We start from the raw sequence: 55,773 nt of genomic DNA, 5'->3' as shown, positions 1-55,773 counted from the left end.
GGTCGGGTCCCGCGGCGACCCGCAGGCCGCGCTCGCGCTCGACCATGCCCTTGACGTCCTGCTCCAGCGAGGCGCGGCGGGCGCGGTAGTTGGCGACCGAGGTGAGGAAGTCGCGCCAGCCGCTGCGCCGGGAGCTGATGTAGTTGCCGATGGCGAGCACCGGGCTGAAGAACGCGAACATCAGGTAGAAGTACGAGTGCAGGAAGACGACCATGCCGATGCCCATGAACATCGGCGCGATCACCACCAGCAGCGGAATGGTGCGCCGGGGCGGCGGTACGGGCGGCGAGGGCAGCGTGAACCGCTCCGGCACCAGCGGCGGAACGATCCGCGGCGGCCGGTTGAAGTCCAGGTGGGCGCCGTCCTCGGAGGCCGTCACCGCGGCGTCCGCCTCGGTGGGCTCGGCGACCCGCAGCAGGAACTCGCCCATCCGCAGCTCGCCGCCGAGCGGCCACTCCACCCAGCCTTCGGGGACCGGCAGGTGGGTGTCGGCGTACGGGTCGGGCAGCTCCGGCGGGGGCGCGGGCGGCAGCGGGGCGGCGTCGGCGCGGGGCCGGGCGGGCGGCGGTTCGGGCACCGACAGCCGGACGTCGGTGCGGTGGCCGGGGGCGGGCCTGCCGCCGCCGTTCGCCGCCGCGCCGTCGCCGTCCGCGGACCTGCGGGCGGCCTGGCCCGCGTCGAGCAGCACCGTGCCGTCCGGGCGGACGGTGATCCGGATGCCCGCGCCGGGCACGTCGCGGCCCTGGAGGCGCACCGAACCGCCCGGCGCGGGGCCGATGGTGTGCGTACCGAGGTCCAGCGGCCAGACCCGCCCGGCGCCGCGCCCGCCGATCAGCTGGAGTTCCACGCGCGGGGCGCGCGGCAGCCGCTCGCCGTCGGCGGAGCGGGACGGGGGCGGCAGTTCGGCGCGGTCGGGGCCGTAGCCGCCGTCCGGCTCGGGTGGCACGGGGCCGCCGAGGCCGAGCGTCGCGCCGTCGCGTACCCCGGTGGCGGACACCGGCAGGTCCGCGTCGAGTTCGCGGTCGCCGAGGAAGAGCGCGGGCGCGTCGTCGGTGGCCTGCACACCGGCGAGGCGTGCGGCCAGGGCGCCGACGGTGGTCGAGCCCGGGGTGTGCAGGACCAGGTCGCGCCGCTCGGGGGCGGGCTCGGGGGAGCCGGGCCGGGCCGGAGCGGCCGGGGCGATGGTGACGAAGAGTCTCACGGGGTACGAGGGGTCCGTTCCTGAGGATCGCCGGGGGCGGTGGGGTCGGAGTCGGCGTCGGAGGCGGCGGAGGCCGCGGACACACCGGCCAGGCCGGGCGGCGCGGCGGCGGCCCGGGGCTCGGCCAGGTCCGGTTCGGCGAAGTCGGCGCCGGTGTCGGCGTCGGCGTCGGCCGGGGAGCCGGAATCCGTCGCGGAGTGCGCCGCGGACCCGTGGGGTGCGGACGCGTCCGGCCGCTGTGCGGGTGCGGGCTGCGCGGGTGCCGTCGGCCCGGGCGCCGTCGCCGGAGCGGGCGCGCCCGGCTCGGGCTCGGCGAAGTCGGCGTCGAAGGCGACGGATTCACGCGGCGCTTCGTACGCGCGGGCGCCGTCGCCGCCAGGGTTCCCGTACGCGGGCTCCGGGGCAGCGGGCCAGGGGGCCGGTGCCGGCTGCGGCTGCGGCTGCGGCTGCGGCTGCGGCTGCGGCTGCGGCTGCGGCTGCGGCTGGAGCAGGGTGGCCGGCTGGTTCTGCTCGGGCTCCGACTTGCGCAAGTCCGGCATCGCCGGAGCTGGTTCCCATACAGGATCGGGCTCCCGCATATCCGGCATCGCCGGAGCCGGTTCCCATACGGGATCGGCCGGAGTGCCGTAACCGGGGCCCGGGCCCGTACCCGGCCCCGTACCCATGCCCGTACCGGCTCCCGGCAGGACGCAGTGCGGCGCGGGCTGCCTGCGCTTCACCGCGCGCGCCACGGCCCCGCCCAGCGCGGGCGACTCCACGTCCACCCGCGGACCGGGGCCGAGCAGCCGCCCGTCCGGTTCGGCGTGCAGGACCCAGCAGGCGCCCGGCAGCCGGCCGCCGACGAGCGCGCGGGCGCGTCCCCGTGCGCACAGGTCCGCCAGCCGTGCCGCCTGGTCGGCCGTGGGCGCCCAGCAGACGACCACCGGCACCGCCGTCGGGTCCGAAATCTCCGGGACCTCCTGCCCCGGTGCCGCCCAGCGGTCCGCGGCCAGTTCCGCGAGGATGTCGTCCAGCGAGCGGCCCGGGAAGCGCGGGTGCACGCCCGGCGCCACCAGGACCGGCGGCCCGTCAGGCATCCGGTCGACCTGCGCGGCCAGCGCTTGGAGCACGCTGCGGGCCACCCCCGGGTCGCCCTCGACGCCCAGCGCAGCGGGCCCGCGCAGCCAGTCGACGAGCACCACGCCGGGCGCCTTACGGTCCACGCCGAGGACGAGCGGCAGACGTACGGCCCGGCCGTGCGCCGGCGACTGTCCCCGCACCGCGGCAGCGGGTGCGGACCAGGTCCACTCCCCCGGTTCGCCCGCCGCGTCCGCCCAGGGCAGGACGGGACCGGCGGCACCGGCCGGGTCGCGGCCCGCGACGACGACGCGTACCCGGTCCAGGCCCGGCGTCAGCTGGACGGTCGGCGCGTAGCAGCCGTCACCCGCGTCCGCGTCCGCGCGGTCGAGCGCCGCGCGGGTCAGGTCCTGCGCGGCCGGGTCGGCGAAGTACGCGGCCAGCGTCCGGGCACAGCGCCGGTGCCGCAGGTAGGCGCGGAGCGGCGCGGTGAACGCGCGCGCGGTCATCCGCACCTCCCAGGCGATGCGGCGGCAGGCCCGGCGGAAGCCGCCCTGTTTGCGCACGGCCCGGCCGATGAGCCAGATGAGCAGGATCAGGACGGCCAGGAAGCCGATCAGGATCAGCCAGGAGTTGCGGTCCGGCATACCGAGGGCCAACCGCACCGGGGACTCGGCCGGCACCGGGGCCTGGGCCGGTTCAAGGGACTGCGCCGGTGCCGCGACGGCCGCCGTCCCCGGCGGCGCGGCGTGCGCCGGGCCGCTCATCCGCGGTCCCGGGCGTCGGGCGCGGCGGCCCGCCGCAGGTGGTGCATGGCGTGGTGCAGCCGGGACTTCACCGTGCCGGGCGGTATGCCCAGGGCGTGCGCCGTATCAGGTCCGGAACAGCCGAGCAGGTATGTGTACACCAGAACCTCTCGATGGGGGCGGGACAGTTGGGCGAGCAACTCGACGACGTGCGTCCGCTCCACGACGCGCGCGACCTCGTCCGCGGGGCCGGCCGTCTCCGGCGGCAGCCCGGTGGGCACCGCGGGCCGGGAGCTGTCGCGCCGGCTCCAGTCGATCACGACGTTGCGGGCGACCCTGAACAGCCATGGCAGACCGGGCTCCCACCCAGCCTCGCGCCGGGTGTCCCGTACGCGCGAGATGTCGCTTTCGAGCCAGGCGCGCAGCAGCGTCTCCTGGACGACGTCCTCCGCGCGCTGCGGATCGGCGGGCAGCAGGCCGGAGACGTACCGCAGCAACGGCTGACGGTACGTCAGGACGAGGGCGTTGATCCGCTCCTCGGTGCGCGGCAGGGCGGGCGGCGGGGAGACCGGCGCGGGGCGTTCCGGCGCGGCGGCAGGGCCCCGGCCCGGTATCGCCGGTTCGGTCATCGCTGTGCTGCCTCAGGGATTTTCGGGTCGCCGGTCCGCGGGCCGACCGGGGCGGGTGGTTGCTGTTACCACGCACCACACCCTAATCAGCCGCCGCCGACCGCGGCAAAACACCCCGGGCGCGAACCGGCACCCGCTGCCACCTCCTACGGAACCCCAGATGGTGCAAGATTGAACATCTGGTGCCAATTCCGGCGACGGCGTCCGCGCCATCGGCTCCGGCCCGCTAGATCCAGCCCTCCAGGGACTTCATGAAGCCGTCGAAATCGTCCCGGTGGATGGTGTGCCCGGCGCCCTCGACCGTACGGACCTCGAAGCCGCGCGCCGCGACCCGCGCCTTGTCCGCCTCCGTGAACAAGAAGCCCTCCCCGGCCACCTGCACCAGGGAGGGGACCACCGCCCGCTCCGGTATGCGCTCCTTGAGGCCGCTGCCGGAGAGGGCGAGGGCGGTGTCGGTGTCCCAGGCCTCGATCGTCGCCAGCTCGATCTGGACGTCGGCCTCCTCCCAGCGCGGGTTGAAGCCCCGGATCATCTGGTGGCCGGCGCGCTTGAACTCGATGAACAGCGCGGGGTCCATCGGGCGCTCGGTGTTGCCCAGGGTCCAGGCCGGGTCCGAGTAGACCGCGCGCCGCGGGCGCAGCCGTTCCGCCGCGAGCGACAGCGCCATCGCGCCGAGCGAGTGCCCCAGCGCGACGTCCACGTCCGCGGGCAGGGTGTCGACCAGGTCGTCGGCGAAGATCTCGTCGCTGTACGGGCCGCGCGGGCTCGCGCCGTGACCCCGCAGGTCGACGGCGATGACGCGGTAGCCGAGGCCGGCCAGTGCGGGGCCCACCCGGCGCCAGGTCCGGTGGTCCGACATGATGCCGTGGACCAGCACGGCGATCCGGTCACCGGTTCCCCACTCGTGGGTGTGCAGCTGCATGGCGAAGCCTCTCTGTGTCCGTTCCACGCCGCGGTCGGGCAGCGCCCCGGGCCCTATTGTCACCACATGAGCAAACCGCCCTTCGTACCGGACGACTTCACCGTGCCCCGCGAACTGGTCACCGACCGTTTCCGGCTGGAACCGCTCGCCCCCGGGCACAACCTCGCCGACCACACCGCCTGGACCTCCAGCATCACCCACATCCGGGCGACCCCCGGCTTCGCCGGCCGCGGCTGGCCGCCGGCCGCGGGCATGACCCCCGAGGAGAACCTCGGCGACCTGCGGCAGCACGCGCGGGACTTCGAGCGCCGCACGGGCTTCACCTACTCCGTCATCGGGATACCGGACGACGAAGTGGTCGGATGCGTCTACATCTACCCGGAACGGGACGGACATTCCGAAACCGGTAAGGACAGCGACGTATCCGGGCCGGAACACGCCGAGGGCACCCGCGGCGCCCCGGTCGCGGAGGTCCGCTCCTGGGTGCGGGCCGACCGCGCCGAGCTGGACGGCCCGCTCTACGCGGCGGTGCGCGACTGGCTGGCCGGGGACTGGCCGTTCGAAACGGTCCGGTACGCGGCCCGGGACCTGTGACCGGACGCCGGTGACGGGACGCCGGTGGCCCGACGCCGGTACGGCCGGGCTCACAGCCAGTCGGTCTCCGGCGTGGCCGCCGCCAGGGCACGCGCCGCGCCCGTACGGACCGGTGTGCCGTGCGGTACGCACAACGTGTCCACGCCGGGCAGCGCGGCCAGCCGCCGGAAGGAGGCGACGGCCTCGGCCCGGTCGACGTTGAAGGGGCCGAGGACGACCCGGCCGTCCGTGCCCGCCCCTATGAGGTCGCCGGTGAACAGCACTCCGGCGGCGGGCAGGTGGAGGGCGGTGCTGCCCGGCGTGTGGCCAGGGACGTGGAGCACATGGGCGGGTCCGGGCCAGGCGTCGAGGACGTCGCCGTCGTGGAGTTCGACGTCCACGCGCACCTGCTTCAGCGGCGGCGTACCCGCCTCCGCCATGCCCGTCAGGACCTGTTCGAGCAGGGGCTTCTCGGTGGGGGTGAGCACCGGCGGCGGCTCGGGCGCGGTGCCGCGGATGTGCGGGGCGTCCGCCGCGCCCGCCAGGACGCGGGCGCCGGTGGCGGCCACCAGGTCGGCGGCCGAGCCCATGTGGTCGATGTGGGAGTGGGTCAGCACGATCTGCCGCAGCGCGTCCGGCCGGCCGCCGAGCCGGGTCACCGCGTCGAGGATCACCGGGGCCGAGCCCGGGACCCCGGTGTCGACGGCCGCGTAACCGCCGTCGGACAGCCGTACGAGGTAGACGTGGCCCACCGGGAACGGCAGGTGCCAGACGTCGGGGGCGATCGGGTCGGGAGCGGTTCGGGCGGGGCCGGCGGAGGCGGAGTCGGTCATGTCCCGGACGCTAGCGGGCGGCCCCGGTGAAGCCACCCGCTTTGCGCCCGGGGCGAATTGAGCGGACGGCGAACGGCCCTCCCCCTGTTACCGCCCCTCCCCCTCCCCCGCCTCCTGGAAGGCCGGCAGCGCGAAGACCCGCTCCTTGGCGGCCTCGTCCATGATCTCGACCAGCGCCAGCACCGCGTCCCACAGGTCCCGCTTCCCGACCTCCAGCACCATCGCGTCCAGCTCCGCGTCCGGCAGCGCCCCCGCGGTGTCCGCCACGGCCTTGCGGGACTCCGGCGGCAACGCCCCCACCAGCGGCAGGAACTCCGCCCACAGCCCGGTCGCGACCACCGCCCGCACGACCGCGCCGAGCACCTGCGCGTCGCGCAGGGACGGCAGGGCGGCGACCGATCGCCGGTCCTCCTCGGACAGCAGGGCCACCAGCGGCAGCAGCGACTCCCACAGCCCCTGTTCGTGCGCGGTGCGGACGAGCCCGTCCAGCCGTACGGGGTCCTGGCGGGCGGCGAGGGCGGCGATCCGGGCGCGCCGCTCGGGCCCCACCAGCCCGGCCACGGCCAGCGCCTCGGGCCACAGGCCGTCGCCGGCCGCGGCCACCACCGAGGAGAGACGTTCCTCCCCCATCAGTTCCAGGATCGCGTCGAGGCGTTCGGGCAGGTCGATGAAGAATCCGACGCGCAGCACCACCCCGTCGTCGACGAGCTGGAGTATCCGCTCCAGGGCCCGGTCGCTCAGGTGCCCGACGAAACGTCCCATCGTCAGGTGGTCGCCGCGCTCCGCGAGGGCGACGGCGATGCGGACCACGAGATCCTCGTCCAGCCGGTCGACGACCCCGGCGATCCGGCGGGGGTCCAGGTGGCCGCAGGACTCGGCGGTGAAGGCGACCGGCAGCTTCTCGATGATGTCGGCGGCGCGGCCGGCCTCCAGCCGCCCGGCCACGGAGGCGGCCAGCCGCGGCCCGAGCGCCTTCTGCGAGATCGCGGCGGCGACCCCGGCCGGTACGAGTTTGGTGGCGGCGGCGATGCGGTCGAGCATGTCCGGCACGTCGTCGAAGAGCGCGTCGACGGTGCGGGCGCGGAGCTGCCGTACGTCTTCGGCGGGCAGCCCGTGTAGGAAGTCCAGCTGTTCCGGCGGGACGTCGAGCAGCTGGGCCAGCTTCTGTGCCTCGGCGCGGTTGCTGAGGGTGTCCATGGGAGCCACCGTTCGGTCGGCTAAATCGGCGGGATCAGCGGAAGAGGAGGCGGCGGACGGGGCCGCGGGCGAGGGCGGGCACCAGTTTCAGGGCTTCTTCGGCCGCGTCGTCGAGTCCGGCGGCGCGGCGCTCCTTGCAGTCGCGCAAGGCCCGCGTCAGCACACCGAGTTCCTGCGGCGCGGCGGCCGCGAGGCCGGGCGGCACCGGCGCGCCGAGCGCTTCGGCGAGTTCGCGGAGCGCCTCGGCGTCCCCGCCCGCGCCGGTCCGTGCGTCTGTTCCCGAACCTGTACCCACCAGTCCTCCCGGGGTGCGGCTACGACGGCTGCCCAGCAGCGTCGTTCCCGGCTGACTTTTAGTCAATAGCGCGGACACGGCGGACCCCCGCTTCCCCGGAACGTCGCCCTTCTTGGGGGCCGGGCACGGCCTAGGCTCAGCCGCATGAGCCCTTCCATCGCCACCAACACCCGTGTGGACCTCGACGGCCTGCTGGAGTTCGTCCGGCCCCGGCACCGCGCGATCCTGCTCACCCGGCGCTCCGACGGCACACCGCAGGCATCGCCGCTGACCTGCGGCGTCGACGACTCGGGGCGGCTGGTGATGGCGACGTACCCGGAGCGCGCCAAGGTGCGCAACGCCCGCCGCGCGCCCTCGGTGAGCGTGCTCGTGCTCTCCGACGAGTGGAACGACCCCTGGGTGCAGGTCGACGGCGAGGCGGAGGTCCTGGACGCGCCGGACTCGGTCGAGCCGCTGGTCGAGTACTACCGCAACGTCGCGGGCGAGCACCCGGACTGGCACGAGTACCGTGCCGCCATGCTCACACAGGGCAAGTCGCTGATCCGGGTGACGCCGCTGCGATGGGGACCGGTCGCCAAGGGCGGCTTCCCGGCCCACCTCGTCAAGGAGGAGGGCCAGGGGGCCGGGAGCGGCGCGTCCCGGGCGGACACGGCCGGGGACTGATCCCGCACCGCGGCCGCCACCAGCCGACCCGCGGGCACCCCTCGCGCCCCCTCAGCGGGTCTTGTACGCCCCTCCGTTGACGCTCAGCACCTGGCCCGTGATGTGCCGCGCCCCCTCGGACGCCAGGAACGCCACCGCCGACGCGATGTCCTCCGGCCGCCCCGCGCGGCCCGTCGCGGTCTCGTCCACCAGCTGGGCGCGCCGCTCGTCGGCGAGCCGGTCCCGGAAGAACTCGGTGTCCGCGATGTAGCCGGGCGAGACGACGTTGGCGGTGATGCCGCGCGGGCCGAGCGCGTCCGCCAGGTCGAGGTTCCAGGTGGCGAGTCCGGCCTTGGCCGCACCGTACGCACCGGCGGAGCCCGCGCCCCGGTCCGCGGCGATCGAGCCGATGTGCACGACGGCGCCGCCCGGGGCGAGCCGGTCCCCGACAGCCTTGGTGGTGAGGGCGGCGGTGAGCAGGTTGGCGTCCAGGTTGGCCCGGAAGGCGCGTGCGTACGAGGCCAGGTCGTCCCCCGGCGCGTCGTCCAGGTCGGTGTTGCCGCCGGCGTTGTTGACCAGGACGTCGATCCGCTCGGGCAGCTCGTCCAGGAGGCGGGTCAGCGCGGCGGGGTCGGTGTGGTCGCAGACGACGGCGCGGGCGCCGGTCTCCTCGGCGGCCTTCTCCAGCGGGGCGGCGCGGCGGCCGGTGACGACGACCGCGTCGCCCTGTGCGGCGAAGTGGCGGGCGACGGCCAGGCCGATGCCGGTGGCGCCGCCGGTGACCAGGATGGTGCGTGACATAAGGTTGCTCCCACGTCATTCATTCAGGTCTAAATTTAGGCCTTAACGTACCACCCGCAGGAGGGCCCATGGCAAGCGCGGACGCCCCGTACCCCGTCCAGGAGATCGCCGACGCCTGGGTACGCGAACGCCCCGGCACCCCCGTCTCGTCCATCGGGATCGTCACGCCCGTCTGGCAGCTGGCCAAACTGCTCGGCGACGACCGGCGCCGGGTGCTGGCCCGCGCCGGGGTGGACACCGCCACCCTCGACCTGCTCAGCGTGCTGCGCCGCGCCGGGGACCCGTACACCCTGAGCACCCGCGAGCTGGCGGCCCGCTCCATGGTGACGGCCGGCGCGGTCTCCCAGCGGGTCGCGCGCGCCGAACGCGAGGGGCTGGTGACGCGCCGCGCCGGCGAGGGCCGGCCGCGTACGGTCTGGGTGGAGCTGACCCCGGCCGGGCACACCCTCGTCGAGGAGACCGTCGACCAGGTGCTGCACCGGGAGGCGGAGCTGGTCGGCGGCCTGACGGCAGACCAGCAGGAGCAGCTCGCGGGCCTGCTGAAGCTGCTGCTCCAGGACGTGCAGACGCGGCTGGGCGACGACCGGATCACGCAGGTGGGTGACCTCGCGGACGGCGCCGGGAAAGCCGGCGGAACCGGGGAGCCCGGGGAGGCCGCGGCCCCCGGAAACGCCGGGAAATAGGTCGCGGCGCCTGCCCTCCGGTCGGGGAGGTGGACAGGCGCCGCGGGTGTTCCGCACGTCGTTGTGCGGGACATCTGTGAGCCGGGGCCGCTACACGGTCAGTGCGCGGTCCGTCGGCTTGATGGGGGCGGGCAGCGCGCTGGAGCCCGCGAGGTAGCGGTCCACACCGCGCGCGGCGGAGCGGCCCTCGGCGATGGCCCAGACGATCAGCGACTGGCCGCGGCCGGCGTCACCCGCAACGTACACGCCGGGGACGTTGGTGGCGTAGTCGGCGTCGCGGGCGATGTTGCCGCGCTCGTCCAGTTCCAGTCCGAACTGTGAGACCAGACCGTTGTCCTGGTCGGTGCCGGTGAAGCCCATGGCCAGGGTGACCAGCTGCGCGGGGATCTTGCGCTCGGTGCCCGGCTTCGGCTCCGGCCGGCCGTCCTTGAACTCCACCTCGACCAGGTGCAGCCACTGGACGTTGCCGTCCTCGTCGCCCTCGAAGTGGGTGGTGGAGACCGAGTACAGCCGCTCGCCGCCCTCCTCGTGCGCGGAGGTGACCTTGTAGAGCATCGGGAACGTCGGCCACGGCTGGTTCGGGTTCCGCTCGTCGCCGGGCTTGCCCATGATCTCCAGCTGGGTGACCGAGGCCGCGCCCTGGCGGTGCGCCGTGCCGACGCAGTCCGCGCCGGTGTCGCCGCCGCCGATGACGACGACGTGCTTGCCCTCGGCGGTGATCGGGGCGACGGTCAGGTCGCCCTCCTGCACCTTGTTGGAGAGCGGCAGGTACTCCATCGCGAAGTGGACGCCGTTCAGCTCGCGCCCGGGGACCTTCAGATCGCGGGAGGTGGTGGCCCCGGCGGCGATCACGACGGCGTCGTAGCGCTTGCGCAGCTTGGCGGCGTCGATGTCCCGGCCGATCTCCACCTCCGTACGGAACTTGGTGCCTTCCGCCCGCATCTGCTCGATACGGCGGTTGATGTGGCGCTTTTCCATCTTGAACTCGGGGATGCCGTAGCGGAGGAGTCCGCCGATACGGTCCGCGCGCTCGTAGACGGCGACGGTGTGGCCCGCCCGGGTCAGCTGCTGGGCGGCAGCCAGGCCCGCCGGGCCCGAGCCGATGACGGCGACCGTCTTGCCGGACAGGCGCTCCGGCGGCTGCGGGGTGACGTCCCCGTTGTCCCACGCCTTGTCGATGATGGTGACCTCGACGTTCTTGATGGTCACCGGCGGCTGGTTGATGCCCAGCACACACGCCGACTCGCACGGGGCGGGGCACAGGCGACCGGTGAACTCCGGGAAGTTGTTGGTCGCGTGCAGCCGCTCGCTGGCGGCCGTCCAGTCCTCGCGGTAGGCGTAGTCGTTCCACTCGGGGATGAGGTTTCCGAGCGGACAGCCGTTGTGGCAGAAGGGGATGCCGCAGTCCATGCAGCGCCCGGCCTGCTTGCTGATGATCGGCAGCAGCGAACCGGGGACGTAGACCTCGTTCCAGTCCCGGACGCGCTCCTCGACGGGGCGGGTCTCGGCGACCTCGCGGCCGGTGGTCAGGAAGCCCTTGGGGTCAGCCATTGATCGCCGCCTCCATCATCTTCTCGTGGGTCTCGGACTCGGAGAGCCCGGCTCGCTCGGCGGCGTCCTTGGCGGCGAGCACTGCCTGGTAGGTGGCCGGAATGACCTTGCTGAAGCGGGCCAGCGCGGCGTCCCAGTCGGCGAGCAGCTTCGCGGCGACGGTGGAGCCGGTCTCCTCCTGGTGGCGGCGCACGACGTCGTGCAGCCACTGCCGGTCGGTGGCGTCCAGCTCGGTGGTCACGGCGGCGGTCAGCTCACGGTTGACGTTGGCCGGGTCCAGGTCGACGACGTACGCGATGCCGCCGGACATACCGGCCGCGAAGTTGCGCCCGGTCTCGCCCAGGATGACGGCGTGGCCGCCGGTCATGTACTCGCAGCCGTGGTCGCCGACGCCCTCGGACACCACGGTGGCACCCGAGTTGCGGACGCAGAACCGCTCGCCGACCCGGCCGCGCAGGAACAGTTCGCCGCCGGTGGCCCCGTAGGCGAGGGTGTTGCCCGCGATGGTCGAGTACTCGGCCAGGTGGTCGGCGCCGCGGTCCGGGCGGACCACGACCCGGCCGCCCGACAGGCCCTTGCCGACGTAGTCGTTGGCGTCGCCCTCCAGGCGCAGCGTGACGCCGGGCGGCAGGAACGCGCCGAAGGACTGGCCGGCCGAGCCGGTGAAGGTGATGTCGATGGTGTCGTCGGGCAGGCCCTTGCCACCGAACTTCTTGGTCACCTCGTGGCCGAGCATGGTGCCGACGGTCCGGTTGATGTTCCGGATCGCCACCTGCGCCCGTACGGGCTGCGCGGCCTCGGCGGTGTCCGCGGACAGCGCGTCGCCGGACAGCTTGATCAGCTCGTTGTCGAGCGCCTTCTCCAGGCCGTGGTCCTGGATGACGACCTGGTGGCGTACGGCGCCCTCGGGCAGCTCGGGCACGTGCAGCAGCGGGGCCAGGTCCAGGCCCTGCGCCTTCCAGTGGTCGACGGCCTTGGAGGTGTCGAGCAGTCCGGCGTGGCCGACCGCCTCCTCCAGCGAGCGGAAGCCCAGCTCGGCGAGGATCTCGCGGACCTCCTCCGCGATGAACTGGAAGAAGTTGACGACGTACTCGGCCTTGCCGTTGAACCGCTCGCGCAGCGTGGGGTTCTGGGTGGCGATGCCGACCGGGCAGGTGTCCAGGTGGCACACCCGCATCATGACGCAGCCGGAGACCACCAGCGGCGCGGTCGCGAAGCCGTACTCCTCGGCGCCCAGCAGGGCGGCGATGACCACGTCGCGGCCGGTCTTGAGCTGACCGTCGGTCTGCACCACGATCCGGTCGCGCAGGCCGTTGAGCAGCAGCGTCTGCTGCGTCTCGGCCAGGCCCAGCTCCCAGGGGCCGCCCGCGTGCTTGAGCGAGGTCAGCGGGGAGGCGCCCGTACCGCCGTCGTGGCCGGAGATCAGGACCACGTCCGCGTGCGCCTTGGAGACACCGGCGGCGACCGTGCCGACGCCGACCTCGGAGACCAGCTTCACGTGGATGCGGGCCTGCGGGTTGGCGTTCTTCAGGTCGTGGATGAGCTGGGCGAGGTCCTCGATGGAGTAGATGTCGTGGTGCGGCGGCGGGGAGATCAGGCCGACGCCCGGCGTCGAGTGCCGGGTCTTCGCGACCCACGGGTAGACCTTGTGGCCGGGCAGCTGGCCGCCCTCGCCGGGCTTGGCGCCCTGCGCCATCTTGATCTGGATGTCGTCGGAGTTGACCAGGTATTCGCTGGTCACGCCGAACCGGCCGGACGCGACCTGCTTGATCGAGGAGCGGCGCGCCGGGTCGTACAGGCGCTCCGGGTCCTCGCCGCCCTCACCGGTGTTGGACTTGCCGCCCAGCTGGTTCATGGCGATGGCGAGGGTCTCGTGCGCCTCCTGGGAGATGGAGCCGTACGACATCGCGCCGGTGGAGAAGCGCTTGACGATCTCCGAGGCGGGCTCGACCTCCTCCAGCGGCACCGAGGGGCGGTCCGACTTGAAGGAGAACAGGCCGCGCAGCGTCATCAGGCGCTCGGACTGCTCGTTCACCCGGTCCGTGTACTGCTTGAAGATGTCGTAGCGGCGCGAGCGGGTGGAGTGCTGGAGGCGGAAGACCGTGTCCGGGTCGAAGAGGTGCGGCTCGCCCTCGCGGCGCCACTGGTACTCGCCGCCGATGTCCAGCGCGCGGTGCGCCGGGGCGATGCCGGTGGCCGGGTACGCCTTGGCGTGCCGGGCGGCGACCTCCTTGGCGATCACGTCGATGCCGGCGCCGCCGATCTTCGTGGTGGTGCCGTGGAAGTACGCGTCCACGAAGGACTGGTCCAGGCCGACGGCCTCGAAGACCTGCGCGCCCCGGTAGGAGGCGACGGTGGAGATGCCCATCTTGGACATCACCTTCAGAACACCCTTGCCGAGCGCCTTGATCAGGTTCTTGATCGCGGGCTCGGCGTCGGCGTCCTTCGGCAGGAACGTACCGGCGCGGACCAGGTCCTCGACGGACTCCATCGCCAGGTACGGGTTGACCGCGGCCGCGCCGTACCCGATGAGCAGCGCGACATGGTGCACCTCGCGCACGTCACCGGCCTCGACGAGCAGTCCGACCTGGGTGCGCTGCTTGGTGCCGATGAGGTGGTGATGCACCGCGGCGGTCAGCAGCAGGGACGGGATCGGCGCGTGCTCGGCGTCCGAATGCCGGTCGGAGAGCACGATCAGGCGGGCACCGTCCTCGATGGCGGCGTCGGCCTCGGCGCAGATCCGGGCGATCCGGGCGGCCAGTGCCTCGCCACCGCCGGAGACCCGGTACAGGCCGGAGAGGGTGACGGCCTTCATGCCCGGCATGTCACCGTCTGCGTTGATGTGGATGAGCTTGGCCAGCTCGTCGTTGTCGATCACCGGGAACGGCAGCATGACGCTGCGACAGGACGCCGCGGTCGGCTCCAGCAGGTTGCCCTGCGGGCCGAGCGAGGAGATCAGCGAGGTGACCAGCTCCTCGCGGATGGCGTCCAGCGGCGGGTTGGTGACCTGCGCGAACAGCTGGGTGAAGTAGTCGAACAGCAGCCGCGGGCGGTCGGAGAGGGCGGCGATCGGCGAGTCGGTGCCCATCGAACCGATGGGCTCGGCGCCGGCCTTGGCCATCGGCGCGAGGATGACGCGCAGCTCCTCCTCCGTGTAGCCGAAGGTCTGCTGACGGCGGGTCACCGAGGCGTGGGTGTGCACGATGTGCTCGCGCTCGGGCAGGTCGGCCAGCTCGATCAGGCCGGCGTCCAGCCACTCCTGGTACGGGTTCTCGGCGGCGAGCTGCGCCTTGATCTCGTCGTCCTCGATGATGCGGTGCTCGGCGGTGTCCACCAGGAACATCCGGCCGGGCTGCAGGCGGCCCTTGCGCACGACCTTGGCCGGGTCGATGTCCAGCACGCCGACCTCGGAGGAGAGCACCACCAGGCCGTCGTCGGTGACCCAGTAGCGGCCGGGGCGCAGGCCGTTGCGGTCCAGGACCGCGCCGACCTGGGTGCCGTCGGTGAAGGTGACGCAGGCCGGGCCGTCCCAGGGCTCCATCATCGTGGAGTGGTACGCGTAGAACGCGCGCCGCGCCGGGTCCATGGAGGCGCTGTTCTCCCACGCCTCCGGGACCATCATCAGCACCGAGTGCGGCAGCGAACGGCCGCCGAGGTGCAGCAGTTCCAGCACCTCGTCGAAGGAGGCGGAGTCGGAGGCGTCCGGCGTGCAGACCGGGAACAGCCGCTCCAGGTTCCCGCTGTCGCCGGTGGCGTCCGCGAACAGCCTGCTGGCGAGCTGCGACTCGCGGGCCCGCATCCAGTTGCGGTTGCCCTGGACGGTGTTGATCTCACCGTTGTGGGCGACGAAGCGGTACGGGTGGGCCAGCGGCCAGCTCGGGAAGGTGTTCGTGGAGAAGCGGGAGTGCACCAGCGCGATGGCGGTGGCGAACCGGCGGTCGGACAGGTCCGGGAAGAACGGCTCCAGCTGCCCGGTCGTCAGCATTCCCTTGTAGACGATGGTGCGCGCCGACAGCGAGGGGAAGTAGACGCCCGCCTCGCGCTCGGAGCGCTTGCGCAGCACGAAGGCCTTGCGGTCCAGGGCGAGGCCGGTGTCCTTGCCGTGCTTGTCGGCCACGAACAGCTGCGAGAAGGCGGGCATCGTGGCGCGGGCGCCGTTGCCGAGCAGCTGCGGGGCCACCGGGACGACCCGCCAGCCCAGGACCTCCAGGCCCTCTTCGGACGCGATCGTCTCGATCCGCGAGACGGCGGCCGCGGCGTCCTCGGCCACAGACGGCAGGAAGGCGATGCCCACGGCGTACGCGCCGGCGGCGGGCAGGGCGAAGGAGACGCTCTCGCGCAGGAAGGCGTCCGGGATCTGGAGGAGGATGCCGGCGCCGTCTCCGGAGTCGGGCTCGGAGCCGGTCGCGCCGCGGTGCTCAAGGTTGCGCAGGACGGTGAGGGCCTGCTCGACCAGCGCGTGACTGGCCTCGCCGGTGAGGGTCGCCACAAAGCCGACACCGCAGGCGTCGTGCTCGTTGCGGGGGTCGTACATCCCCTGCCGGGCGGGGCGCCCGTCCATGGGCGACCAGGGGGCGGCGCTGGCGCTGCCGGTGGTCACGGAGTGCGTGGACGCGGAACGCATCGGCTCTCCCAACGTCGTCGTGGCATGTGATGTGCCGAGGGACGACGTTGGCCCTCCGCGAAATTTCGTGCAGGTTACAGGATGGCTCGCTTCTCGAAAAGCGGATAGAGCCTTCCAGAATGCGGACACCACTCGTGGCGGTGGACCCGGGACGCGGGCGGACGGATCGGCCTCCACCGGCGCCGTGTGCGTCGTTTTCGAGCAGGCGACATTGCCCGCAACGCTTGGGCCTTATGCCCGGCCCCCCACAAGACGAAACCGCCTGGTAACGCTTTAATTATGCGTGGGTCCGCATAGCGCTGCACGAGGCATCACCCTACGGCCGTACCGAACAGTGCGCCCAGGACGTACGTCACACCGGCCGCCGCGCCGCCGAGGGCCAGCTGCCGCAGCCCGCTGAACCACCAGGACCGCGCCGTCACCCGCGCCACGACGGCCCCGCACCCGAAGAGCCCCACCAGCGCCAGCAGCACCGCGGGCCACAGCTCGGAGGCGCCCAGCAGGTACGGCAGTACGGGCAGCAGGGCGCCCAGCGCGAAGGAGCCGAAGGACGAGACGGCGGCGACCGTCGGCGACGGCAGATCGGACGGGTCGATGCCCAGCTCCTCGCGGGCGTGGATCTCCAGCGCCTGCTCGGGGTCGGCGGACAGCTGCCGGGCCACCTCGCGCGCCAGCTCCGGCTCCACACCGCGCGACTCGTACAGCGCGGCCAGTTCCTCCAGCTCGTCCTTCGGGTGCTTGCGCAGCTCGCGGCGCTCCACGTCCAGTTCGGCCAGGACCAGCTCCCGCTGGGAGGCCACCGAGGTGTACTCGCCGGCCGCCATCGAGAAGGCACCGGCGGCCAGGCCCGCGAGGCCGGTGATGATGATGGTCTGCTGCGAGACCGCGCCGCCCGCGACGCCGGTCATCAGAGCGAGGTTCGACACCAGCCCGTCCATCGCCCCGAAGACGGCGGGGCGCAGCCAGCCGCCGTTCACGTCGCGGTGCGTGTGGTTGTCGCGGTGGGCGATGTGCGTGGGCGCCGAAGCGTCCATGACTTCCATGACGGACATATAGGGACCCGTTCCCTTCTCGCGAGGTGTGGGCCGATGCCGGCGCTTCCCCCTCCAACACCTCGAAGCTATGCGCCGCTTACCCCGCCGCGCTAGCAAGGAAGGCCGAACTTACTGCGCTGACCTGCGGTTTTACGGGAGGGGTGGGCGGGGGTGAGGGGTGGATCACAGGGAGCGGGGTGGTGGGGGCGGGCAGCGGGCGGGGGCGGGGTGCGGGAAACCGCATTCAAGACTGCGGAAAACCTCAGTGCGGGCGGGGGTGGCGGCGCGGGAATCTGTAAACGTTTCCAGTAGGCGGTGTGGGAGGGGGCGGCGGGGATGGGACCGAAGGCGGGAGAGCGGGAGTACGGAAGCGGTGGAGCGGGGGCCGGGCACGGCAGAGGGGCGGAGGCCGGGTCCGGCGGTGAGGCGGCGGCCGGGCACGGCGATGGCGGGGCGGCCGGGCACGGCGGTGGGGCGGGGATGCGCGGCGGTACGGCGCCCACCGTGGAGACCATCGCGGCGCGGGCCGGTGTCTCCATCGCCTCCGTGTCGCGGGTGCTGAACGGGCACGGCGCGCGCCCCGACACCATCACCCGCGTCGAGCGGGCCGCCGCCGAACTGGGCTACGTCGCCAACGCGGTGGCCCGCTCCCTCAAGGGCGGCCGCTCCCTACAGCTCACGTTCGCCATGCAGGACATCGGCAATCCCGCGTACGTCTCCATGGTCCGCGAGATACAGGCCGTCATGAAACCGGCGGGTTACCGCCTGCTGCTGCACTCCACCGACGCCGTCGTGGAGGACGAGCTGGCCGCCCTGCACAGCCTCGCGGACCGCACGAGCGACGGGCTGATCCTGTGCCCGATCCGCATCACGCCCCGGCATCTGGAGGCCCTCGCCCGGGCCGCGCGCCCGGTCGTCGTCATCGGCTCGCTCCCGGACGGCATCCCGCCCGGCGCGCTCGTGGACAGCGTCCGCGCCGACTCCGTGACCGGCGCCGAGGCCGCCGTACACCATCTTGTCGAGACGGGCAGACGCCGCATCGCGTTCGTCAACGGCCCGGCCGACACGGTCCCCGGCCACAACCGCGCCCTCGGCTACCGCACCGCGCTGGAGTCCTGCGGCATCGAGTTCGACCCCGCGCTGACGGCGGCCACGGATTTCACCGTCGAGGCGGGCGGCGCCGCGCTGCACGGCCTGCTCGACGCCCGGCCCGACATCGACGCCGTCTTCTGTGCCAACGACCAGCTCGCCCTGGGAAGTTCGCAGACGCTGCACAGCCGCGGCCGGTCCATCCCGGGCGACGTCGCGGTGGCCGGGATGGACGACACCCTGCTCGCCAGGGCCGGATGGCCGCCGCTGACCAGCGTGGATCTCGGCTCGGCCGAGCGCGGCCGGATCGCGGCCCGCATGATGCTGGACCGGCTGCGCGAGCCGGCCGGAGCGCCCCGCGCGCCGGCCCGCCGCGAGACCGTCATGCCCCGCCTGGTCGTCCGCGCCTCCTCCGCGCCGGTCACCGCCTCCATATGACGGCCCGCCGGGGCAGCCCACCCCGGCCGGGCCGCTCGTAACCGTGTCACCGCCTTGCTGGCGCCCAGGCACCCGCGGCTCCCGCCTCCGGGCCGCGGCGGCCGCCGCCGAGCTGCCGCACCGCTGGGGCCCGCACGATTCACCGCGTCACACGTCCGTACGGCTCACCCGACCTGCACAGCTCACTCGACCCGCACAGCTCACCCGCCCCGTACGGCTCACTCGACTCACACACCTCACCCGTCCTGCACGACTCCCCCTACCCACACACCCCCACGGTCCGCCACGCCATACGACCCGTAGAGGACGCCTCCACACCGCGAGACAGATCGGCAGTCACATGAGCGCACTGCACCTTCCGCTTCCGCACTCACCATCGCCCCGGCGCCCGCCGCTGCGCCCCGTCCCACCGCCCGTTCCCGCGCCCCGGGCCGGATGCTCCGCCCGACTGCGGGAGCACGCCCGCGGCGCGATGCTCGGCCTCGCCGTCGGTGACGCGCTCGGCGCCCCCGCGGAGAACATGAAGCCCTCGCAGATCCGCCGGCGCTGGGGCCGTATCGAGGATTTCGTGACGGACGACCCGGTCGGCACGGACGACACCGAATACGCCATCTTCTCCGGGCTGTTGCTGGCCGAGCACGGATCGTCCCTCACCGTGGCGCATGTCGAGGCGGCCTGGCACCAGTGGATCGCCGACCTCGACGAAGGCCCGTTCCGCGGCGCGGGTTTCAGCGAGCGCGGCACGCTGGAGAACCTGCGCCGGGGTCTGACCGCCCCCATCTCCGCCCAGCACCGGCACGCCTGGAGCGACGGTCTGGCCATGCGCGCCGCGCCCTTCGGCGTCTTCGCCGCGGGCCGCCCCGCCGAGGCCGCCCGGCTGGTCGCGGTGGACGGCACGGTCAGCCACGAGGGCGAAGGCATCTACGGAGGCCGCGCCGTGGCCGCCGGGGTCGCCGCCGCCATGGTGGCCGGGTCCACGGACGCCGTCATCGCCGCGGCGCTGTCCGTGGTGCCCGAGGACTCCTGGACCGCCCGCTCGCTGCGCCGCGCGATCGCCGCCGCCCAGCGCTCCCGGCTCGCCCCGGACGGCACCCGGCTCGGCACCGAGCGCGCGGTCCGCTCCGCCGTCGTCATCGGCGGTTATCCGTGGACCGACCTGGCACCCGAGGCGGTGGGACTGGCCTTCGGCGCGTTCGCGGCGTCCCGCGGCGACTTCACCGCCTCGGTGCTGACGGCGGTCAACATGGGCCGGGACGCCGACACGACGGCAGCGGTCGCGGGCGCCCTGGCGGGTGCGCTGGGCGGCGCCGAGGCCGTCCCGGAGCACTGGGCCGCGGCCATCGGGCCGGCCCGCGGCAGCTGCCTGCCGTCCATGGCGGGCTACCACGTCCTGACCGTCGCGGAGTTGCTCACTCCCCTCCCCGAGGGGGCGACGGCGTCATGACCCGTGAGGCCTCCCGCGAGCCGCGCCCGTTCCGCATGCGCCAGGGGTCAACGCCCCCTGTCCGAAGCCCACTTGCAAAGAGGGTGAGCGGCGCCGGCCCGGCACCCCCGGACCAGGACACCGCCCGGTGCCGGGCCACCGGTCCCCCGGGTCCGGGCGGGTCCGCCGCGCCCCGCCGTATCGAGGGGCTGCTGCTCGGGCTGGCGGCGGGGGACGCCGCCGGATGGCCCGCGGCGCGGCACCGGGCGGCGCGGATGCCCGAGTGGACCCGGCGGCTGACCCGCGAACTGGACACGTTCGCGGAGCAGAACGCGACGACCACCCTCCCCGTGCCGATCGCGCTCAACCAGCCGCCCGAGCCGCTGCGCCTGGGCCCGTCGGACGACGCCGAGTGGGCGGCCTTCGCCGCGCAGGCCGTGCTGACCGCCGCGGGCGCGCCGCTCAGCGACCTCGGCCGGGACCGCCGGATGCGTACCGCCATCGACCTGGCGTGGAACGCGCTGGCCGACGAGATCGCCGCCGCGGCCGAGCGGGCACCCGAGGTGGAGTCGGCCGTACTGCCGCTGCGGGCCCGCATCTCCGTACGGGCCGGACTCGGCAACCTCGCCGCCGGCCTGCGTCCCCCCGCCACCGGCCACGACAACCCGCACTTCTTCGACGACGCCGCCTGTGTACGGGCCTGTGTGCTGGCCGTCGTCCATCCCGGCAATCCGCAGGCCGCCGCGGAGCTGGCGGAGTTCGACGCCCGGTACACCCAGGACGGCGACGGGGTGCACGGCGCCCGCGCCATGGCCGCCGCGGTCGCGGCGGCGCTCGGCGGTGCCACGGCGGACATCTGCGCCGACGTGGCACTGGCCCAGCTTCCGGAAGGGACGGAGATCCGGCGCAACGCGCTGCACGCCGTGCGCCTCGCCCGCGACGTGACCGCCGGCCATCCCGCCCGCGGCCCGGCCGGCCACCCGGGCCGCGCCGGGGGCGCGTTCGCCCTCGTGCCCACCCTGGAGCACGAGATCGTCGATCACGTCTACAGCTACGGCATCGCCGCGGCCGAGACCGTTCCCGTCGCGCTCGCCCTCGGTGTCGCGGGCGGCGGGCGGCCCGCCGAGGCCGTGCCCGCCGCCGCCTGCCTGTCCCGCGTGGCCGACTCGGCCCCCGCACTCACGGGCGCGCTGACCGGCGCGATCAGCGGCGCGTCCGGTCTCCCGGGCACCTGGCGCGACGCCTGCCGCACCCTCTCGGGCTGCGCGCTGCCCCGGCTGGCGGGCACCGACCTCGTCGACCTGGCCGCGCGGCTCGCCCGTACGGACCTGACCGCACCGGAGCCGGGCGTGCCCCCGCCCGATCCACCCGGGCCCAGTGCCCGTACGTCAGAATCCCCGCCCCGGAAGGACTGACCCGGCCATGACGCAGCCCGTATCCCCCGAATCGCAACCGGAACAACCGCAGGCACCCGCCCAAGCAAGGGCACAGACACCGGAACCGGCACCGGCACCGGCACCGGCTGGGGCAGCAGAACCGCAACCGGGCCCGGCTTCCCCGCCCTCGTGTCCCTCCCTGGTGGACCGGGCGGTCGGCTGCCTGGTCGGTGCCGCGGTCGGCGACGCCCTCGGCGGCCCGGTCGAGGGCTCGACGCCGGAGCAGATCACGGCGCGGCACGGTGGCCGCGTCACCGGCATCGTCGGCCCCTTCCACGCGAACTGGCGTACCGCGCGCCCCCTCGCGCCGTACCACAAGGGCGACGGACACGTCACGGACGACACCCTCATGACCCACGCCCTGGTGCGGGTCTACGAGAAGGTCCGCGACCACCTGGACGCGTACGCCGTCGCCGAACACCTGGTGCCCGACCTGATCGGCACGCCCCGCTGGATTCCCGAGCTGGAGGCCGAGGCGCTCCTGCTGCACCGCCTCTTCCTCGCCGAGAAGTGGCTCGTTTCCCGGCTGCACTACGGGCACGTCGACCCGCGCGAGGCGGGCGTCGGCAACATCGTCAACTGCGGCGCGGCGATGTACATGGCGCCGGTCGGCATCGTCAACGCCGGCCATCCCGAGGGCGCTTACGCGGAGGCCCTGGACATCGCCGGTGCTCACCAGTCGTCGTACGGACGGGAGGCCGCGGGAGTGTTCGCGGCTGCCGTGGCCGCCGCCTGCAAGCCGCAGGCCACGCCCGTCTCCGTGGTCGAGGACGTGCTCCGTCTCGCCAAGGACGGGACGCGCGCCGCCATCGAGGCCGTCTGCGGGGCGGCCGGGCGGTGCGCGGACTTCGAGTCCGCCTTGCGTCCGCTGCGTACGGCCGTCGCGCCGTTCGACACCGTCGGCCCCGACTACCGCGCCCCTTCCCTCGGCGCCCGCCGCCCGTCCCGGCTGCATTCCATCGAGGAACTGCCGGTCGCGCTGGGCATGTTGCTCGTCGGCGCGGGCGACTTCCGCCGTACGGTCCTGGGCTCGGTCAACTACGGCCGCGACTGCGACTCCATCGCCACCATGAGCGGCGCGGTCGCGGGAGCCCTGCACGGTGCGCGAGCGGTCCCCGCGGAGTGGAGCGAGGGCGTCTCCCGGGCGAGCCGGCTCGATCTGCGCGCGCCTGCCATGGCGCTCGCCCAGGTCGCCCGCGAGGTCTTCGCGAGAGACCGGCGGCGCCGGCTCGACCACGAGCGCGCCTTCGCCGCGATCGGGGGTGCGTGATGGCCCGCCGGCAGCCGGGCGAGTCCCCGGACCAGCGCCCCGCGGCCCTGCGGCTGACCTGGGTGCAGCCCGAGGATCTGATCGGGCACGAGCTGCGGCAGGCCGCCGAGGACGGCCGCGACGCCTCCGCCGTCGAACACCGCTGGCGCGCGGCCGGCGGCCACCCCGCCCCCGGCCGCGCCGGTGCCTCCGCCCGCCCGGCGGACCCACGCCTGCGCGCCCTGGCCGCCCGTCTGCTCGACGAGCTCGCCGCCCTCCCCTCCCCCTCGGCCGGCGACGAGCCCACCGATCTCCCCGCGATCAAGGCGGCTTGCCCCGCCTGGCCGACGGCACCGGCGCCCGCCTCCGCACCCGCACCCGCGCCCGGTTCCCTGCGTCCCCGCCTGGAGGCCGCCTGGCTGGGGCGGGCGGCCGGGTGTCTGCTCGGCAAGCCGGTCGAGACCCTGCCGCTCGCCGGCATCCGGGCGCTCGCCCGGGCCACCGGAAACTGGCCGCTGCGCGGCTGGTTCACCGAGGTCGGCCTGGACCCGGCGATCGCCGCCCGGCACCCCTGGCACAGCCACAGCCGTGCCACCTCGCTGGCCGAGAGCATCGACGGGATGCCCGAGGACGACGACCTCGACCACCCGGTGCTCGGCCTGCTCCTCCTCCAGCGGTACGGCCACGGCTTCCGCACCACCGACGTGGCCCGGCTCTGGCTCGACGAGCTGCCCGCGGGGCGGACGTTCACCGCGGAGCGCGTCGCGTACCGCAATCTCCTGGACGGCATCGAGCCGCCGCACACCGCCTCCTTCCGCAACCCTTTCCGGGAGTGGATCGGCGCGCTGATCCGGGCGGACGTCTTCGGCTGGACCCGCCCGGGCGACCCGGCCCGGGCCGCGGAGGCCGCCTGGCGGGACGCGACGCTCACGCACACCGCCAACGGTGTGTACGGCGAGATGTTCGCGGCGGCCGCCATCGCGGCGGCAGCGGGCGGGCACACCGACGTGCACGGCTGCCTGCGGGCCGGGCTCGCCGTCGTACCGCGGCGCTCGCGGCTGGCCCGGGCCGTACGGTTCGGCATCGAGACGGCGCGCGCCGAACCCACCGGCTCCGACGCCGGTTTCGCGGACGTCGTCGACCGGCTCCACCACGCGTACGGACACCACCACTGGGTGCACGTCGTGCCCAACGCGGCGCTGCTCGCCGCCGCCCTCACCCATGCGGACGGCTCCTTCTCCGGCTCGATCTGCCGGGTGGTGTCCGGAGGCTGGGACACCGACTCCAACGGCGCGACGGCCGGTTCGCTCGCCGGTCTGCTGGCGGGGACGCCGGAGGCGCTGCCCGTCCGCTGGACCGCACCGCTCCGCAACCGCCTCGCCACCACCGTCAGCGATCTGAACGGCATCGGCTTCGACACGCTCGCGGCCCGCACCGCGGACCTGGCCGTCGCCGGCCGCGGCACCGGCCCACCACCAGGAGGCACCGGTCCATGAGCGCTCCCCTCCCCCGGCCCGGCTCCCACCACTTCACCGAAACGAGGCACGCCGTGCATCAGCGACAGCCACCGCCCGAAAGCCGCCCTCCCTCCACCGCCCCCACCCCGGATTCGCCCCCGGAGGCCGCCGCCCCGTCGGCCCCCGCTCCCGGGCCGCTCGCCGGGCTGCGGGTGCTCGATCTGGCCACCCTGTTCGCCGGGCCGCTGGCCGCCACCCTGCTCGGGGACTTCGGGGCCGAGGTCATCAAGATCGAGCACCCACGGCGGCCCGACCCCTCGCGCGGGCACGGCCCGGCCAAGGACGGCGTCGGCCTGTGGTGGAAACTGCTCGGCCGCAACAAGCAGACCGTCACCCTCGACCTCGCCGCGCCGGACGGCCGGGACGTCCTGCTCGAACTGGCCGCCACCGCCGATGTCGTGATCGAGAACTTCCGCCCCGGCACCCTGGAGAAATGGGGGCTGGGCCCGGCCGAGCTGGCCGCCGCCAACCCGGGGCTGGTGCTGGCCCGGATCACCGGGTTCGGCCAGTTCGGGCCGTACGCCCACCGGCCCGGCTTCGGCACCCTCGCCGAGGCGATGAGCGGGTTCGCCGCGCTCACCGGCGAGCCGGACGGCCCCCCGATGCTGCCGCCCTTCGGGCTCGCCGACTCCGTCACCGCGCTGACCGCCGCGTACGCCGTCATGGCGGCGCTGCGCGGACGCGAGGCCGACGGCCGGGGCCAGGTCGTGGACCTGGCGATCATCGAGCCGATGCTGACGGTCCTCGGCCCGCACCCCGTCTGGTACGACCAGCTCGGCCACGTCCAGCCGCGTACGGGCAACCGCTCCGCCAACAGCGCCCCGCGCAACACCTACCGCACCGCCGACGGCGCCTGGCTCGCCGTCTCCGCCGCCACCGCGTCCGTCGCGGAGCGGGTACTGCGCCTGGTCGGCCGCCCGGAGTTCGTCCGCGAGCCGTGGTTCGCCACCGGCTCCGGCCGGGCCCGGCACGCCGACGAGCTGGACGCGGCGGTGGGCGGCTGGATAGCGCGGCACGACCGGGACGAGGTGGTGGCCGCATTCGAACGGGCCGAGGCCGCGGTGGCGCCGGTCTGCGACATCCGCGCGGTGATGGACAACGAGCAGTACCGCGCCCTGGGTTCGATCACCGAGGTCCCGGACGACGAACTGGGCACGGTCCGGATGCAGAACGTCCTCTTCCGCCTCTCCGTGACGCCCGGAGCCATCCGGTGGGCGGGCCGCCCGCACGGCGCGGACACGGACGCGGTGCTGTCCGGGCTGCTCGGCCTGTCCGCGGCGCGGATCGCGGCACTGCGCGCGGACGGTGTCGTATGAGCGCCACCCCCGCCACCGGCACCGCTCCGGCCGACGGCGCCACCCCGTCCACCGCCGGGACCGCCCCGGCCGCCGACGCGGCACCATCCGCCGTATCGGTCGCCGTCCCGCCGCTGACCTGGCTGTACGTGCCGGGCGACCGCCCGGCGGTGGTCGCCAAGGCGCTGGCGTCCGGAGCCGACGCGGTCGTGATCGACCTGGAGGACGCGGTCGCCGCCGACCGCAAACCGTACGCCCTGCGGGCCACCGCCGAACTCCTCGCCGAACCACAGCCCGCGCCGTCCGGCCCGGACTTCGGCTCCGCCCCCGCCATCCATGTACGGGTCAACGCGCTCACCGGCCCGCGCGCCGCGACGGAGATCCGGAGCCTCGCGGCGCTTCCGGCGCTGGCCGGGCTCCGGCTGCCGAAAGTGGACGGCGCCGCCGACATCGTCCGCGCCGCGGCCTGGGCGGCCACGGCAGGACCCGGGGGCGCGGCGGGGGTGCCGCCGCTGTACGCACTGCTCGAATCGGCGCTCGGTGTGGAGCAGGCCTTCGCCGTCGCCACCGCGCACCCGGCGCTGTGCGGCCTCTCGTTGGGCGAGGCCGACCTGCGGGCCGAGCTGGGCGTACGGGACGAGGACGGGCTCGGCTGGGCCCGCGGCCGTACGGTGATCGCCGCGCGCGCGGCCGGGCTGCCGCCCCCGCCGCAGTCGGTGTTCCCGGACGTGCGCGACACGGAGGCGCTGGCGCTGTCCTGCGCCCGGGGGCGGGCCCTGGGGTTCCTCGGCCGGGCCGCGCTGCACCCGCGCCAGCTGCCGGTGATCGAGCGCGCCTATCTGCCCACCGCCGAGGAGGTCGAGGGCGCCTCGGAGACCGTACGGGCGGCGGCCGGGCGGGCCGGTGCCTGTGCCCTGCCCGACGGCCGCTTCGTCGATCCGGCCGTGGTCGCCGCCGCCCGCCGGACCCTGGCGCTGGCGGCCCGTGGCACCCGGTTCGGGGAGCACCGGTGAACCCGCACACGACGGAGGCCGCCCCGACCCCATCGGGTCAGGACGGCCTCCGTAAGGCTCGGGCGGTGCGACGCCGCGGGTCAGGACTCCTTGCCGCTCCCGGACCCGGCGTCCTTCGTCAGCTTCGCGGCGCCCTTGGCCACGCTCTCCTTGCCGCTGCCCGCGGCCTCGGGCGCCTGGGGGCTCTTGCCGTCCTCGTCGCCCTCGGCACGCTCGGCGGTCTTGGTGCCTGCCGTCGCACCGGCGGTCCGCGCGTCCGCGCCGTCCGTCTTCGCCTCCGCTCCGTCCGCGGCGGCGTCCAGCGCGGCCGGCTCGACGACCTCCTCGCGGCCCGGGATCTTCTTCGCGGAGATCACGATGTAGGCGACGGACACCACGAGGCCGATGAGCGCGGTCCACACGTTCAGGCGCAGGCCCAGGATGTGGTGGGCCTCGTCGACCCGCATGTACTCGATCCAGGCGCGACCGGCGCAGTACGACGCCACGTACAGTGCGAACGCCCGCCCATGGCCCAGCTTGAAGCGCTTGTCCGCCCAGATCACGAGCAGCGCGACACCGATGCACCACAGCGACTCGTACAGGAACGTCGGGTGGTAGGTGCCGCCGACCCGGCCGATGGACGGATCGTCGCTGATCTTCAGCGCCCAGGGGAGGTCGGTGGCGCGGCCGTAGAGCTCCTGGTTGAACCAGTTGCCCCAGCGGCCGATCGCCTGGCCGAGGGCGAGGCCCGGCGCCAGCGCGTCCATGTAGGCGGGCAGCGGGATGCCGCGGCGGCGGCAGCCGATCCAGGCGCCCACCGCGCCGAGCGCGACGGCGCCCCAGATCCCGAGGCCGCCTTCCCAGACCTTGAAGGCGTTGAGGGGGTGGCCGCCCTTGCCGAAGTACGGCTCGTACGTCGTGATGACGTGGTAGAGGCGGCCACCGACGAGCCCGAAGGGCACCGCCCACACGGCGATGTCCGCGACGGTCCCGGAACGGCCGCCGCGCTGGATCCAGCGCTTGTTGCCGAGCCAGACGCCGATGAAGACGCCGATGATGATGCAGAAGGCGTAGCCGCGCAGCGGGATCGGGCCGAGGTGAACGACACCCGTGGAGGGGCTGGGAATGAATGCGAGGTCCATGGCAGGGACGACGCTACCGCGCCAGGTGGGCGCGGCGACAACCCACCCGGCTACGGCTGTGTAACGACCGTCACTCCCGGCGGTCGGTCACGGCCCCGGCGCGGGCCCGCTCCGTCACCGGACACCGATCACCCGGAGCGCGGCCCGGCCCCCGAGGGCGCGTCGCGCGAAGCGGTGCCGCCGGCTGCCCGGGACGAAGCGATGTCACCGTGCCGGGGCCCGGTCCGCGCTCCCGCCCGTGTGGCCGGAATCCGCGCCGGCACCGGCGGTGTGTCCCGCCCCGGCGCTGTGGCCGGCCTCGGCTCCGGCGACGGCCCCCTGCCCGGCACCGGCCCCGTGTCCCGCACCGGCGGTGGTGCCCGCGCCCGCCGAGTGCCCGGTCCCGCTGCCCGCAGAGTGTCCGGCTCCGCTGCCCGCCGAGGCGCCGGCCGTGCCGGCACCGGTCCCCGCCGGGTCGCCGTCGTGTTTCGCGCCGGTCGGCTTGTCCCCGGAGGAGCCGCCGCCCGCCTTCTTGTCCTTGGCGGCGTCCCGCACCTTCTTCTTGAGCCCGTCGGGGGTGAGGTTCTTCTCGTCCGCGAGGTTCTTGCCGTTCAGCAGGACGGTCGGCGTCCCGCGGTAACCGGAGTTGGTGAAGGCGGAGTTGGACTTGTGCACGAAGTCCGTGTACTTGCCGTCGTTGACACACTGGGTGAAGGCGTCGCCGACCAGCCCGTTCACCTTCCCGGCCAGCTGGATCAGGTACTTCTTGTCGGCGAAGCGGTCCTGCTGCTCCGGCGGCTGGTTCTCGTACAGCACGTCGTGGTACTCACGGAAGCGGCCCGCGTCCTGGGCACAGAGCGCGGCGTTGGCGGCGGTGACCGACCCCTTGCCGCCCATGCTGCCGTCGATGATCGTCGCGAGGTGGTAGTCGCTCTTGAGGTCGCCGGAGTCCTCCAGCTCGTGGATGGCGCCGCGGAAGCCCTTCTCGAACTGGGCGCAGGCGGGGCAGCGGAAGTCCTCCCACACCGTGAGCGTGGACGGGGCCTCCTTCTTGCCGACCGGTACCGCGGGCTTGTCGCTGTCCTGCGTCCCCTTGGGCAGGGCCACCTTGCCGCTGTCGGAGTCGTCGCCCGAGGAGGCGGCCCAGACGCCGATGCCGCCGGCCACGACCAGCACCGCCACCACGGCCCCGGCGACCTTCAGCTGCCGGCCGCGCCGCTCGCGCGCCTTCTCCTTCTCGCGCTGGGCCTGCAGCCGCTCGCGGGCGCTGCTCTTTTTGTCTTGATTGTTCTGGCTCACGCCCCTGAACAACGAAGCGGAGGGGCGCCCTCGCACCCCTCCGCCGCGTTCTTCGTCCTAACGAGGGACAGCCGCGCCGGGCACCGGCCCGGACACGCGCGGGCATCCCACCCGCACGTGCGACCGGACGCGGATGTACGACCACACGCGGAGGCACGACCGCGCCCCGCCGGGCCCCCGGGGACGCATCCTCCGGGAGCCCGATCCCGGCCGCACGCCGCCCGGGGTCACCCGCGCTTGCGTACGCCCGCCGCCAGTTCGCCCGCCAGTTCGCGGACGCCCGCGAGCCCGGCCTCCAGGTCGTCCCCGGCGTCCAGCAGCCGCTTGACGAACGCCGACCCGACGATCACCCCGTCGGCGAACTGCGCGACCTCAACGGCCTGTTCGGCGTTGGAGACGCCGAGGCCGACGCAGACCGGCAGGTCGGTGGTGGCCCGGGTGCGCCGCACCAGGTCCTGCGCCTCGCGGCCGACCGACTCGCGGGTGCCCGTGACCCCCATCAGCGAGGCCGCGTACACGAAGCCGCTGCCCGCCTCGGTGATCTTCGCCAGGCGCTCGTCCCGGCTGCTCGGCGCGACCACGAACACGGTGGCCAGACCGTGCTGTTCGGCGGCCGCGCGCCATACCGCGGACTCCTCGACCGGCAGGTCGGGCAGGATGCAGCCGGCGCCGCCCGCGGCGGCCAGGTCGGCGGCGAAGCGCTCGACGCCGTACGCGTCGACCGGGTTCCAGTACGTCATGCACAGCACCGGCGCGCCGGTCGCCCCGTGCACCTCGCCGACCGTACGGATGACGTCCTTGATCTTGAGGCCGCCGCGCAGCGCGATGTCGTCGGCGGTCTGGATGACCGGCCCGTCCAGGACCGGGTCGCTGTGCGGCAGCCCGATCTCGACGACGTCGCAGCCGCCCTCGATCATGGCGGTGACGGCCCGTACGCCGCCGTCCACCGTCGGGAAGCCGGCCGGCAGGTACCCGACCAGCGCGGCCCGGTTCTCCTCCTTGGCCGCGGCCAGGGTGCCGCTGAGCAGTCGGACGTTGCCCGCCATCACTTGCTCCCCTCGTCGTGCGCGCCGAGCGCGGTGTCCGTGGCGTCGGTGTCGTCGGCCTCCACCGCGTCGTCGGCGGGCGCCCCGTAGAGCCCGAAGTAGCGGGCCGCGGTGTCCATGTCCTTGTCTCCGCGCCCGGACAGGTTGACGAGGATCAGCCCGTCCGTGCCCAGTTCCCGCCCGATCTCCAGTGCGCCGGCCAGCGCGTGGGCGCTCTCGATGGCGGGGATGATGCCCTCGGTCTGCGACAGCAGCCGCAGCGCCTGCATCGCCGCGTCGTCGGTGACGGCCCGGTATTCGCCGCGGCCGGTGTCCTTGAGGTGGGAGTGCTCCGGGCCGATGCCGGGGTAGTCCAGTCCGGCGGAGATCGAGTACGGCTCGGTGATCTGCCCGTCCTCGTCCTGCAGGACGTAGGAGCGGGAGCCGTGCAGGATGCCGGGGGTGCCCTCGGTGAGGGTCGCGGCGTGCTCGCCGGTGTCGACGCCGTGGCCGCCGGGTTCGCAGCCGACGAGCCGTACGGAGGTGTCCGCGAGGAACGCGTGGAACAGGCCGATGGCGTTGGAGCCGCCGCCGACGCAGGCCACCGCGGCGTCCGGGAGGCGTCCGGCGCGCTCCAGGATCTGGCGGCGGGCCTCGACGCCGATGACCCGGTGGAAGTCGCGGACCAGGGCCGGGAAGGGGTGCGGCCCGGCGACCGTGCCGAAGAGGTAGTGGGTGCGGTCGACGTTGGCGACCCAGTCGCGGAACGCCTCGTTGATGGCGTCCTTGAGGGTGCGGCTGCCGGACTTGACGGCGATGACCTCGGCGCCGAGCATCCGCATCCGGGCGACGTTCAGGGCCTGCCGCTCGGTGTCGATCTCGCCCATGTAGATGGTGCATTCGAGGCCGAAGAGGGCGCAGGCGGTGGCGGTGGCCACGCCGTGCTGGCCGGCGCCGGTCTCGGCGATGACGCGGGTCTTGCCCATGCGCTTGGTGAGCAGCGCCTGGCCCAGCACGTTGTTGATCTTGTGCGAGCCGGTGTGGTTCAGATCCTCGCGCTTGAGGAAGACCCGGGCGCCGCCGGCGTGCTCGGCGAACCGCGGCACCTCGGTCAGGGCGCTGGGCCGCCCGGTGTAGTTGACCATCAGGTCGTTCAGCTCGGCGGCGAAGGCGGGGTCCGCCTTGGCCTTCTCGTACTCGGCGGCCACCTCGTCCACCGCGGCGACCAGCGCCTCGGGGATGAACTTGCCGCCGAAGTCGCCGAAGTAGCCCCCCGCGTTGGGGACCTGACCCTCCGGGTCCGGGATGAAGAAGTCAGAAGACATCCGACGTACTCCTCGATCGGGGCAGTTGCCCCGGAAGTATGGATATACGGGCATCACGGTGTGCGGTGCGCCCCATGGGCCCGGTACGCCTCTCACCCGTACGGCGAGGGGCGCAGCGGCGGGGCCGCGGGAGCGCTGCGCGTGCCGCGGCCGACGGGCCGCCCGCCCGGGGCGCCCTGCCGGGTGGACAGGGGCGGGACGGAACGGCACACAGGCCGACACAGCATGAACGAGCGGGCACCGGGGACAGAACCCTCACGAGGGGATCAATCACCCACGCCCGGCAACGAGCGGCTACAGCGCGCCGTTACGACGCCATCGCCGGCCGTTGATCTGGCCCGGCTCCGCGCCGATGTGATACCTGACCCGCCGCCCGCGCACCCGGCGGGCCGGCGCCCGGCAGCCGCGCGGCCGGCACCCGCGCCCCAGCGCCGCGTGCGGATCGCGCGCGGCACCGGCCGCGGCGAGCACGCCGGCCGGTCCCGGGAGCGGTCCCGGACCGGGGCGGTGGAGGCGGGCGGTGGTCATGGGAAGCGGTCAGCCCCGTCCGTGCCGGATGGCGGGGTGCGAGCCGGCCGCGACCAGGTCGGCGACGGCCGTCTTCGGGTCCTTGCCGGTGACCAGCGACTCGCCCACCAGCACGGCGTCGGCGCCGTCGTTGGCGTAGGCGATCAGGTCGTGCGGCCCGCGCACCCCGGACTCGGCGATCTTCACGATGTGGTCCGGGATCTCCGGCGCGATCCGCGCGAAGTTCCCGCGGTCGACCTCAAGGGTCTTCAGGTTGCGGGCGTTGACCCCGATGATCCGCGCACCGGCGTCCACGGCCCGCTGGACCTCCTCCTCGTCGTGCACCTCGACCAGCGGCGTCAGCCCGATCGACTCGGCCCGCTCGATCAGCGAGACCAGTGCCTCCTGCTCCAGCGCGGAGACGATCAGCAGCGCCAGGTCGGCGCCGTACGCGCGGGCCTCCCACAGCTGGTAGGCGGTGACGATGAAGTCCTTGCGCAGGACGGGGATGTCCACCCGGGCCCGCACGGCCTCCAGGTCGGCGAGGGAGCCGCCGAACCTGCGCTGTTCGGTCAGTACGGAGATGACCGCCGCGCCGCCCGCCTCGTAGTCGGCGGCGAGGCCGGCCGGGTCGGCGATCGCGGCGAGCGCGCCCTTGGAGGGGCTGGAGCGCTTGACCTCGCAGATCACCGTGACACTGTCGCCCTTGAGGGCCGCGACCCCGTCCTTGGCCGGGCGCGCCTTGAGGGCCCGCTCCTTGAGCTCGTCGAGGCCCACGCGCGCCTGCCGCTCGGCGAGGTCGGCGCGGACTCCCTCGATGATCTCGTCGAGCACACTCACGCGAGCGGCCTCCTTCTTGAGCGGTGGAGGGTGACAGTCGCCGTCGGGGACCGTGTGGTCCCGTCAGGCTCTCCGATGGTATCCGGCAGGGGGCAAAGGTCTCACATCCGGTTGACGGCGGTCCCACCACGTGGACGCACCCATCTCGAAGCGGTTCGAAAAAGCGCAGGTCAGGGCAGGTTTTCCGAGCCCGTGACACGGATCTCGCCCGGCTTGATCCACTGGCCTCGGCACGCCCCCGTACCGCGTGCCGACGCGCCCCGGAAACGGAGACCGGGCTTCCCCGGCCCGCTCCCCCGACCTCCCCCGACCCGCTCTCCGGGCCCTTCCTCTGCCCCCGCCCCCGCTACGGAGTCAACCCCGCCCCGAACGGAAGATTGCGCACGAGCGTGAAGACGAGCAGCAGCCCGCCCAGCGTCCACCAGTGGACCGCTCGGGGCCGCGGCCCCACCGTGGGCAGCCCGCGCGCCGCCCGTACGGCCCAGGCTGCCCAGAAGAGCGCGAAAGCCGCGTAACCGGCGACCGCCGGCACATTGGCGCCCACGGCCGCGGCGAGGTCACCGTGCGCGACGGCGTGCGCGCTGCGCAGTCCGCCGCAGGCCGGGCAGGCGATGCCGGTGAGGGCGAGCAGGGGGCAGGCCGGGTAGTGACCGGGCTCGTTGGGATCGACGAGGCCCACGAAGACGAAGGAGGCGACGACGGCCGCGAGGACGCCGAGCGGCGCCGTCAGCCGCCGGACGAGGCCGCGCACCCCACGCCGGCCGGCCGCGCCGCGCGCGGAAACCGCACCGGACACGGAGACCGGCCCACCGGACGGGGCCACGGGTTCGCTCACGTGGCGATTGTGTGGCCACCGGGCCGGGGACGCAGCCCGCCGACCGCCGCATGGGGGACGATCCCTCTCCAGTCCGCTCCACGGACGACCGGGCCCCGGGCACCGGTCACCTCCGTACGGAAAACGGCGCAGCCCCCCGGCCTCCGCACGGTCGGTGCCTCGGGCACCTCGTCCGTACGGGCCGCGCAGCCGCGCCGTCGCAGTATCCGCTGCCGCCGGGCCGGGCCCGGCGGCGGCTCAGCCCTCCTGCGGCCGGGCCTTGGCCGGTCCGTGCGCCGTCGCGCCCTTCCTGCCCGCCTGGCCCAGGCCGGCCGCGCGCATCACGCCGCCCACCACGGCACCGAGGCCGATCAGGACCATGCCCGCCCAGAACCCGGGCACGTTCGCCAGCACGATGAAGGCGCCGGCGACGCAGAAGCCGATGAACGAGATGATGACGCCGGTCCAGGCGGCGGGGGTGTGTCCGTGGCCACTGCTCGACATGAGTGCTCCTCGTAGCTTTTTCGCGCCAGAGTCGGGGCGCGGTGATCCCTCGCCGTCCATTGTCCCCGATGGCCGGGGTGCGGCCGCTACCGGGTCGGGTCCTCGCCCCGGTCCAGGGACTTCCACATCTCCTCCGGCCGGTCCGGGTCGGCGGCGGCGGAGCGGCGCGAGCCGCGGGGGGCCGCGCCGGCACGCTCGTAGCGCCCGGACATCGCGGGCCAGCAGCGCCCGTACAGCAGCGCCAGCACCCCGGCGACCAGCAGCAGGAGGCCGCCGGCGACCGCGGCCCAGGGCCAGAAGGTGTGCGAGACGTCCTGCACGCCGGCGTCCGACAGCCCCGTCGCGGTGGCCGCCTTCTCGCGGAGCGCCGCGGTGTCGGAGAGGCCCAGGTACGCGCCGACGACGGTGCCCAGACCGCTGAGGGCGAGCAGCGCGGCGACCGCCGTCCGGCCCGCGCCGCGTACGGCGAAGAGGGCGACCAGGGCGGCGAGGCCGACGATGGCGAGCGCGCCGGGCACGCCCGTCACGTCCTGGCCCGACGCGGTCTGCGGCAGCTCGCCCTGGGCGACGACGGCGGTGGCCCTGGCCCAGGTGCGGCCGGAGGCCAGCAGGACGACGGCGGCGCCGGCCGCGCCCGCGATCAGCGCGAGCGCCAGGCTCTTTCCGCTGCGCGCGGACTTGGGCGACGGGGACGACGAGGTCACGGTCGCGCCGGCGAGGGGGTGGTCTACGGCAGTCACGCCTACCACTGTACGGAGGCGGCGCGCCCGGCCTCCGCCCGCGGTGCCCCGGCCCCGAAGAGCCCTGCTCAGGCCCCCAGCCCGTGCGCCGTGTGCACCGCCCGCAGCACCGCCGCCGCCTTGTTGCGGCACTCGGTGTCCTCCGCGACCGGGTCGGAGTCCGCGACGACGCCCGCGCCCGCCTGGACGTACGCGGTGCCGTCCCGCAGCAGCGCGGTGCGGATCGCGATGGCGGTGTCGGAGTCCCCGGCGAAGTCGAGGTAGCCGACGCAGCCGCCGTACAGGCCGCGACGGCTGGGCTCCAGCTCCTCGATGATCTGCATCGCGCGCGGCTTGGGGGCGCCGGAGAGGGTGCCCGCGGGGAAGCAGGCGGTGAGCACGTCGAAGGCGGTGCGGCCGGGCGCCAGTCGGCCGGTCACGGTGGAGACGATGTGCATGACATGGCTGTAGCGCTCGACGGACATGAAGTCGACGACCTCGACGCTGCCGGGTTCGCAGACCCGGCCCAGGTCGTTGCGGCCGAGGTCGACGAGCATCAGGTGTTCGGCGCGCTCCTTGGGGTCGGCCATCAGCTCGTCGGCGAGGGCCTGGTCCTCCGGCACGGTCGCGCCGCGCGGCCGGGTGCCGGCGATGGGGTGCAGGGTGGCCTGCCCGTTCTCGACCTTGACCAGTGCCTCGGGGCTGGAGCCGACGACGTCGACGCCGTCCTCGAAGCGGAGCAGGTACATGTAGGGGCTGGGGTTGGTGGCCCGCAGCACCCGGTAGACGTCCAACGCGGAGGCGGTGCAGTCGGTTTCGAAGCGCTGCGAGGGCACGACCTGGAAGGCGTCGCCCGCGCGGATGCGCTCCTTGATGTCCTCGACGGCGTCCTGGTACGACGGTCCGCCCCACTTCGCGGTGTAGGGGGGCAGCTCGGAGGGCGGCAGGGCCGCGGCGCTCGCGGGGGCCGGGCGGGCCAGGTCGTAGGCCATGCTGTCCAGGCGGGCCACGGCGTCCGCGTACGCCTCGTCCACGCCCGTTTCCAGGTCGTTGTGGTTGATGGCGTTGGCGATCAGCAGGACCGTGCCGTTCCAGTGGTCCAGTACGGCCAGGTCGGAGGTGAGCAGCATGGTCAGCTCGGGCAGCCCGAGGTCGTCCGTGGTGCTGTCGCCGATCTTCTCCAGCCGGCGCACGATGTCGTAGCCGAGGTAGCCGACCATGCCGCCGGTGAAGGGCGGCAGGCCCTGGCCCTCGATCAGATCGCGCGGGGTGTGCAGCGCCTCGACGGTGGCGCGCAGCGCGGCGAGCGGGTCCCCTTCGGTGGGCACGCCGACCGGCGGGGTGCCCAGCCAGTGGGCCTGCCCGTCGCGCACGGTCAGGGTGGCCGCACTGCGTACGCCGATGAACGAATAGCGGGACCAGGTGCGGCCGTTCTCCGCCGATTCGAGCAGGAAGGTGCCCGGACGTTCGGCGGCCAGCTTGCGGTAGAGGCCCACCGGGGTGTCGCCGTCGGCGAGCAGGCGCCGGGTGACGGGGATGACCCGGCGGTCCTTGGCGAGCGTGCGGAAGTTCTCCAGGTCCGGTGTGGCGGTGCCGGTGGTTCCCGAGGTCATGGCGCGGAGCCTACTGCCCTTCGATGAGCACATCCTCATCGAAGCAGGTACGGGCGCCGGTGTGGCAGGCCGCGCCGGTCTGGTCGACCTTGACCAGGACGGTGTCGGCGTCGCAGTCCAGGGCGACGGACTTCACGTGCTGGACGTGTCCGGACGTGTCGCCCTTGACCCAGTACTCCTGGCGGCTGCGGCTCCAGTACGTGCAGCGGCCGGTGGTGAGCGTGCGGTGCAGCGCCTCGTCGTCCATCCAGCCGAGCATCAGCACCTCGCCGGTGTCGTACTGCTGGGCGATGGCGGGGACCAGGCCGTCGGCGTCGCGCTTGAGGCGGGCGGCGACGGCGGGGTCGAGCTGGGATTCCAGGACGCGGCTGCTCATGGCTCCATTGTGCCGTGCGCGGGGCTGCCGCTGCGCCGGGTCCTCCGTAAGCGGCGCGCGCGGGGCGCGTGGCGTACGGCATCCTGCATCCATGACCCGCCAGCCGCCGCCTCCGGACGCCGACCGTACGGCGAAGGTCGCGGCGGCGGTGCTGCTTGCGATCTTCGCCGCGGGGCTGCTGGTCGCCGTCGTGCTGCTGCTGCGGAGCTGACGGCGTGCGGCGGCGTCCCCGCCGTCGTGATCGGACGGGCCCCGCGCGGGACGTGGCGCGTGGCGCGCCATGGCACCCGCCGTGCCCCGGTCGTAGGGTGGGCGCATGTCGACCCATGCGAAGCGCGAACGGCTGCTGTTGGCGGACCTCCTGGAGAGCGCCGGGCCCGATGCGCCGACGCTGTGCGAGGGCTGGACCGCCCGGGATCTCGCCGCGCACGTGGTGGTGCGCGAGCGGCGCGCGGACGCGGCCGGGGGCCTGCTCGTCAAGCCGCTGGCGAGCCGTCTGGAGCGGGTGCAGCGGGAGTTCGCCGAGAAGCCGTACGACGAGCTGCTGGGGCTCATCCGGTCCGGCCCGCCCCGTATGTCGCCGTTCGCGCTCAAGCAGATCGACGAGGCGTCGAACACCGTCGAGTTCTACATCCACGCCGAGGACGTACGGCGGGCCCGCCCGGACTGGACGCCGCGCGAGCTGGACCCGGTCTTCTCGGACGCGCTGTGGTCGCGCCTGGAGAGGATGGCACGGCTGCTGGGGCGCAAGTCGCCGGTGGGGCTGGTGCTGCGCCGCCCGGACGGCCGGACGGCGGTCGCGCACCGCGGTACGCCGGTCGTCACCGCCACCGGTGAGCCGGGCGAGCTGCTCCTGTTCGTGTTCGGCCGGCAGGCGGCGGCCGATGTCGGGCTGGACGGGGACAAGGACGCGGTGGCCAAGATCCTGGAGGCCGGGCTCGGCCTGTAGGCCCGCGGGCGCGGGGAGGCCCGGCGCGGGGGCGACGTCGCGTGCTCACCGCCTCCTGTCGATCTCGTAGAGGCCGCCCGGCTCCGCCAGTTCCAGCGCGCGCAGCCGCCGGTAGTCGGCCTCGATCTGCCGCTCGTCCTCGTGCAGGAGGTAGCAGACGCCGGGCGAGGTCGCCGAGTCCACCGTGGGGCTGAGGTAGGCGCCGGCCCGTACGCCGAGGAAGTGGTCGGCGTACGAGGGCAGCTCGCGCAGCCGCTCGAAGCCCGCCAGGGACGTCAGCCGCCCCGCGAACGGGGAGATCAGCGAGACGTAGCGCAGTCCGGTGCGCGGCTCGGCCGGGCCCGCGCCACGGGCGGCGAACGCGTCCGGGTCGCTGCCGGCCAGGGCGGTCAGCTCCACGTGGTTGGTGCCGAAGCAGCGGCTGACGACGTGCGGCAGGATGCTGCCCGCCAGCCGGGCGCCGGTCTCGATCAGGACGGGCCCCTCACCGGTCAGCATGACTTCCGAGTGGGCGGGTCCGTGCCGCACGCCGAGCGCGTCCAGGACGCCCAGGAGGTACGGCCGCAGGGCGGCGGCCGCGGGGTCGTCCGCCGTCAGCGGCTCCTCGTAGTCGTAGATCGCCGCGCCGCCGCGGCCGCGCCGCTTGTGATAGCGCCAGATCTCCGCGATGTGGTGGCGTCCGTCGACGCTGACGGTGTTGGCGAAGTACTCGGTGCCCGCCAGGTGTTCCTGGATGACGACGGTCCGGTTGCGGGCGCCCTGGATGTTGGACGAGCCGAGGATGTGGTTGAAGGCGGTGCACAGTTCGACGGCGTCGGCGCAGAAGAAGACGTTGTCGGTGCCGGCGCTGTCGGCGGGCTTGACCACCAGCGGCCAGCGGCCGTGTGCCCGCGCCCAGGCGAGGGCGGCATCGAAGCGGGAAGTGCGCAGGGTGTCGGGGGCGCGCAGCCCGTGGGCCCGTACGGCCATGGCCATGTCGTACTTGTCGCGCCGCACCCGCCGCTCGTCCCGGCCGTTCGCGGGCAGGCCGAGGCGTCGGGCGAGCAGGTCGGCGAGGTCGACGCCGGTCTCGTTGCCGGGGAGGACGAAGGCGGGGGCGGCGGCGCGGACCGCCGTCAGCAGCGCCTCCAGGTCGCCGTCGTACAGCAGGTTGTCGGTGAAGGCGCCCTCGGGAAAGGTGCGCCGGAGGTAGTCGGGAATGGCCGGTGTGCTCTGCACATGGACGCACTTGACGCCGCGTTCGGCGAGGGCCCCCGGCAGGAAGCGGCCGGTGGAGTAGGCGTCAACGATCAGACACTGCATGGGTCTTGCCTTCCTGGACCACCGCGGCCGGTGGCGCGCCCCTGCGGGCCAGCAGCCCGGCCGCGATGAAGACGGTGATCACGGTGATGCCGACGGCCGACGGCACCGAGAACGTCAGCCGGGAGTCGGCCAGCTGGATCAGAAGGGTCATGGCGGGGGCGAGCGAACAGATCATGGAGGCGGTCATGGGCGTCACCTTGCGCACCCCGATCTGCACCAGATAGGCGGGTATCGAGACGCCGATGACGGCCACCACCGCGCCCGGCACCAGCGCCCGGCCCAGCTGCTCGGCGCCGGAGAAGCCGGCCAGTGTCCAGCCGACGGCCGCCACCAGGGCGAACCGCAGGCCCATGACGGTGGGTACGTCCACCCCGGCCGCGCCCAGGCGGGCGGAGAAGACGACGTTGGCGGCCCCGCCGGCGCCGGAGGCCACCGCGGCGCACAGGCCCAGCGTCATGGCCAGGGCGGCTCGGTCGCCCACGCCGCTGCGGCCGTCCAGTGACGCCCAGACCAGTCCGGCCAGGGTGAGCAGGATGCCGATCGAGGAGAGGACCTCGCCCGGCAGGACGCGGTCCCGCTTCCACCACAGGACCTGGAGGAGGACGGTGAAGGCCGGGCCGACGGCGATCGACACGACGTTGGTGACGGCCGGTTCCATGAGCTTGAGGGCGTACAGGAGGGTCAGCCAGGTCACGGCGGTGGTGATGTTCAGGACGACCAGGTCGGCGGCGTGTGCCCGGACGGCCGCGACCAGCCGGGCCGGGCGCAGCCGGACGGCGGTCAGCACGCAGAAGAACAGTCCGGTGAGGGTGAAGGCGACCGCGGCCACGCTCCCCGGGTCCACGTGCTGCAGGCGTTCGGAGGCGAAGACGTCCACCAGGGCGGAGAAGAGACTGAAGACGAACAGCGCGGCCACGGTGACTCCTCAGGGGCGCGGGCGCGGCCCGAAGACCGCCTCACCGACCCGTACCGTGGTCGCGCCTTCGGCCACCGCGGTCTCGAAGTCGGCGCTCATCCCCATACTGAGCTCCCGCAGACCGCTTTCGGCGGCCAGTGCGCGCAGCTGTCCGAAGTGCGGACGCGGATCGCTCCCGTAGGGCGGGATGCACATCAGTCCGACGACGGGCAGGCCGTACGTGTCCAGGCACTCCTTGACGAACGCGTCCGCCGCGGCGACGGGTACTCCGCTCTTGTGCGGTTCGTCGCCGATGTTGACCTGGACGAAGCAGTCCGGGCGGCGGCCGGTGCGCTCCATGGCGGTGGCCAGGGCCGCGGCCAGGCGGGGCCGGTCCACGCTGTGCAGGACGTCGAAGGCGCGGACGGCCGCGGTGGCCTTGTTGGTCTGGAGCGGGCCGATGAGGTGGAGCAGGGTGCCGGGGTGGCGTTCGCGCAGCGGCGGCCACTTGGCCTGGGCCTCCTGCACCCGGCTCTCGCCGAAGTGCCGGTGTCCGGCTTCCAGGGCCGCGGTGAGCGCGGGCGTGCCGTGGAACTTGCTGACGGCGACGAAGCGTACGTCCCGGGGCGGTACCCCGGCCCGCGCGCAGGCCTGGCCGAGGCGGCGGGTGACGGCGGCCAGGCGTCCGGCGATGTCCGGCTCCTCCGTGGCGGGGTGCGCGGCGGTCATGAGTCCGGCCCCGTCCGGTACTGCTCGTAGCGGCCGTCCCAGATGCTGAAGTACTTCCAGGCGGAGTCGAACAGCACGGTGACCACGATCTCTTCGGGGGGCAGGGTCCTGGCCAGCCGCTGGGCGGCGAAGATGTTGCCGCCGGCGGTGGGCCCGACGGGCAGTCCCTCCTCGGAGATGAGGCGCTTCATGGTGTGCCAGCCGTCGTCGCCGGTGATCAGTTCGACCTCGTCGACGAGTTCCTCGCGAAGGTTGGACGGCACCTTGCCCGGCCCCAGGCCCATCAGGTTGTGGGTGTGGTGCTCGAAGGGCAGGCCGTGGCGCTTGGCGTACAGGGCGGCCGAGCGGTCCACCTCGACGGCCCAGGTCCGCAGGCCGGGGTGGGCGTCCTTGAGGACGTCGGCGATCCCGGTGAAGGTGCCGCCGGTGCCGATGGAGCAGATGAAGTGGCCGGGAACCTGTCCTGCCGCGCGCAGGTCGGTGACGATCTCGTGGCCGCAGGAGCGCCAGGCGCGCCAGTTCAGTTCGTTGGTGGACTGATCGAGGAAGTGGCTGCCGGGGTGTTCGGCCACGTACCGCCGGGCGGTCTCCTCGCCCTCCAGCAGGAAGCCGTCGGCGGAGGTCTCGATGACCGTCCCGCCCCATGACGCGATCTGTTTGCGGCGTTCCTCGGTCATGCCCTCCGGCATGATGATGACGATGCGATAGCCGCGTTGCGCGCCGACCCGGGACAGGGCAGCGCCGCCGTTTCCGGTCGAACATTCGACCAGGGTCATGCCGGGGCGGATCGATTCCGTCTTCTCCAGTTCGTCGAGCATGTAGGAGAAGACGCGGTCCTTGTGGCTTCCGGTGGGATTACGGAATTCACATTTCGCGAATATGCGGGCGGCTCCGGGTTCGGCGATGTGACGCAGTTCGTACAATTGCGTGCGGCCGGTCTCGGCGCCGGGGTTGTTCGTGCTCACACAAAACTCCTCGGGCGGGTGTGAACGGGTGCGGTCGGCGGGCGTACGGCGGCGGGGACGCGCGACGCGAGGGCGTGCGGCGCGGTGTCCGTGCGGCGGTCAGCCCAGGACGACCACGCGCCCGGAGTGCGGGTCGACGGCGATGCGGATGACCGAGCGGACGTCGATGCCGAAGCGGTCGGCGATCCGCTCGCGGCCGCCGTTCTCCGGTTTCTCGACCGCCACCAGGACTTCCTCGACCCGGGCGCCGACCGCCCGGACGGCCTCGATCAGGGCGATCAGGGTGCCGCCGGTGCTGATGGTGTCGTCGACGATCGTCACCCGGTCGCCCGGCTCGACGCCGTTGATGTAGAGCGTGCCCGCGAAGTACTCGCTGTCGATGGGCACCGAGATGCCGTGGCCGCTCAGGTCGTAGGTGTACCAGCGGGCGACGGCCAGCGGCAGTCCCACGGCCAGTGACACCGCGCTGCCGATGATGGCTCCCTTGTCCTCCTCGACCAGGATCTTCCCGGAGCCGAAATCCCCCAGTTCGATCAGTCGCCGGGTCGCCTCCGCGAGTACTTCCGGGCGCAGTGCGGGCGACTGGTCGGTGAATTCGTTGACGGTGGTGATGTGCCGCCCGGATTTGACGGTCGGCGCACCAGCGTAAACCTCTTCCAGCAACATCGGCATTCCCTGGCCTTCCCCCGTGTGCCTATTGCCGTGCCGTTATCCCGGCAAGTGAGGCTTTTTTATCGCCGCAAAGGTAGAAAAGGCAATGGCCGCCCTGGCTTCTGCCCGGAAACAGCCTGTTCACCTTGGGGCCCCTGTGATGCCCGCCGGTTCCCGGGCCCCGCTACCAGGGCACCGTTCCCGGGGAGAGCGTGCGCCTTTGCGACCGAGTGGCCGAAAAGCGCCGTTGTCCCGGGAGACCTCGGGGGCGACAACGCGCCACCGGCCGTCACCCGCCCGGCAGCTCCAGCCCCAGATGCGCCAGCAGGATGCGCCGGAGCTCGCGGGCGGCCCGCGGCGGCGAGACGTCCCCCCGGCGCGCCACCGAGATCACCCGGTGCATGTCCGCGGTGGCGAAGCGGGTGACGCGCAGTCCGGAGCGCTCGGCGACCATGCTGGGGACGACCGCGACGCCGAGACCGGCCCGTACGAAGCCCAGCACCGCGTCCATCTCGCCGCCCTCGACGGTGAAGACCGGCTCGAAGCCGGCCGCCCGGCATGCCGCCGTGGTGAACTCCCGCAGGTCGTAGCCGCGCCGGAACATCGCCAGCGGACGGTCCTGGAGGTCCTCGACGCGCATCCGCCGGCCGCCTCCCACCGGCGCCGGCCGGTCCGGCGCGGAGACCACGACCAGTTCCTCCCGCAGCAGTTCGTCGGTGGCGAGCGCCGGGGCCTGCTCCGGGAGGGGCGTGATGATCAGGGCGAGGTCCAGTTCGCCGTCCGCGAGGACCCGTACGAGATCCTGCGAACCGTCCTCGTGGACGAGCAGTTCCACGCCCGGATAGGCGGTGTGGAAGGCGCTCAGCACGTCCGGGACCAGGCTCGCGCACAGGCTGGGCGGCGCGCCGATGCGCAGCCGGCCGCGCCGCAGCTGCGCGACCTCCTGCACCTCGCGCCGGGCGGTGTCGGTGTCGGCGAGGATGCGCCGGGCCAGCGGCAGCAGCGTCCGGCCCGCGTCGGTGAGGGTGATGTGGCCGCGCGCGCGATGGAAGAGTTCGGCGCCCAGCTCCCGTTCCAGGGCTTTGATCTGCTGTGACAGGGAGGGCTGCGCGACGTGCTCGCGTTCGGCGGCGCGGGTGAAGTGGCGGGTGTCGGCGACCGCCGTGAAGTAGCGGAGCTGCTGCAGCTGCATACACCCGATGATAGGCGTCGATAGGGAGAGGCTATGGAGATGAGCCGTTCCATGTCTTGGACTGATGAGCCGGTCGGTACCTAACGTCAGGACTCATGGCACTGGACACCCGGACGGAACGACGGCCGTCCTTCGCGGGGCTGCTGTGGCGCTCGACCGTCGGCAAGAAAACCGCGATGGCGGTCAGCGGCGTGGTGATGCTGCTGTACCTGGTCGCGCACATGCTGGGCAACCTCAAGATCTTCTTCGGTTCGGACGAGTTCAACGGCTACGCGCACTGGCTGCGGACCGTCGGCGAGCCCTTCCTGCACCACGAGTGGTTCCTGTGGCTCGCCCGAGTCGTGCTGCTGGCCGCCGTGCTGACCCACGGCGTGGCCGCCTTCCAGCTCAGCCGCCGCGACATCAGGGCGCGCCCGAGCAGTTACGTCCACAAGCGGCAGCGCCAGAGCTACGCCACCCGCACCATGCGCTGGGGCGGGATCATCCTCGCCCTGTTCATCGTCTGGCACATCCTGGACCTGACGACGCTGACCGTGAACCCGCGGGCCGAGGCCGGGCACCCGTACCAGAACCTGATCGCCTCCTTCGACCGCTGGCCCGTCACCACGCTCTACATCGTGGCGATGCTCGCCCTCGGACTGCACGTCCGGCACGGGTTCTGGAGCGCCGCGCAGACGCTGGGCGTCGGCAGCGCCGCCCGCGACCGGGTGCTCAAGGCCGTCGCCAACCTCCTCGCCCTGGTACTGACGGCGGGCTTCGTCGCCGTACCGGTGGCCGTCGTGACCGGAGCAGTGAGCTGACATGACCTCCTACACCGAGTACGCGACCGGGCAGCCGGTCGCCGACACCAAGGCGCCCGAGGGCCCGGTCGCCGACCGCTGGGACACCCGCCGCTTCACGGCCAAGCTGGTCAACCCGGCCAACCGCCGCAAGCACACCGTCATCGTCGTCGGCACCGGCCTCGCGGGCGGCTCGGCGGGCGCCACGCTCGCCGAACAGGGCTACCACGTCGTGCAGTTCTGCTACCAGGACTCGCCGCGCCGCGCCCACTCGATCGCCGCGCAGGGCGGCATCAACGCCGCGAAGAACTACCGCAACGACGGCGACTCCGTACACCGCCTGTTCTACGACACCGTCAAGGGCGGCGACTTCCGCGCCCGCGAGTCCAACGTGCACCGCCTGGCGCAGATCTCCGTCGAGATCATCGACCAGTGCGTGGCCCAGGGCGTGCCCTTCGCCCGGGAGTACGGCGGCCTGCTCGACACCCGCTCCTTCGGCGGCGTCCAGGTCTCCCGTACGTTCTACGCCCGCGGCCAGACCGGACAGCAGCTGCTGCTCGGCGCCTACCAGGCGCTCTCCCGCCAGATCGCCGCCGGCAACGTCGAGCTGCACCCCCGTACGGAGATGCTGGACCTGATCGTGGTGGACGGCCGGGCGCGCGGCATCGTCGCCCGCGACCTGGTCACCGGCCGGATCGACACCTACTTCGCGGACGCCGTCGTCCTCGCCTCCGGCGGCTACGGCAACGTGTTCTACCTGTCGACGAACGCCATGAACTCCAACGCCACCGCCGTCTGGCGGGCCCACCGGCGCGGCGCGTACTTCGCCAACCCCTGCTTCACCCAGATCCACCCCACCTGCATCCCGCGCACCGGCGACCACCAGTCCAAGCTCACGCTGATGAGCGAGTCGCTGCGCAACGACGGCCGCATCTGGGTGCCGAAGGCCGAGGGGGACGCCCGGCCGCCCGCCGAGATCCCCGAGGCCGAACGCGACTACTACCTGGAGCGGATCTACCCCTCCTTCGGCAACCTCGTCCCCCGCGACATCGCCTCCCGCGCCGCGAAGAACGTCTGCGACGAGGGGCGCGGCGTCGGCCCCGGCGGCCAGGGCGTCTACCTGGACTTCGCGGACGCCATCGCGCGGATGGGCCGCAAGGCCGTCGAGGAGAAGTACGGCAATCTCTTCGACATGTACGAGCGGATCACCGCGGAGAACCCGTACGAGGTCCCGATGCGGATCTACCCCGCCGTGCACTACACGATGGGCGGCCTGTGGGTCGACTACGACCTTCAGACCACCGTCCCCGGTCTGTTCGCCATCGGGGAGGCCAACTTCTCCGACCACGGCGCCAACCGGCTCGGCGCGTCCGCCCTCATGCAGGGGCTGGCCGACGGCTACTTCGTCCTGCCGTCCACGATCAACGACTACCTGGCCCGCCACCCCCACCACGACGAGATCACCGCCGATCACCCCGCCGTCCAGGAAGCCCTGGCCGACACGGAGGACCAGCTCAACCTCCTGCTGTCCGTCGACGGCGACCGCACCCCCGACTCCTTCCACCGCGAACTGGGCGAGCTGATGTGGGAACTGTGCGGCATGGCCCGTACGGAGACCGGCCTGCGCAAGGCCCTCGACCGCATCCCGCAGATCCGCGAGGAGTTCTGGCGGCGCATCAAGGTGCCCGGCGTCGGCGAGGAGTTCAACCAGTCGCTGGAGAAGGCCAACCGCATCGTCGACTACCTGGAACTCGCCGAGCTGATGTGCCTCGACGCGCTGCACCGCGAGGAGTCCTGCGGCGGCCACTTCCGCGAGGAGTCGCAGACCGCCGACGGCGAGGCCGAGCGCCGCGACGAGGCGTTCTCCTACGCCGCCGCCTGGGAGTTCACCGCCACCGGCGCCGCGCCCGTCCTGCACAAGGAAGACCTGGTCTTCGAGTACGTCCACCCCACCCAGCGGAGCTACGCATGAAGCTCACCCTGCGCGTCTGGCGGCAGAAGAACGCCGGCGCCGACGGCGGCATGTCCACCTACGACGTGGACGGCATCTCCCCCGACATGTCGTTCCTGGAGATGCTCGACACCCTCAACGAGGAACTCATCCTCAAGGGCGACGACCCCGTCGCCTTCGACCACGACTGCCGCGAGGGCATCTGCGGCGCGTGCAGCCTCGTCATCAACGGCGAGGCGCACGGCCCGGAGCGCACCACCAGCTGCCAGCTGCACATGCGGTCGTTCCGGGACGGCGACACGATCGACGTCGAACCGTGGCGCGCGGCGGCCTTCCCCGTCGTACGGGACCTGGTCGTCGACCGGTCCGCCTTCGACCGGATCATCCAGTCCGGCGGCTACATCACCGCGCCCACCGGCGCCGCGCCCGAGGCGCACGCCACGCCCGTACCGAAGCCGGACGCCGACTTCGCGTTCGAACACGCGGAGTGCATCGGCTGCGGCGCGTGCGTGGCGGCCTGCCCGAACGGTTCGGCGATGCTGTTCACCTCGGCGAAGGTCAACCACCTCAACGTCCTCCCGCAGGGCGCGCCGGAGCGCGAGACCCGGGTCCTGGACATGGTCACCACCATGGACGAGGAGGGCTTCGGCGGCTGCACCCTCGCCGGGGAGTGCGCCACCGCCTGCCCGAAGGGCATCCCGCTGTTCAGCATCACGAAGATGAACCGGGAGTACGTACGGGCGGCACGCAAGGGCAGGCGGTGAGGCGGCCGGTGGCCGCGGCTCAGTCGAACGCGCCGTGCCGCCGCAGCCAGGCCATCGGATCGACGGCCGATCCGTAGGCGGGGGTGGCCCGTACCTCGAAGTGCAGATGCGGTCCGGTGACGTTGCCGGTGGCGCCGGACCGCCCGATGCGCTCACCGGCGCCGACGGTGGCGCCCACGGGCACCCGGATCTGCGACAGATGCGCGTACTGCGTGTACGACCCGCTGTGGTGCCGGACGACGACCTCGTACCCGAACGCGCCGCCCCAGCCGGCCTTCACGACGGTCCCGCCCCGGGCGGCACGGACGGCGGTGCCGACGGGTACGGCGAAGTCCTGCCCGGTGTGTCCGTGCGCCCAGTGGCTGCCGCCGGCACCGAATCCGGCGGTGAGCGTGCCCCCGCTGACGGGCCGTACGGCGTCGCCGGCCGCGGCGCGCACGGCGGGCCGCTCGGCGGCGCGGGAGGTGCGCCGCGGCTGGGCCGCGGCCGGACCGCTCAGTTTCAGTTTCGTACCGACCTTGATCAGGTCCGGATCACCGCCGACCGCCGAGCGGTTGCTCGCGTACAGCTTCGCCCAGCCCCCCTTCACGCCCTGCTTCGCGGCGATCTCGGAGAGGCTGTCACCGGGGGCGACGGTGTACGTCCCGCCGTCCGCGGCGGAGGCGACGGACGCGCCGACGACCGGCAGCGCGAGGGTGGCGGCCGCGGTCGAGGCGCGGGTGAGTAATCGCCCCGCGCCACTGCGGCGACGGGGTGCTCGGTGACGGCCGGTCGGGGAGAACATCATCACGGGGCGTCCTTCCGGTGGGCATCCGGGATCGAACGCGAGAACGGTAGGGAGCCCCCGCCCATGAACACAAGCACCACGGGGGAATCGGACAGCGGCTGTCCCGATAGGCCCGTTACGCGCCCGAACTCCGCCGCTTCGCAGCCTCGTTCACGTTTCCTTGCCGTCACTCGGGCGCAATGCGGCCTCGAACGAGCCGACCGCCCCGATACGGGCACGGCTCTCGGCGGTTCGCCGCTGCCGCCTTCCCCGCGCGACGCTCTCGCAGACGATCCCGTGCGCCAACCGCTCTACCGGCACGCCCAGCCGCTGCGCCTCGGCGCGCAGTTCGGCCAGTTCTCCGCCGCTGAGATCAACCGTGATTGAAGGCATGCCCGCAGGCTAGGGCACCCGCCGGGGTGCTCGCCGCATCAGCGGTCACCCCCGGTGACCGGACGCACACCCGTTCCCCTGCCCCGTCCGTCCGGCTGTTCTCATCACGCCTCGGCTGCGCCACCGCGCCCCAGGGCACGCACACCGAGGCACCCTCCACGAACACGTGAAGGGTGCCTCGTCCCGGAAAGAGCGCGCCGTCAGGTCACCGCACCGGATGCCCCGCCCCCCGCAGCGTCTCCTTCACCTCACCGATCCGCAGGTCGCCGAAGTGGAAGACGGAGGCGGCCAGGACCGCGTCGGCGCCGGCCTCGACGGCGGGCGGGAAGTCGGCCAGGCGGCCGGCGCCGCCGCTGGCGATGACCGGGACGGTGACGTGTTTGCGGACGGCGGCGATCATCTCGACGTCGTAGCCGTCCTTGGTGCCGTCGGCGTCCATGGAGTTCAGGAGGATCTCGCCGGCGCCCAGTTCGGCGGCGCGGTGGGCCCACTCGACGGCGTCGATGCCGGTGCCGCGGCGGCCGCCGTGCGTGGTGACCTCGAAGGAGCCGGTCTCCGTGCGGCGGGCGTCGACGGACAGGACCAGGACCTGGCTGCCGAAGCGTTCGGCGATCTCGCGGATCAGCTCGGGGCGGGCGATGGCGGCGGTGTTGACGCCGACCTTGTCCGCGCCCGCGCGAAGGAGTTTGTCGACGTCCTCGGGGGTGCGGACGCCGCCGCCGACGGTGAGCGGGATGAAGACCTGCTCGGCGGTGCGGCGGACCACGTCGTAGGTGGTCTCGCGGTTGCCGGAGGAGGCCGTGATGTCGAGGAAGGTCAGCTCGTCGGCGCCTTCCTGGCCGTAGATCTTGGCCATTTCGACGGGGTCGCCGGCGTCGCGGAGGTTCTTGAAGTTGACGCCCTTGACGACCCGGCCGTTGTCCACGTCCAGGCAGGGGATGACTCGGACCGCCAGGGTCATGTGCTCGTGGCCTCTCTGAATGCTTCGAGTTCGACTTCGACCAGTACGCGCGAGTCGGCGAAGCCGGAGACCACGACCAGGGTCGCGGCGGGCCGTACGGCGTCGAAGAGTTCCTTGTGGGCGCGGGCCGCCTCGTCCACGTCCCGCGCGTGGGTCAGGTACATACGGGTACGGATGACCGAACCGGCCCCGAGCCCGAACGGCTCCAGCGCCGCCAGCGCGTTGCTGAAGGCGACCTTGGTCTGCTCGTACGGGTCGCCTTCCCCGTACAGCACGCCGCCGACCAGTGGCATCGTGCCGGCGACCAGGACGCGGTCGCCGGCCGCCACGGCGCGCGCGAAGCCGATGATCTCTTCCCAGGGACTGTCGGTCTGCGCGCGCTCGATGGTCATGACGAAACGGCCTCCAATGCCTCTTCCAGGGTGAATGCCTTGGCGTAGAGCGCCTTGCCGACGATGGCTCCTTCGACGCCTTCCGGTACCAGGGTGGCGATCGCGCGGAGGTCGTCAAGGCAGGAGACGCCGCCGGACGCGACGACCGGCTTGTCGGTCGCGGCGCAGACGCCCCGCAGCAGCTCCAGGTTGGGGCCCTGGAGGGTGCCGTCCTTGTTGATGTCGGTGACGACGTAGCGGGCGCAGCCCTCGGAGTCCAGGCGGGCCAGCGTCTCGTAGAGGTCGCCGCCGTCGCGGGTCCAGCCGCGCCCGCGCAGCGTGGTGCCGCGGACGTCCAGGCCGACGGCGATCTTGTCGCCGTGCTCGGCGATGACCTTGGCGACCCACTCGGGGGTCTCCAGCGCGGCCGTGCCGAGGTTGACGCGCTTGCAGCCGGTGGCGAGCGCGGCCTCCAGGGAGGCGTCGTCGCGAATGCCGCCGGAGAGTTCGACCTTGATGTCCATGCTCCGGGCGACCTCGGCGATCTGCGCGCGGTTGTCGCCGGTGCCGAACGCCGCGTCGAGGTCGACCAGGTGCAGCCACTCGGCGCCGGACCGCTGCCAGGCCAGCGCGGCCTGCAGCGGGTCGCCGTAGGACGTCTCGGAGCCGGACTCGCCGTGTACCAGGCGGACCGCCTGGCCGTCGCGGACGTCGACGGCGGGGAGGAGTTCGAGCTTGCTCATCGCGGAGGGTCCTAGAGGGTCTGGGTCCAGTTGGACAGCAGCTGGGCTCCGGCGTCGCCGGACTTCTCGGGGTGGAACTGGGTGGCCCACAGCGGGCCGTTCTCGACGGCGGCCACGAACGGTTCGCCGTGCGTGGCCCAGGTGACCTGGGGCGCGCGCATGTTGGGGTTGCCGACTTCCAGCTCCCAGTCGCGTACGGCGTAGGAGTGCACGAAGTAGTAGCGGGCGTCGTCGGGCAGACCGTCGAACAGCCGTGTGCCCTCGGGTGCCCGGACGGTGTTCCAGCCCATGTGCGGCACGACGTCGGCCTTGAGCGGGCCGACCGTGCCGGGCCACTCGTCCAGGCCCTCGGTCTCCACGCCGTGCTCGATGCCGCGGGAGAAGAGGATCTGCATGCCGACGCAGATGCCCATGACCGGGCGCCCGCCGGACAGGCGGCGGCCGACGACCCAGTCGCCGCGGGCCTCGCGCAGGCCCTTCATGCAGGCGGCGAAGGCGCCGACGCCGGGGACGAGCAGGCCGTCGGCGTTCATCGCCTTGTCGTAGTCACCGGTGATCTCCACGTCCGCGCCGACGTGGGCGAGGGCGCGCTCGGCGGAGCGGACGTTGCCGAAGCCGTAGTCGAAGACGACGACCTTCTTCGCGGGTGCGGTACTCAATTCCACACATCCAGACGGAGAATGCCGGCGATCAGGCACATCGCCGAGCCGATACCCAGCAGGACGAGCACGCTCTTGCCCATCTTCTGCTTCCAGAAGGAGTAGAGCCCCCCGAGCAGGAAGAGCCCGAGCACGATGAAGACGGTGGACAGGCCGTTCACAGCGCTCCCTTGGTGGACGGGAGGATGCCGGCGGCGCGCGGGTCGCGCTCGCTGGCGTACCGCAGCGCGCGGGCCAGTGCCTTGAACTGGCACTCCACGATGTGGTGGGCGTTGCGCCCGTACGGGACGTGGACGTGCAGGGCGATCTGGGCCTGCGCGACGAAGGACTCCAGGATGTGCCGGGTCATCGTCGTGTCGTACGTGCCGATCATCGGCGCGATGTTCTCCGGCTCGGTGTGCACCAGGTAGGGGCGCCCGGAGAGGTCGACGGTCACCTGGGCCAGCGACTCGTCCAGGGGGACGGTGCAGTTGCCGAAGCGGTAGATGCCGACCTTGTCGCCGAGGGCCTGCTTGAAGGCGGCACCCAGCGCGAGGGCGGTGTCCTCGATGGTGTGGTGGGTGTCGATGTGCAGGTCGCCGTCGGTCTTGACCTTGAGGTCGAACAGACCGTGCCGGCCGAGCTGGTCGAGCATGTGGTCGTAGAAGCCGACCCCTGTCGACACGTCGACCTGCCCGGTGCCGTCGAGATCGATCTCGACCAGCACCGAGGTCTCCTTCGTGGTGCGCTCCACGCGCCCAACGCGGTTCATCGGTTCTCCTTCAGTACTGCACGGACCGCGTCGAGGAACGCGTCGTTCTCGGCCGGGGTTCCCGCGGTGACCCGCAGCCAGCCCGGTACGCCGTTGTCACGGACCAGGACGCCCTGGTCGAGGATGGCCTGCCAGGCCGCGTGCTGGTCGTCGAACCTGCCGAACTGGACGAAGTTGGCGTCGGAGTCGACCACCTCGCAGCCGATCGCGCGGAGCTCGTCCACCAGCCGGTCGCGCTCGGCCTTGAGCTGTTCGACGTACTTCAGGAGCGTGTCGGTGTGCTCCAGGGCGGCGAGCGCGGTGGCCTGGGTGACGGACGAGAGGTGGTACGGCAGGCGTACGAGCTGGACGGCGTCGACCACGGCCGGGTCGGCGGCCAGGTAGCCCAGGCGCAGCCCGGCGGCGCCGAACGCCTTGGACATGGTGCGCGAGACGACCATGTTCGGCCGGCCCTCGATCAGCGGGAGCAGTGAGGGACGGTGGCTGAACTCGCCGTACGCCTCGTCCACGACGACCAGCGCGCCGCCGGTGTCCGCGCGGGCGGCCTGGGCGGCCTCGTACAGCGCGAGAACCGTTTCGGCGGCGACGGCGGTGCCGGTGGGGTTGTTGGGCGAGCAGATGAAGACCACGTCGGGCCGCAGCTCGCCGATGGCCGCCACGGCCGCCTCGACGTCGATGGTGAAGTCGTCGTTGCGCGGGCCGGAGATCCAGCCGGTGCCGGTGCCGCGCGAGATCAGGCCGTGCATCGAGTACGAGGGCTCGAAGCCGATGGCGGTACGGCCGGGGCCGCCGAAGGTCTGCAGCAGCTGCTGGATGACCTCGTTGGAGCCGTTGGCGGCCCACACGTGGGCCGCGGTGACCTCGTGGCCGCCGGTGCGCGTCAGGTAGGCGGCCAGTTCTGTGCGCAGCTCGACCGCGTCCCGGTCGGGGTAGCGGTTCAGCTCGCGGGCGGCCTCGGTGACCCGCTCGGCGATGCGCCGCACCAGCGGCTCCGGCAGCGGGTACGGGTTCTCGTTGGTGTTCAGGCGTACGGGTACGTCCAGCTGCGGCGCGCCGTACGGGGACTTGCCGCGCAGTTCGTCCCGGATGGGAAGGTCGTCGATCTTCGTCACGTGCTCGCTCACTCGCCCTGCGGGATCTTCCAGTCGAACCTGGCCTTCAGCGCCGCGCCGTGGGCCGGGAGGTCCTCGGCCTCGGCGAGGGTCACCACATGGTGGGCGACCTCGGCCAGCGCGTCGCGGCTGTAGTCGACGACATGGATGCCGCGCAGGAACGACTGGACGGACAGGCCCGAGGAGTGGCAGGCGCAGCCGCCGGTGGGCAGGACGTGGTTGGAGCCGGCGCAGTAGTCGCCGAGGGAGACCGGGGCGTACGGGCCGACGAAGATCGCGCCGGCGTTGCGCACCCGGGCGGCGACGGCGGACGCGTCGGCGGTCTGGATCTCCAGGTGCTCGGCGCCGTACGCGTCGACGACCTTCAGGCCCTCGTCCACGCCGTCCACCAGCACGATCGCGGACTGCCGCCCGGCCAGCGCGGTGCTGATCCGCTCGGTGTGCTTGGTGGCGGCCACCTGGGTCTTCAGCTCGGTCTCGACGGCGGCGGCCAGTTCGGCCGAGTCGGTGACCAGGACGGCGGCGGCCAGCGTGTCGTGCTCGGCCTGGCTGATCAGGTCGGCGGCGACGTGCGCGGCGTCGGCGGTGGCGTCCGCGAGGACCGCGATCTCGGTGGGACCGGCCTCCGCGTCGATGCCGATCCGGCCCTTGAGCAGGCGCTTGGCGGCGGCGACGTAGATGTTGCCGGGGCCGGTGACCAGGTTGACCGGGCGGCACTCTTCGGTGCCGTACGCGAACATCGCGATCGCCTGGGCGCCGCCGGCCGCGTACACCTCGTCCACGCCGAGGAGCGCGCAGGCGGCGAGGATGGTCGGGTGCGGCAGGCCGCCGAACTCCGCCTGCGGCGGGGAGGTGACGGCGACGCCCGCGACGCCCGCCTCCTGGGCCGGAACCACGTTCATGACCACCGAGGACGGGTAAACCGCCAGGCCACCGGGTACATACAGGCCGACGCGCTCGACCGGGACCCAGCGCTCGGTGACCGTGCCGCCGGGGACGACCTTGGTGGTGACGTCCGTGCGGCGCTGCTCGCGGTGGACGATCCGGGCGCGCCGGATCGACTCCTCCAGGGCGGCCCGGACGGCCGGGTCCAGCTCCGCGAGCGCCCGCTCCAGCGCCTCGGCCGGCACGCGCACCCGCTCGATGGCGACCCCGTCGAACCGATGCGCGTACTCGATCAGCGCGGCCGTCCCGCGATGGCGCACGTCCTCGCAGATGGGCCGCACCTTCTCCAGGGCGGCTTCCACATCGAACTCGGCACGGGGCAGCAGGTCGCGCAGGGCGCCGCCCTCGGGGAGGGCGTCACCGCGCAGATCGATTCGGGAGATCACCCCTCCAGTGTCTCAGACCCGTTGCCGGCCCCGGGCGCCCGTACCAGTCGGTGATACACAGCACCGGGACCGCGTCGGGGCTGGTGGGGCCGGGGGCACAGCCGGCCGGGATCGTCTCGAACTGATCCTCACGTTTCGTGTTCGACTGGTCACTCAGCGGGAATGGGACTCGCACGGACGTACGGAAATGCGGGACGGGCGTACGGGGACGGGACGTGGGAGCGCTCCTGGGACCGGCCCGGCACCTACGGCCGCGCGTGCCGGCCGGCACGCGCGGCAGGCATACGGCGGACACCCGGCGGGCGGTCACCCGGGCGGGCGCCCGCCGTGCGGAAACGGTTGGACGCGGGCCCCGCGCACGCGGGACCGTACGGACCCGCTCGGGGGAGCGGGGAAAGGGGGAAAAGCACGGTGACCACGCCGGAGGAGGGCGACGCTCCCGCAGCGCTGATGCTGAACCCTGCCGAGTGGAGCCTGTGGCAGGCGTTCCGCAACGGCAGCACCTGCGACCTGCGCACCGGCGACCCGGCCAGGGACGACCCGCACGGGCAGTTCCGGTGGGGCCCGGAGCGGCGGGTGCGCGCCCGGATCGTGGCGCTCCTGCTGCTGGAGGGGCCGCCCGCGCAGCCCGGCCGGGTCTCCGCGCTGAAGCTGGCGGGTGCGTACATCACCGACACTCTCGACCTTGCGGGCGGCACGATCAAGCCATTCGTGGAGTTGCGCGACTGCCGCTTCCAGAACGAGGTCGTGCTGCCCGAGAGCCGCTTCACCACTCTGCGGATGGTCGGCTGCGCGATACCCCGGGTGGAGGCCGCGCGGCTGCACACCGAAGGCGACCTGCACCTGCCGCGCTGCGTCGTGCGCTCCGGCATCCGCCTGACGGACGCCCACATCGGCACGGACCTGCTGCTCAACCAGACCGTGGTGCACAAGGACCGGCAGGGCCGCTCGGTGATGGCGGACGGGCTGACCGTCGCCCAGGACCTCCAGGCCGAGATGATGGAGTCCTACGGAGAGCTGTCGCTGCGCGGCGCGACGATCGGCGTGTCGCTGAGCCTGCGCGGCAGCCGGCTGAGCAACCCGTACGGGCGCCGCGCCCTGAACGCCCCTCAGATGACGGTCGAGCGCACGCTGTACCTGACCGGCGCCGGCCTGGCCAGCTCGCCGTTCTCCAGCGCGACCGCCACGCCCCCGTACGGCATCGCCCACACCCCCACCCGCGGCACCCGCATGCAGCGCTTCGAGTGCGAGGGCGGGATGCGGCTGGACGACGGGCGGTTCGGCGACGCCGTCGACTTCGAGCAGGCGCGATTCATCATGGAGGCCGACCAGGAGCTGTCGCTGCGCCGCATCCAGACCCCGGAGCTGCGCTTCCTGGGTGAGCGGCCGCAGCGCGGGCGGGTCATCCTGTCCGGCGCGCGGGTCGTCAACCTGGTCGACAAGGCGGCGAGCTGGCCGGGGCTCGGCGGGCTGTGGATGGCGGGCTTCAATTACGAGACGCTCATCCCCCGCGGGCACTTTCCGCTGTCCCGGCGCCTGGAGTGGGTGGCCGCGGCCACGCCGGAGTACGCGCCGGAGCCGTACGAGATGCTCGCCACCGCCCTGCGCAGCGGCGGCGAGGACTCCGACGCGCGCGAGGTGCTGCTCGCCAAGCAGCGGCGGCGGCGCGAGACGCTGCCGCTGGCCGCCAAGCTGTGGGGCATCCTCCAGGACTGGACGGTGGCGTACGGCTACCGGCCGGGGCGGGCCGCGGTGTGGATGGCGATCCTGTGGGCGCTCGGCACGGTCTACTTCGCCCAGTCCCCTCCCCCGGCCCTCAAACCCGGCGAGGCGCCGCCCTGGAACCCGTACCTGTACTCCCTCGACCTGCTGCTGCCGGTGATCGACCTCTACCAGGGCTCGTCGTGGAAACCGGACGGCGGCTCCCAGTGGGTCGCCGCGGTCATGATCCTGACCGGGTGGATTCTGGCGACGACGGTCGCGGCGGGCGCGTCGCGGCTGCTGCGCCGGCAGTAGTCGCGGCTGCCGCCGGCAGGAGGAGCGCGCGGGGGCGCGTGCCGCGGGGCGGGCTTCCGGAAGGGGCTGCCCGGCGGCCCGCTGCGGTTTCCGGCCCCCGTTCCGGGGCTGTGCGGCCCCGGAA

Annotated in this window: 53 protein-coding genes (1 of these 53 only partly in view); 15 read left to right on the top strand and 38 right to left on the bottom strand. The window is 73.3% G+C overall.

All coding sequences use genetic code 11. The features are described from left to right. The 4 genes from ACFV57_RS15940 to ACFV57_RS15925 form a co-directional block, all read right to left on the bottom strand. On the bottom strand, window positions 1-1,201 hold the 5' end (the start) of the coding sequence (locus ACFV57_RS15940; RefSeq protein ID WP_385231365.1) for an FtsK/SpoIIIE domain-containing protein. Its footprint begins 3,554 nt before the window's first position; only the first 1,201 of its 4,755 coding nucleotides appear in the window; it begins with the start codon at window positions 1,199-1,201; the stop codon falls past the left edge of the window. Continuing rightward, on the bottom strand, window positions 1,198-3,024 hold the full coding sequence (locus ACFV57_RS15935) for a hypothetical protein (protein ID WP_385231363.1): 1,827 nt from the start codon (window positions 3,022-3,024) through the stop codon (window positions 1,198-1,200). Before ACFV57_RS15935 ends, ACFV57_RS15940 begins: the two co-directional genes overlap by 4 nt. Then, a complete protein-coding gene (locus ACFV57_RS15930; protein ID WP_385231360.1) occupies window positions 3,021-3,632 on the bottom strand; it encodes a sigma-70 family RNA polymerase sigma factor in 612 nt (203 codons plus the stop codon). The genes ACFV57_RS15935 and ACFV57_RS15930 overlap by 4 nt, the downstream gene beginning before the upstream one ends. Window positions 3,633-3,858: 226 nt before the next feature. After that, a complete protein-coding gene (locus ACFV57_RS15925) occupies window positions 3,859-4,554 on the bottom strand; it encodes an alpha/beta fold hydrolase (protein WP_385231357.1) in 696 nt (231 codons plus the stop codon). Window positions 4,555-4,620: 66 nt separating this feature from the next. Between ACFV57_RS15925 and ACFV57_RS15920 the strand changes: the two genes are divergently transcribed. Then, window positions 4,621-5,148 carry an N-acetyltransferase gene (locus ACFV57_RS15920; protein WP_385231354.1) on the top strand — a complete coding sequence of 176 codons (528 nt, stop codon included), beginning with the start codon at window positions 4,621-4,623 and terminating at the stop codon, window positions 5,146-5,148. Between the two features lie 50 nt (window positions 5,149-5,198). Here ACFV57_RS15920 and ACFV57_RS15915 read toward each other — a convergent pair whose 3' ends face one another. From ACFV57_RS15915 to ACFV57_RS15905, 3 genes are all read right to left on the bottom strand, one after another. Next, a complete protein-coding gene (locus tag ACFV57_RS15915) occupies window positions 5,199-5,960 on the bottom strand; it encodes an MBL fold metallo-hydrolase (protein WP_385231351.1) in 762 nt (253 codons plus the stop codon). A gap of 87 nt (window positions 5,961-6,047) precedes the next feature. Beyond that, window positions 6,048-7,157 (bottom strand): hypothetical protein, encoded by a 1,110-nt coding sequence (locus tag ACFV57_RS15910; protein ID WP_385231348.1) that lies wholly within the window; start codon window positions 7,155-7,157, stop codon window positions 6,048-6,050. Between the two features lie 34 nt (window positions 7,158-7,191). After that, on the bottom strand, window positions 7,192-7,452 hold the full coding sequence (locus tag ACFV57_RS15905; protein WP_385231345.1) for a hypothetical protein: 261 nt from the start codon (window positions 7,450-7,452) through the stop codon (window positions 7,192-7,194). 144 nt (window positions 7,453-7,596) lie between these two features. Between ACFV57_RS15905 and ACFV57_RS15900 the strand changes: the two genes are divergently transcribed. Further along, window positions 7,597-8,115 carry a PPOX class F420-dependent oxidoreductase gene (locus tag ACFV57_RS15900; protein ID WP_385231342.1) on the top strand — a complete coding sequence of 173 codons (519 nt, stop codon included), beginning with the start codon at window positions 7,597-7,599 and terminating at the stop codon, window positions 8,113-8,115. 51 nt (window positions 8,116-8,166) lie between these two features. Here ACFV57_RS15900 and ACFV57_RS15895 read toward each other — a convergent pair whose 3' ends face one another. After that, window positions 8,167-8,895 (bottom strand): SDR family NAD(P)-dependent oxidoreductase, encoded by a 729-nt coding sequence (locus ACFV57_RS15895; protein WP_385231339.1) that lies wholly within the window; start codon window positions 8,893-8,895, stop codon window positions 8,167-8,169. 68 nt (window positions 8,896-8,963) lie between these two features. Here ACFV57_RS15895 and ACFV57_RS15890 point away from each other — a divergent pair, with 68 nt between their 5' ends. Next, window positions 8,964-9,578, top strand: coding sequence for a MarR family winged helix-turn-helix transcriptional regulator (locus tag ACFV57_RS15890; RefSeq protein ID WP_385231336.1), 615 nt, complete (start codon window positions 8,964-8,966; stop codon window positions 9,576-9,578). A gap of 90 nt (window positions 9,579-9,668) precedes the next feature. Here the strand turns inward: ACFV57_RS15890 and ACFV57_RS15885 are convergent, their stop codons facing one another. The 3 genes from ACFV57_RS15885 to ACFV57_RS15875 all read right to left on the bottom strand — a co-directional run bounded on the left by ACFV57_RS15885 (window position 9,669) and on the right by ACFV57_RS15875 (window position 16,796). After that, the gene (locus tag ACFV57_RS15885) at window positions 9,669-11,129 is read right to left on the bottom strand and encodes a glutamate synthase subunit beta (RefSeq protein ID WP_385231333.1); all 1,461 of its coding nucleotides are present in this window, start codon (window positions 11,127-11,129) and stop codon (window positions 9,669-9,671) included. Beyond that, the gene (gltB, locus tag ACFV57_RS15880) at window positions 11,122-15,753 is read right to left on the bottom strand and encodes a glutamate synthase large subunit (protein ID WP_385231330.1); all 4,632 of its coding nucleotides are present in this window, start codon (window positions 15,751-15,753) and stop codon (window positions 11,122-11,124) included. The genes ACFV57_RS15885 and gltB overlap by 8 nt, the downstream gene beginning before the upstream one ends. Before the next feature lie 311 nt (window positions 15,754-16,064). Continuing rightward, window positions 16,065-16,796 carry a VIT1/CCC1 transporter family protein gene (locus tag ACFV57_RS15875; RefSeq protein WP_385231591.1) on the bottom strand — a complete coding sequence of 244 codons (732 nt, stop codon included), beginning with the start codon at window positions 16,794-16,796 and terminating at the stop codon, window positions 16,065-16,067. A gap of 327 nt (window positions 16,797-17,123) precedes the next feature. Between ACFV57_RS15875 and ACFV57_RS15870 the strand changes: the two genes are divergently transcribed. The 7 genes from ACFV57_RS15870 (at window position 17,124) to ACFV57_RS15840 (ending at window position 26,247) form a co-directional block, all read left to right on the top strand. Continuing rightward, complete coding sequence (locus ACFV57_RS15870; RefSeq protein ID WP_385231327.1) at window positions 17,124-18,314, top strand: LacI family DNA-binding transcriptional regulator; 1,191 nt, start codon at window positions 17,124-17,126, stop codon at window positions 18,312-18,314. A gap of 340 nt (window positions 18,315-18,654) precedes the next feature. Further along, complete coding sequence (locus ACFV57_RS15865; RefSeq protein WP_385231324.1) at window positions 18,655-19,758, top strand: ADP-ribosylglycohydrolase family protein; 1,104 nt, start codon at window positions 18,655-18,657, stop codon at window positions 19,756-19,758. Window positions 19,759-19,793: 35 nt separating this feature from the next. Then, window positions 19,794-21,152, top strand: coding sequence for an ADP-ribosylglycohydrolase family protein (locus tag ACFV57_RS15860; protein ID WP_385231588.1), 1,359 nt, complete (start codon window positions 19,794-19,796; stop codon window positions 21,150-21,152). Window positions 21,153-21,159: 7 nt separating this feature from the next. After that, window positions 21,160-22,443, top strand: coding sequence for an ADP-ribosylglycohydrolase family protein (locus ACFV57_RS15855; RefSeq protein WP_385231321.1), 1,284 nt, complete (start codon window positions 21,160-21,162; stop codon window positions 22,441-22,443). Further along, a complete protein-coding gene (locus ACFV57_RS15850) occupies window positions 22,443-23,918 on the top strand; it encodes an ADP-ribosylglycohydrolase family protein (protein ID WP_385231318.1) in 1,476 nt (491 codons plus the stop codon). Before ACFV57_RS15855 ends, ACFV57_RS15850 begins: the two co-directional genes overlap by 1 nt. Continuing rightward, on the top strand, window positions 23,915-25,255 hold the full coding sequence (locus ACFV57_RS15845; protein WP_385231315.1) for a CaiB/BaiF CoA transferase family protein: 1,341 nt from the start codon (window positions 23,915-23,917) through the stop codon (window positions 25,253-25,255). Before ACFV57_RS15850 ends, ACFV57_RS15845 begins: the two co-directional genes overlap by 4 nt. Then, window positions 25,252-26,247 (top strand): HpcH/HpaI aldolase/citrate lyase family protein, encoded by a 996-nt coding sequence (locus tag ACFV57_RS15840; protein ID WP_385231312.1) that lies wholly within the window; start codon window positions 25,252-25,254, stop codon window positions 26,245-26,247. Before ACFV57_RS15845 ends, ACFV57_RS15840 begins: the two co-directional genes overlap by 4 nt. Before the next feature lie 80 nt (window positions 26,248-26,327). Here ACFV57_RS15840 and lgt read toward each other — a convergent pair whose 3' ends face one another. From lgt to hisI, 11 genes are all read right to left on the bottom strand, one after another. Continuing rightward, window positions 26,328-27,368: a prolipoprotein diacylglyceryl transferase gene (lgt, locus tag ACFV57_RS15835; RefSeq protein ID WP_385231309.1), complete on the bottom strand. Its 1,041-nt coding sequence runs from the start codon at window positions 27,366-27,368 to the stop codon at window positions 26,328-26,330. A 204-nt stretch (window positions 27,369-27,572) separates the two neighbouring features. Continuing rightward, complete coding sequence (locus tag ACFV57_RS15830; protein WP_385231306.1) at window positions 27,573-28,646, bottom strand: DsbA family protein; 1,074 nt, start codon at window positions 28,644-28,646, stop codon at window positions 27,573-27,575. Window positions 28,647-28,873: 227 nt separating this feature from the next. Beyond that, complete coding sequence (gene trpA / locus ACFV57_RS15825) at window positions 28,874-29,692, bottom strand: tryptophan synthase subunit alpha (RefSeq protein ID WP_385231303.1); 819 nt, start codon at window positions 29,690-29,692, stop codon at window positions 28,874-28,876. Further along, window positions 29,692-30,996: a tryptophan synthase subunit beta gene (gene trpB, locus ACFV57_RS15820; protein ID WP_385231300.1), complete on the bottom strand. Its 1,305-nt coding sequence runs from the start codon at window positions 30,994-30,996 to the stop codon at window positions 29,692-29,694. Before trpB ends, trpA begins: the two co-directional genes overlap by 1 nt. A gap of 294 nt (window positions 30,997-31,290) precedes the next feature. Next, window positions 31,291-31,524 (bottom strand): tryptophan biosynthesis modulator TrpM, encoded by a 234-nt coding sequence (gene trpM / locus ACFV57_RS15815; protein WP_032914522.1) that lies wholly within the window; start codon window positions 31,522-31,524, stop codon window positions 31,291-31,293. Window positions 31,525-31,533: 9 nt separating this feature from the next. After that, entirely contained in the window at window positions 31,534-32,343 is an 810-nt protein-coding gene (gene trpC / locus ACFV57_RS15810; protein ID WP_385231296.1) for an indole-3-glycerol phosphate synthase TrpC, read from the bottom strand. A 346-nt stretch (window positions 32,344-32,689) separates the two neighbouring features. After that, a complete protein-coding gene (locus ACFV57_RS15805; protein ID WP_385231585.1) occupies window positions 32,690-33,139 on the bottom strand; it encodes a DUF2752 domain-containing protein in 450 nt (149 codons plus the stop codon). Window positions 33,140-33,415: 276 nt separating this feature from the next. After that, window positions 33,416-33,661, bottom strand: a complete 246-nt coding sequence (locus ACFV57_RS15800) for an HGxxPAAW family protein (RefSeq protein WP_385231293.1) — start codon at window positions 33,659-33,661, stop codon at window positions 33,416-33,418. Between the two features lie 86 nt (window positions 33,662-33,747). Next, window positions 33,748-34,401: a TIGR02234 family membrane protein gene (locus ACFV57_RS15795; RefSeq protein WP_385231290.1), complete on the bottom strand. Its 654-nt coding sequence runs from the start codon at window positions 34,399-34,401 to the stop codon at window positions 33,748-33,750. Window positions 34,402-34,469: 68 nt separating this feature from the next. Continuing rightward, the gene (locus ACFV57_RS15790) at window positions 34,470-35,993 is read right to left on the bottom strand and encodes an anthranilate synthase component I (RefSeq protein WP_385231287.1); all 1,524 of its coding nucleotides are present in this window, start codon (window positions 35,991-35,993) and stop codon (window positions 34,470-34,472) included. Window positions 35,994-36,003: 10 nt separating this feature from the next. Next, window positions 36,004-36,369, bottom strand: a complete 366-nt coding sequence (gene hisI, locus ACFV57_RS15785; protein WP_385231284.1) for a phosphoribosyl-AMP cyclohydrolase — start codon at window positions 36,367-36,369, stop codon at window positions 36,004-36,006. Between the two features lie 316 nt (window positions 36,370-36,685). Here hisI and ACFV57_RS15780 point away from each other — a divergent pair, with 316 nt between their 5' ends. Continuing rightward, window positions 36,686-37,318, top strand: a complete 633-nt coding sequence (locus tag ACFV57_RS15780) for a TIGR03085 family metal-binding protein (RefSeq protein ID WP_385231281.1) — start codon at window positions 36,686-36,688, stop codon at window positions 37,316-37,318. A 45-nt stretch (window positions 37,319-37,363) separates the two neighbouring features. Here ACFV57_RS15780 and ACFV57_RS15775 read toward each other — a convergent pair whose 3' ends face one another. The 6 genes from ACFV57_RS15775 to ACFV57_RS15750 all read right to left on the bottom strand — a co-directional run bounded on the left by ACFV57_RS15775 (window position 37,364) and on the right by ACFV57_RS15750 (window position 43,052). Further along, entirely contained in the window at window positions 37,364-38,620 is a 1,257-nt protein-coding gene (locus ACFV57_RS15775) for an ATP-grasp domain-containing protein (protein ID WP_385231278.1), read from the bottom strand. Next, window positions 38,601-39,536, bottom strand: a complete 936-nt coding sequence (locus ACFV57_RS15770; RefSeq protein WP_385231275.1) for an EamA family transporter — start codon at window positions 39,534-39,536, stop codon at window positions 38,601-38,603. Before ACFV57_RS15770 ends, ACFV57_RS15775 begins: the two co-directional genes overlap by 20 nt. Window positions 39,537-39,545: 9 nt before the next feature. Further along, the gene (locus ACFV57_RS15765; protein ID WP_385231272.1) at window positions 39,546-40,244 is read right to left on the bottom strand and encodes a YggS family pyridoxal phosphate-dependent enzyme; all 699 of its coding nucleotides are present in this window, start codon (window positions 40,242-40,244) and stop codon (window positions 39,546-39,548) included. Beyond that, entirely contained in the window at window positions 40,241-41,209 is a 969-nt protein-coding gene (locus ACFV57_RS15760) for a PLP-dependent cysteine synthase family protein (protein ID WP_385231269.1), read from the bottom strand. The genes ACFV57_RS15765 and ACFV57_RS15760 overlap by 4 nt, the downstream gene beginning before the upstream one ends. Before the next feature lie 99 nt (window positions 41,210-41,308). Continuing rightward, window positions 41,309-41,875: a phosphoribosyltransferase family protein gene (locus ACFV57_RS15755; RefSeq protein ID WP_385231266.1), complete on the bottom strand. Its 567-nt coding sequence runs from the start codon at window positions 41,873-41,875 to the stop codon at window positions 41,309-41,311. 274 nt (window positions 41,876-42,149) lie between these two features. After that, entirely contained in the window at window positions 42,150-43,052 is a 903-nt protein-coding gene (locus tag ACFV57_RS15750; RefSeq protein WP_385231263.1) for a LysR family transcriptional regulator, read from the bottom strand. Window positions 43,053-43,147: 95 nt separating this feature from the next. Between ACFV57_RS15750 and ACFV57_RS15745 the strand changes: the two genes are divergently transcribed. From ACFV57_RS15745 to ACFV57_RS15735, 3 genes are read left to right on the top strand one after another with little or no spacing between them, the layout of a single operon-like run. Then, complete coding sequence (locus tag ACFV57_RS15745; RefSeq protein ID WP_385231260.1) at window positions 43,148-43,852, top strand: succinate dehydrogenase cytochrome b subunit; 705 nt, start codon at window positions 43,148-43,150, stop codon at window positions 43,850-43,852. Between the two features lies 1 nt (window position 43,853). Continuing rightward, the gene (locus tag ACFV57_RS15740; protein ID WP_385231257.1) at window positions 43,854-45,803 is read left to right on the top strand and encodes a fumarate reductase/succinate dehydrogenase flavoprotein subunit; all 1,950 of its coding nucleotides are present in this window, start codon (window positions 43,854-43,856) and stop codon (window positions 45,801-45,803) included. Further along, entirely contained in the window at window positions 45,800-46,546 is a 747-nt protein-coding gene (locus tag ACFV57_RS15735) for a succinate dehydrogenase/fumarate reductase iron-sulfur subunit (RefSeq protein WP_385231254.1), read from the top strand. The genes ACFV57_RS15740 and ACFV57_RS15735 overlap by 4 nt, the downstream gene beginning before the upstream one ends. 19 nt (window positions 46,547-46,565) lie before the next feature. On the opposite strand, the gene ACFV57_RS15730 is transcribed toward ACFV57_RS15735, so the two are convergent. From ACFV57_RS15730 to hisD, 10 genes are all read right to left on the bottom strand, one after another. After that, window positions 46,566-47,333, bottom strand: coding sequence for a peptidoglycan DD-metalloendopeptidase family protein (locus ACFV57_RS15730; protein ID WP_385231582.1), 768 nt, complete (start codon window positions 47,331-47,333; stop codon window positions 46,566-46,568). Between the two features lie 150 nt (window positions 47,334-47,483). Further along, the gene (locus ACFV57_RS15725; protein WP_385231251.1) at window positions 47,484-47,705 is read right to left on the bottom strand and encodes a hypothetical protein; all 222 of its coding nucleotides are present in this window, start codon (window positions 47,703-47,705) and stop codon (window positions 47,484-47,486) included. A gap of 205 nt (window positions 47,706-47,910) precedes the next feature. After that, a complete protein-coding gene (gene hisF / locus ACFV57_RS15720; protein WP_385231248.1) occupies window positions 47,911-48,666 on the bottom strand; it encodes an imidazole glycerol phosphate synthase subunit HisF in 756 nt (251 codons plus the stop codon). After that, complete coding sequence (locus ACFV57_RS15715) at window positions 48,663-49,058, bottom strand: RidA family protein (protein WP_385231245.1); 396 nt, start codon at window positions 49,056-49,058, stop codon at window positions 48,663-48,665. Before ACFV57_RS15715 ends, hisF begins: the two co-directional genes overlap by 4 nt. Beyond that, complete coding sequence (priA, locus tag ACFV57_RS15710) at window positions 49,055-49,780, bottom strand: bifunctional 1-(5-phosphoribosyl)-5-((5-phosphoribosylamino)methylideneamino)imidazole-4-carboxamide isomerase/phosphoribosylanthranilate isomerase PriA (RefSeq protein ID WP_385231243.1); 726 nt, start codon at window positions 49,778-49,780, stop codon at window positions 49,055-49,057. Before priA ends, ACFV57_RS15715 begins: the two co-directional genes overlap by 4 nt. A gap of 11 nt (window positions 49,781-49,791) precedes the next feature. Continuing rightward, on the bottom strand, window positions 49,792-50,445 hold the full coding sequence (gene hisH / locus ACFV57_RS15705; protein WP_385231240.1) for an imidazole glycerol phosphate synthase subunit HisH: 654 nt from the start codon (window positions 50,443-50,445) through the stop codon (window positions 49,792-49,794). After that, a complete protein-coding gene (locus tag ACFV57_RS15700; protein WP_385231237.1) occupies window positions 50,436-50,600 on the bottom strand; it encodes a hypothetical protein in 165 nt (54 codons plus the stop codon). The genes hisH and ACFV57_RS15700 overlap by 10 nt, the downstream gene beginning before the upstream one ends. Continuing rightward, window positions 50,597-51,190 (bottom strand): imidazoleglycerol-phosphate dehydratase HisB, encoded by a 594-nt coding sequence (gene hisB / locus ACFV57_RS15695; RefSeq protein WP_003984418.1) that lies wholly within the window; start codon window positions 51,188-51,190, stop codon window positions 50,597-50,599. The genes ACFV57_RS15700 and hisB overlap by 4 nt, the downstream gene beginning before the upstream one ends. After that, the gene (locus tag ACFV57_RS15690) at window positions 51,187-52,302 is read right to left on the bottom strand and encodes a histidinol-phosphate transaminase (protein WP_385231580.1); all 1,116 of its coding nucleotides are present in this window, start codon (window positions 52,300-52,302) and stop codon (window positions 51,187-51,189) included. Before ACFV57_RS15690 ends, hisB begins: the two co-directional genes overlap by 4 nt. Before the next feature lie 8 nt (window positions 52,303-52,310). Beyond that, window positions 52,311-53,633 (bottom strand): histidinol dehydrogenase, encoded by a 1,323-nt coding sequence (hisD, locus tag ACFV57_RS15685; protein WP_385231233.1) that lies wholly within the window; start codon window positions 53,631-53,633, stop codon window positions 52,311-52,313. A gap of 411 nt (window positions 53,634-54,044) precedes the next feature. Between hisD and ACFV57_RS15680 the strand changes: the two genes are divergently transcribed. Continuing rightward, window positions 54,045-55,649 (top strand): oxidoreductase, encoded by a 1,605-nt coding sequence (locus ACFV57_RS15680; protein WP_385231230.1) that lies wholly within the window; start codon window positions 54,045-54,047, stop codon window positions 55,647-55,649. Window positions 55,650-55,773: the final 124 nt, after the last annotated feature.

The organism is Streptomyces sp. NPDC059788, from assembly GCF_042732265.1.
GTDB lineage: Bacteria > Actinomycetota > Actinomycetes > Streptomycetales > Streptomycetaceae > Streptomyces.
This window is presented reverse-complemented; position numbering and strand designations above follow the sequence as displayed.

Bases quoted from the DNA above. Each gene is read 5' to 3' on its own strand.
- ACFV57_RS15935 (WP_385231363.1), bottom strand. From the start codon at position 3,024: ATGAGCGGCCCGGCGCACGCCGCGCCGCCGGGGACGGCGGCCGTCGCG.
- ACFV57_RS15930 (WP_385231360.1), bottom strand. From the start codon at position 3,632: ATGACCGAACCGGCGATACCGGGCCGGGGCCCTGCCGCCGCGCCGGAA.
- ACFV57_RS15925 (WP_385231357.1), bottom strand. From the start codon at position 4,554: ATGCAGCTGCACACCCACGAGTGGGGAACCGGTGACCGGATCGCCGTG.
- ACFV57_RS15920 (WP_385231354.1), top strand. From the start codon at position 4,621: ATGAGCAAACCGCCCTTCGTACCGGACGACTTCACCGTGCCCCGCGAA.
- ACFV57_RS15915 (WP_385231351.1), bottom strand. From the start codon at position 5,960: ATGACCGACTCCGCCTCCGCCGGCCCCGCCCGAACCGCTCCCGACCCG.
- ACFV57_RS15910 (WP_385231348.1), bottom strand. From the start codon at position 7,157: ATGGACACCCTCAGCAACCGCGCCGAGGCACAGAAGCTGGCCCAGCTG.
- ACFV57_RS15900 (WP_385231342.1), top strand. From the start codon at position 7,597: ATGAGCCCTTCCATCGCCACCAACACCCGTGTGGACCTCGACGGCCTG.
- ACFV57_RS15895 (WP_385231339.1), bottom strand. From the start codon at position 8,895: ATGTCACGCACCATCCTGGTCACCGGCGGCGCCACCGGCATCGGCCTG.
- ACFV57_RS15890 (WP_385231336.1), top strand. From the start codon at position 8,964: ATGGCAAGCGCGGACGCCCCGTACCCCGTCCAGGAGATCGCCGACGCC.
- ACFV57_RS15885 (WP_385231333.1), bottom strand. From the start codon at position 11,129: ATGGCTGACCCCAAGGGCTTCCTGACCACCGGCCGCGAGGTCGCCGAG.
- gltB (WP_385231330.1), bottom strand. From the start codon at position 15,753: ATGCGTTCCGCGTCCACGCACTCCGTGACCACCGGCAGCGCCAGCGCC.
- ACFV57_RS15875 (WP_385231591.1), bottom strand. From the start codon at position 16,796: ATGGAAGTCATGGACGCTTCGGCGCCCACGCACATCGCCCACCGCGAC.
- ACFV57_RS15870 (WP_385231327.1), top strand. From the start codon at position 17,124: ATGGGACCGAAGGCGGGAGAGCGGGAGTACGGAAGCGGTGGAGCGGGG.
- ACFV57_RS15865 (WP_385231324.1), top strand. From the start codon at position 18,655: ATGAGCGCACTGCACCTTCCGCTTCCGCACTCACCATCGCCCCGGCGC.
- ACFV57_RS15860 (WP_385231588.1), top strand. From the start codon at position 19,794: ATGCGCCAGGGGTCAACGCCCCCTGTCCGAAGCCCACTTGCAAAGAGG.
- ACFV57_RS15855 (WP_385231321.1), top strand. From the start codon at position 21,160: ATGACGCAGCCCGTATCCCCCGAATCGCAACCGGAACAACCGCAGGCA.
- ACFV57_RS15850 (WP_385231318.1), top strand. From the start codon at position 22,443: ATGGCCCGCCGGCAGCCGGGCGAGTCCCCGGACCAGCGCCCCGCGGCC.
- ACFV57_RS15845 (WP_385231315.1), top strand. From the start codon at position 23,915: ATGAGCGCTCCCCTCCCCCGGCCCGGCTCCCACCACTTCACCGAAACG.
- ACFV57_RS15840 (WP_385231312.1), top strand. From the start codon at position 25,252: ATGAGCGCCACCCCCGCCACCGGCACCGCTCCGGCCGACGGCGCCACC.
- lgt (WP_385231309.1), bottom strand. From the start codon at position 27,368: ATGGACCTCGCATTCATTCCCAGCCCCTCCACGGGTGTCGTTCACCTC.
- trpA (WP_385231303.1), bottom strand. From the start codon at position 29,692: ATGGCGGGCAACGTCCGACTGCTCAGCGGCACCCTGGCCGCGGCCAAG.
- trpB (WP_385231300.1), bottom strand. From the start codon at position 30,996: ATGTCTTCTGACTTCTTCATCCCGGACCCGGAGGGTCAGGTCCCCAAC.
- trpM (WP_032914522.1), bottom strand. From the start codon at position 31,524: ATGACCACCGCCCGCCTCCACCGCCCCGGTCCGGGACCGCTCCCGGGA.
- ACFV57_RS15800 (WP_385231293.1), bottom strand. From the start codon at position 33,661: ATGTCGAGCAGTGGCCACGGACACACCCCCGCCGCCTGGACCGGCGTC.
- ACFV57_RS15790 (WP_385231287.1), bottom strand. From the start codon at position 35,993: ATGACCTCGGGAACCACCGGCACCGCCACACCGGACCTGGAGAACTTC.
- hisI (WP_385231284.1), bottom strand. From the start codon at position 36,369: ATGAGCAGCCGCGTCCTGGAATCCCAGCTCGACCCCGCCGTCGCCGCC.
- ACFV57_RS15780 (WP_385231281.1), top strand. From the start codon at position 36,686: ATGTCGACCCATGCGAAGCGCGAACGGCTGCTGTTGGCGGACCTCCTG.
- ACFV57_RS15775 (WP_385231278.1), bottom strand. From the start codon at position 38,620: ATGCAGTGTCTGATCGTTGACGCCTACTCCACCGGCCGCTTCCTGCCG.
- ACFV57_RS15765 (WP_385231272.1), bottom strand. From the start codon at position 40,244: ATGACCGCCGCGCACCCCGCCACGGAGGAGCCGGACATCGCCGGACGC.
- ACFV57_RS15755 (WP_385231266.1), bottom strand. From the start codon at position 41,875: ATGTTGCTGGAAGAGGTTTACGCTGGTGCGCCGACCGTCAAATCCGGG.
- ACFV57_RS15750 (WP_385231263.1), bottom strand. From the start codon at position 43,052: ATGCAGCTGCAGCAGCTCCGCTACTTCACGGCGGTCGCCGACACCCGC.
- ACFV57_RS15745 (WP_385231260.1), top strand. From the start codon at position 43,148: ATGGCACTGGACACCCGGACGGAACGACGGCCGTCCTTCGCGGGGCTG.
- ACFV57_RS15740 (WP_385231257.1), top strand. From the start codon at position 43,854: ATGACCTCCTACACCGAGTACGCGACCGGGCAGCCGGTCGCCGACACC.
- ACFV57_RS15735 (WP_385231254.1), top strand. From the start codon at position 45,800: ATGAAGCTCACCCTGCGCGTCTGGCGGCAGAAGAACGCCGGCGCCGAC.
- ACFV57_RS15730 (WP_385231582.1), bottom strand. From the start codon at position 47,333: ATGATGTTCTCCCCGACCGGCCGTCACCGAGCACCCCGTCGCCGCAGT.
- ACFV57_RS15725 (WP_385231251.1), bottom strand. From the start codon at position 47,705: ATGCCTTCAATCACGGTTGATCTCAGCGGCGGAGAACTGGCCGAACTG.
- hisF (WP_385231248.1), bottom strand. From the start codon at position 48,666: ATGACCCTGGCGGTCCGAGTCATCCCCTGCCTGGACGTGGACAACGGC.
- ACFV57_RS15715 (WP_385231245.1), bottom strand. From the start codon at position 49,058: ATGACCATCGAGCGCGCGCAGACCGACAGTCCCTGGGAAGAGATCATC.
- priA (WP_385231243.1), bottom strand. From the start codon at position 49,780: ATGAGCAAGCTCGAACTCCTCCCCGCCGTCGACGTCCGCGACGGCCAG.
- hisB (WP_003984418.1), bottom strand. From the start codon at position 51,190: ATGAACCGCGTTGGGCGCGTGGAGCGCACCACGAAGGAGACCTCGGTG.